The organism is Streptomyces sp. NPDC107575, assembly GCF_055657265.1.
Map to the genome: position 1 here is coordinate 1 of NZ_JBVKBG010000014.1, position 52,307 is coordinate 52,307.

Here is a 52,307-nt window from a genome sequence, read left to right on the forward strand (position 1 = left end):
GGGGGCGGAGGGGCATAAATGCCCCTAAAGGAATTTCTGACGAAATTCCACGCGGCATGAATTTGCCTGACGGCAAATTCGTTGTGGTTTATTTCGGGCCGCTGACGCGGCCCTTGTTTGGGCGTTTGATTTTTCTGACGAAAAATCTGGTTTGTTTTATTGGGTGGTTATTTTTAGGCCGCTGACGCGGCCTTTCTGTTTTTGAGTGGGTGTCATTTTTGTTGTGGGGGTTGCTGGTTGGTTCGCCTGACGGCTCACCGTTTTCCTTTCTGGGATTCTGGTGTTTCTGTTTTTTGTTGGGGGTGGTGTGTCTTGTTTGGAGGGGGTGTGGCGCCTGACGGCGCTGGGGGTTTCGGGTTTTTCGGTGTGTGGGTTGGTGGGCGTGGCTAGACTCAAGTCCTCTTTGGGGGAGGTTTTGTGATGGATCGTCTGCCTTCTGATATCCCGTTGGGCCCTTTCGAGGGTTCCTCTGTCACCGTGTGGGGTGTGCCCGGTGGCCGGGCACGGTTGCACGGGCGGGCTTCGTGTTCCCATCTGCGTTCCTCCCGGGCGGTGGAACAGCAAGTGGCCTTGGATGCCTCGGTGTTGGAACGGATGTGTCCCTCGTGTGCTTGGTACGGCTCGTGGGCTCGGCCCGGGACAGGGCTTGGCATCTTTCTGGAGGCCCTGACGGGCCTGGGGATGCTGTACGAGCTGGAGTCGTATGCCGAGGCGGATGAGGACGAGTTCAGCAATGTTGAGGTTGTTGAGGCGGCTCGTGTGCTCGGTGCCGGCGAAGGTGATGCTGAGGAGGACGAGGAGACTTGGGAGGCGGTGCGCGAGGCGCAGCGTGTCAGGGAGGGTGTCTTCTCTTCCTGGTTGGGCGCTCTGGCGAGCTTGGACCGGGTGCATCAGGCGTTGGTGTTGTTTCCCTGGCTGGTGCCGTGGGCCTCTGAGCGGGTGGAGCTGAAGGCTCGGCGGTGTGAGGAGCTCAGGGGGCAGGCTGCGCAGTTGGTGGACGCTGAGGCTCTGGTGGTGGCTGCGGCCGTGTCGGGCATGGAGCGGCCGCTGTTCCCCTCTGACGATCCGGCGTTCGCTGTGTTGGGTTCTGCCGCTGCTGTCGAGGCGGCGTTGCGGAAGTTGTGGGACCGGTGGCAGGGCGCGGTGGAGCGTGGTTGGGACCATCCGCGGGAGTACGACTACATGGCGCACTACCTGACGGATGCGCTGGGCCGTCGGCGCAAGGGGCGTGACGAGCTGGTGGGCCGTGGCAGGCAGTTGCTTGGGGAATGGGTGGCTGCGGGTGGGGCGGTTGCGGCCGAGGCGCTGGGTCAGCGGGTGCTGGTGACACGGGCTTTGCCTGATGGCTGGTCTCAGCGTGAGGGGCGTAGCTCGTTCTTCGATCGGCTCAGCGGGTGGGAGCGGGGTGTTCTGGCCTCGTTCGCAGTGTCGGCCGGCTGGGAGGCGGGGCAGCTGGTGGTGCGGGTGCGGGTGCCTGAGGTGGTCGCGGTGCGCCTGTTGTCCGGGGAGCTCGGGCCCGGTCTGTCCTACGAAGAACAGGACGGTCAGCAGGAGACCGCGGCGCGGGTGGTGGCGCCACGGCTGGGTGAGGGCGTGGTGCCGGGGGTCTTCGACGACACGCCTGTCAACGGGCGGCGGTTGGTGACTGCTGAGCATTTGCGGGCGCTGCGCAGCTCAGTGCGGGAGGCGGAGCAGCTGTATGTCGTGGCCGGGCTGGGTCAGGGTGTGGAGGTCGTGGCGCTGAGCGTGCTCGAGGAGCGCTGTGCTGCCGGGTGGCGGGGCATCATTCTCGCGGCCGCCAGTGACCTTCCCTCGGAGCTGTTCGATGGCCGGGCTGCGGGGCCAGCGGGCGAGGAGGGGCCGGTGTGGGCTTCTCGGGTGCACGATCCGGGCAAGGAGGGCTTCGGGGCGCAGCTGAGCATGGCGGAGGGCGAGCGGGTCCTGGTGCGGCTGTGTGAGGGGCGCTTGGAGGTGGAGCAGGCGTTGCGCTCGCTGGCGCTCGCCCGTTCCGTGGTGGATCTGCGGGAGCTGGCATACGACAGCTACGACGCGCAGGGGGCTCCTCGGCGTCCGTTCCCGTCGGATGTGTGGCACGGGCTGCTGGCGATGGAGCAGCTGGACCTGGAGCCGTTCGAGGGTCCGGACGGTGACTGGCCCGGGTCTGATCTTCCGCTGGGCGTGCTCGCGGCCGTACAGGTGTACACCACGGACGCGGCCGGGATGTACCAGGGCCGGGCCCACTCCCCCGCCTGCGCGCACCGGCGTCTGCCATACCGGCTCGAGGCTGCCGACGAACTCGTGCCGCTCGCCCGGATACTGGGAAACCAGAAGTTCGATCCCTGCAGCAAGTGCGGGGGCTACGCCGTGCGGCGGCTGACCGAGGACCAGGTGGCCTACTACCGGGCCGCGCACCGTCTGCACACGCTGGCCCAGGACATCCGCTACGCCGCAAACAACCGTGGCCGGCAGGGTGGGGTGGATGAGCTGGTCGAGGCACTCGAGGAGTTCAGCGAGCTGGACCGGTCAGTGCTGAGGACCTGGTTCGTCTCCAGCGCCGAGCGGTGGCAGTGGAAGCGGGTCCTCCGCGGCCTGCAGGAGTCACTGGCGCAAGCAGCGACTCCTGGAAAGTGAACCCTGGCCTTCGTTTCTCGCACCCTTTCTTCGACTACTCCTTCATATCGAAGTCGTCGCCTCGCGTCGTCACCTTCGAACTCGCCGGATGATGGGGCGGAGTCAGGGATGTGGAGGTAGGTGAGTTCTCAGCAGGCCGTACGGGCAAGCATGGGCTTCAGGCTGCCAGCGCCTGGCGTAGAGGTCCGTCCTCCAGGGGGCTCGTCATGCCGGTCACCGAGGCGGGCACCTGCTAGGCGGAGGAGACGTTTGCCAGGGCGGTGAGGGACGGCGGCGCAGGGCGCGGGGGCGGACCGTTGTGACTGCGACAAGTTGTCCGTGCTCGCTCGGCATCTTTCCGGTATGGCCTGCCAGGGGGTTCACGTCCCAGGCAGTGAAGGGACTTGGTGCTGGTGGCCTTTCCCGGGTGAGCGTGGCTGGCTCCGTACTGCTGTATCGCTTCTCCTCGGAGAGGTGTGAGAAGGGGATGAGGTCCGTCGTCCCTGTAGTTGCAGGAAAGAAAGAGGGGATCTGGCGTGGGGATGCGCAGTGACGAGCAGGAGGCCACAGGTTCGGTCGGCGCGCACCGGGTGATGGCGGACTTCGAGGATCTCGGCTGGGGCCCGGTGGAGAACAGTCAGCACGACTTGGGCATTGATCTGTTCTTGCAGGTTCGTGATGAGCGGCGCTTCGACCGAACGGTGTTCATGGCGGCGCAGGTGAAGACGGGCCCCAGCTACTTCGGCAAACCGCAGCGCGATCTGGCGGGGGAAGTGACGGGGTGGTGGTATGCCGAGTCCGATGCGCGTCATTTCGAGGACTGGGTCCAGCACGGCCTTCCTCATCTGCTGGTCCTCCACGATCGTGAGGCCAGGGTGTCGTATTGGGCGCACGTCACCGAGGGCAGCGTGGTGCCGTCCGGTGAAGGGTTCAAGGTTCTCGTGCCGTCCTCCCAACGCGTCGAGCCCGCGCAGCTGCCGGAGCTGCTTGAGGTCGCAGCGTCCGCGAAGACGGCGTGGGCGCTGGAGGGCAGCAGTTGGTCGGCCGGCGCTGCAGCGGTGGCTCCAGGACGGGCTGTGCGTCACGCGCTGATTGCCCCGCGGTTGATCGCTCCGCATCCCAACACGGGGCATGAGAGGGTGCTGGCCCCTGAGGAGGCGATCGCTCTGGTCTCCCAGGGGCGCAGCTCTGCCCTCGACTCCTATCGCCAGACGACTCCCGAGCTGGCAAAGCTTGCAGATCAGAAGGGCTGGCGCTGGCGTCTGCTCCACGCCTACCTCCAAGCAGTCGACGAGGGTGACGTTTCTGCGCTGCTGGACCTGGCCGCTGCCGAAGTTACTCGGCACGCCCAACACCCCTACCGGCGTGCGGCGGCCGCGGTCGTCTGCGCTGTCTTCCTGGCCGATGAGGAGCGCTGGGCCGAGGCCGAGCGTGTGTTGGCGGAGGCGGGAGACGATCTGCCGCCCGTGGATCATGCCTGGGTCTTGGTGCACCGGGCTCTGCTCGCCGGGGAGCGCGGCGAGATGGCCCTGGCGCGGGGCCTCGCGGCCGATTGCCAGCGTGCGGTGATCTTGGACAGTGACGACGTGACGGCACGGGCGATCGCCGCGGCTGCCGCGTCGTTCTTGTTCGAGTCGTCGGTGTGGGACGTCCGCGAGCTTGAGGACGCTGTGACCACGGGCGACACGGCTTCGTCCTGGTGGCGCTCGCAGTCTGTCGCCTGGGCGTTGTCCGATCATGATGCGAAGGTTTTCGCCGCCTGGGGGCAGGGCGAGGAGCCGGGGGAAGAGCCGGCTGGCGGGGCAGGAGAACGGTTGCGGGGCGTGTGGCTGCAGGCGTCCTTGTGCGGGTTGCGCGGTGCTGCTGCCCAGCCCGCGTCACAGCGTGCCTGTCACGCGGTGATGCGGCACGAGGTGCAGTGGCGCAGTACAACGGTGGAGTCGGTCGCGGACGCGAGCGCTGCGGCGCTGGGGCAGGCCGTCGATGTGCTGCGCCGCTACGGGTCTGTCAAGCAACTCGGTGCTGCGGTACGGCGGCTGCGTGCCTCCGGGCCGGCAGTCTGCCTGTCTGTGCCCCTGCAGCGGAGTACGGATGCTGGCTGGCGCCACAGCACGGCCAGGACCAAGTTGTTGCTGTGGGAACTGGCTGGGGACCTCCTGCCAGGCGAACAGGCTGATACGACGGCCCGCGAGTGTCTGCGGATTCTGGACGACCCTGGCGTACTCGCGCAGCAGATCCGGCCCACCTTCCACATCCGTCACTACACGCAGGCGGCGTTGGGGCGGGTTCTGTCGGCGTCCAGCGACAGTCTGCACGTGGCAACAGCTTCCTACGTGCTGCGGGAGCTCGGCCAGGAAGCAGGCATCGTCGAGGACGTGGCCAGGCTGGTGGCCCAGCTTCGGCCCTGTGCGGTGGCTTCGATGGTCGAGCAGTGGCGCAGCGCTGCTCTGGGGCAGGCCCATGCGGGGCTGTCGGCTGCCATGCTCGCCCTGCTGGCGAAGGCGGGCGACGGTGAGGCCCAGGATGCCCTCCTGCGTCGCGCACGGGACGGCAGCATCGAGGCCCTTGGCTTCTTGCCGCAGGCCGACCTGGGAGAGCTGGCCGTCGCGGCACTTGCCGTGTTTGCCGCTGAACAGTGCCGCACGCGGCTCGCAGACGCCCGGAACAACTCCTGGGGATTCGGTGGGCCGGACACCACCCGGCTGCTGGTCTGGTGTGGTCTGGAGTTCCCCGAGCACGCCGACTGGGCAATCGTCAGCGAGCTCCTCGCGGACCCCAAAGTGGCAGTCGACGACAAGGTCGGGGCCATGCAACTGCTCGCGCTGCGTGCTCATGACCTGCCGCAGCCCGTGGCGGAGGCGCTACGGCAGAGTGTGGTGGTCCAGCCGGACCAGATCGCCGCGTACACCGGTTTCACGCCCCTGCAGGAGCTGGAGGAGGCCTCTCTCGGTCTCGCCCTCAGCCTCGGTGCGGTCGATTCCGGAAGTGCGCTTGCTCGTATCGCGGGCTGGCTGCACGGCCCGGCCGGCCGGCGCCTGTCTGCCGCACGGTTGGCGTCCTTCGCCGTGCGGCAGGCCGATGACATGCTGCTTCAGGGGATGCTTTTCGCATTGACCAATGATCCCTATTACCGGGTCAGAGCTGTCGCGGCCGTCGCATTGGTCCGGTCCCTCACACCCGATTCCAGCGTGGTCTGCCGAGAGGCTGTTCTGGCCGCGGCTCAGGATGCGGGGTGTCACACGCCGCACGCCGTCGCTAGTTCTCTTTCCGATGGCCGAGCCCTTGATGACGGCCTGTGTCAAGAACTGCACGGCATTTTGCTGCGACACCCCTCGGCGCTCGTGCGTGAGGCTGCACGGACAACCGGTCTTTCGCCGTCGTGACACTGCTCTCGCAGGAATTTCTCGTTAAGCGGTGCCTGAGAAGGCGAGGACTGCGCACGCGTTGGGGCTGTCACCAACACGTTCGCCTCCCCCGGTGACGCGGCAGGTCGTGCCGACGAAGGGTGGGGCAAAGAAACAGGGCCACGTGATGGCGTAGAAGACGATGCCGTGCCAGCCGCTGGCCGTAGAGAAGGAAATGGAGTCGGTGGGCGGCTGAGGCTCGCCGACTCCCGGCATGTCCTTGGTCAGATCTCGGTCGGGCCATCTCCTTCACTTTCCCGGTGAAGGAGGTGAGTCCCCGAGGCAATAGTCCCAAGTGGGGCGGCCGAGGCGACGAGTATGAAACTCGCCGTCTCGCCGTCTACAGTCCCGCTGATCATGAGGCTCGCCGAAGCGGCGAGCCCCAGGAAGGCGAGCAGGAGGCATGACCAAATCAGGGCGTTTATTTCTTTCGCCGCGCGGAAGAACCGTATACGTGTACTCATGGTGATTTCCATTTCACAGGGATCGTGAGGAGCCCTGATCGTCCCGCTGGGCAGCAGCCGACTGGGGCTTTCCTCATGGTTGGTTGATGCGTATGTGCACCATCCGAGTGGGAGGGTTCCAGACCCTACCTGGGCGGGTGTCGATTGAAACCCCTAGATCAAAAAGACGATGGGGGTGTGTCCGATCTTCACCCTTGCGCTCTCCCTCACGCCAGGGGAATACCCACCCAACAACATCGGAAAGCGGCCGGTTGTAGGGTCGAAGCGCTCAACACGTGAAATGGCTATCAGTGCACCGAGCGTAGTGACGCGGCGCCCGACAACTGTGCGCACCTCTCCTAGCGGCCTCATGGACAGTCCTTCCTGTTCTCGGATCACCCTCTGGCAGCAACTTAGGTGAGCGAGGTGCATGAAGCTAAGATAAACAGGCTGCCGCACCAGTCGCTCATTCCGGTGCTGCAGCCACTTGGAAGCGGGTCTGGAAACTTGCCATGCCCGGCTTCAGTATTCACTCCCCCTTCCAGTATTTGCAGAACCGATATCCATCCGGATCACCAGGAACTCTGCGTATTCTTGTGGTCGCACGACCTTCCTTTCTCCATTTCGTCCATCTTCTTATATTGCGTGTGACCTCATGCCCGCGGCGAACGACCGGCGGCGCGGTCATCTCGGCGGTTTCCAGCCGTTCAGCGCCAACTCCCCTCGTTTCAGGAATATTTGGGCCTACTCTTTTGAGGTCTGCCATGAGAGGCGGGGTGATGGGCGGTGGCTGGTCACGGTGCGCGGCCCCGGATGCTGGTGCTCGCGCGCGAGTCACGGAACTGGACGCAGGTACAAGTCGCAGCGGCCATGGCCAAGGTGTCCGGCGGGCAGGTGTCCCAGGGGTACGTCAGCCGGGCGGAGCTGGGCCGGCTGACCGTCACCGGCGAACGGCTGGGCCTGTATGCCGCGGCGCTGGGGTATCCGCCGGAGCTGCTGCTGGTCGAGCCCGGCAGGCCGGGGGTCGGGGTGGGGCTGGTGCATCACCGCAAGAAGGCCTCGCTGGGGGCGCTGTCCCTGCGGTGCGTGCATGCCCAACTGGTGCTGGCCCGGCTGCAGATCGACGGGCTCACCCGGGCCGTCGGCTATGACCTGCAGGCGCACGAGGTGCCCCGGGTGAAGCTGGATGCCCTGACCACCGCGAAGGACGCGGCGCGGCGGGTGAGGCGGCAGTGGCGGATGACGGCCGGGCCCGTGGACGATGTCATCGCCGTGCTCGAGGCGGCAGGCATCCTGGTCGCCGTGCGGGAACTGGCCGGGCCGCGTCTGGACGCGGTCAGCCAGTTCGACGGCGCCCGGGCCCCGTTGGTGCTGCTCGCTGCAGGCACCCCGGCGGACCGCCGCCGTTTCAGCCTCGCCCACGAACTGGGGCACCTGGTGATGCACCACGCTCCAGGAGATGCCGCGCAGGAGAAGGAGGCCGACGCGTTCGCGGCCGAGTTCCTCATGCCCGCCCGCGACATCCGCCCGGCTCTCACCGCGGACGTGAACCTGGCCCGCCTGGCGCAGCTGAAGCAGGCCTGGCGCGTATCCATGGCAGCCCTCCTCAAGCGGGCACAGACGCTCAACACACTCACCGAGTGGCAGTACCGCAGCGCGATGGCAGAGATGTCGGCGCTCGGCTACCGCACCAGCGAGCCCGTGGACCTGCCGGTCGAACAGCCCCATGCTGTCGGCCGGTTGGCCGAACTGGCCGTGAAACAGAGTCCGGGGCTGGAGCGGGCCGCGTCGTGCGCGCTGCTGCTGCCCGAGGAGTTCGCCACGCTCTATGCGCCGCAGCACGGCGCAGCCCTGTCCTGCGTCCAGGAGGCGAGGCCATGACCGAGTCCCATGTCCCCACCGATCCGCCCGCACACCACATGGCCGTCCCCGAGCGGCCGCTCGATCCTCGGGTGGCGGCGTTGTCGGACCGCGTCTTCGTCCAGAGCATTCCGCAGCGGGTCGGCTGGATCATCGATCAGCTCGATCCCGCCCGCAGCGGACTGGTGGTCAGTGGAGCCAAAGCGCTGACAAAAGCAGGGCAGTTGCGCCAGGCCGGGGTGTTCAGCGGGCCGGTGCTGGTCGACCCGGCCGTGTACACCGTGCAGGCGGCCACCGAGGACGAGCCGTTCCCCATACCCGGCGGCACGCAGATGGCCTTCGGGGACCATCTTGCCAACGCCGTCGAGGAGCAGCTCGAGCACGGCGCCAGCGCGGCCCTCTCCCCCACCGGCTACCTGCATGCCGAGGACTCCGATGCGCTGCTGGCCGCCGCCGAGCGCATCAGGGAGCTCGCGGACCCGCGGCTCGTCTTCGCCGTACCGTGCGATGTCGGCTGGCTGCGGGACGACGCCGTCAAACAGCTCATCGCCACCCTCCAGGCCGTCCCCGGGGCAAAGGCCCTCATGCTCGGCGGGCAGCTGGATCCCCTGGGACATTTCCCGGCAGCGGTCGGCAATCTGGTGCAGGTGCTGGAACAGGTCCCGCACTGTGCTCTGCTGCGCGCCGATCTGGCCGCGTTCGGGGCGCTGGCCCACGATGCCGCGTTCACCGCCTTCGGAGCAACCAGCAGCCAGCGGCACATCGTCCCTCCCCCGCAGCCGGCAAAGACCTCGGGCGGCGGCCCGAGCTCCCCGCATGTGCTCGTGGAGGACCTCATGGCGTTCTTCCTGGGCCGCAAGATCGCCGACCGGTTCGCCGCCGCCCAGACCCCCGTGTGCCATTGCACGGCCTGCCAGGGCCGCGCCCTGGACACCTTCGCCACCCTCAAGGAGCAGGCGCCCGCCGCCGCCCACAATGCTGCCGTTCTTTCCGGCTGGGTCCGCTCCTTCGCGGCAGTGGAGCCCATGCGGCGCGCCGCATGGTGGCAGCAGCGCTGCCAAAACGCCGTGGACCGCTACGACATCGTCAACACGGCGCTGCGCCAGCCCGGCGCCTTCGCACCACCGCCGCAGCTCAAACGGTGGGCCGAGCGCCCGGCCGCCGCTCCCCAGGCCGCCCAGGCGTCTCCCCCGGGCTAGCACCGGCAGATGTCAGGTCACCCGCTGATAGACCTCTTCGGTGAAGCACCAGGATGCGGCCGTGTGCCGGTGCGGCCGGTAGAGCTCCGGCTCCACCGCCATCCGCAGTGAGTCAGCGTCCGGCAGGAGAACGCCGGTCCCGTAGAAGGAGGCCTGCATCAGCAGCTCCTGCCCGTCGGAGACCGGCCCGTCCAGCAGCAGCGCCCGCGCGCAGAACGGCGCAAACCGGCCCGCCAGAGCCAGGCCGCGGCGCCAGTTGGCAGCACGAACGCGGACCACTGCGAGCTCGATGCTGAGCGGGCGCACCGCGCGGCGGGTCACGGCCGAGCCGCTGATCTCCACGGCGCCGGGTGGAGCCTGCCCGAGGGTCCGGCGCTGTGCCGGGCCGAGGCCGTCGAGTGCGACCGGCTCGCCCGCCGGCAGTTCCAGCAACGCCTCCAATACATCGATCTGCGACAAGGGGCCGGCGCCCGCGCTGCGGCGCCTTGCGTGTTCGCGGTCGTCGAAGCGGTAAAAGAGCAGCACCGAGGTGCCCCGGATTCGCAGGGACGCCGAGTGCACGCCGGAAGGCAGCACGGGCGATACGGCCGAGCGCACCGACCCATCCGTTGTCCGGCTGGCCAAGGTCACCATGGCGCCTACCCTGCCCCATCCGTTCGTGTTCCACTGCGGGAGCCCCGACTATCCCACTCCGGAACCTGCCCCAGGCCCCTTTCGGCCGCTCTGGCCACCCAAACTCTCGCCACACCCGAGCCGGGCAGACCGGTGTCGAGGGCCTCCCCTGTCGGCCAGTGCCTACTCTGCCGCTGCCGAGCTCCTCTCCTCTCCCGTGCCGTGAAGGAGGGTTGGGAGTTCATGCACTGCCCCTTCTGTAGGCATCCCGACAGTCGTGTCGTCGACAGCCGCACCACCGACGACGGCACGTCGATCCGCCGGCGCCGTCAGTGTCCGGACTGCTCCCGTCGTTTCACGACGGTGGAGACCTGCTCGCTGATGGTCGTGAAGCGGAGCGGGGTGACCGAACCCTTCAGCCGCACCAAGGTCATCAATGGCGTACGCAAGGCGTGCCAGGGCCGTCCGGTCACCGAGGACGCCCTCGCCCAGCTCGGCCAGCGGGTCAAGGAGGCGGTGCGCGCCACCGGAAGCACCGAACTGACCACGCACGACGTGGGCCTGGCCATACTCGGCCCGCTTCAGCAACTGGACCTCGTCGCCTACCTGCGCTTCGCGTCCGTGTACCGGGCGTTCGACTCGCTGGAGGACTTCGAGTCGGCCATCGCGGAACTGAAAGGCAAGGTGGCGAGCGCGCGTGATTGCGACGTAGTGGGCGTGGCTCGTACCGGCCTCCGAGGGCCGGGCCACCCAGGACCTCAGAGTGACTTAGATCACTTCGAAAAAGTGCGGAGGGATTGCCGGTTCACCTTCAGGCCGGTCCTTAGGAATAGCAGTCTCGTCATGCGCTACAGGTAAGGAGCTTCACATGGCCCTGCTGTGTTACTCGGATCTCGAGGACGAGGACCTCGTCGACGTCCCAGCACTTCATGCCGCGCTGGAGAGCTGGGTACTTAGCCTCTTGGTCGACACCCAGGACCGGGCCACGCGCCTGCCTGCCCGCTTCGCCTCACCGATCAAGGACTGCACACCCGAGAGCGAGGCACTGGCGTTGCGGACCGTCCAGTTCCTGCGCTACGCGCAGGAACAGCTGATGGACCGGAACACCCATCTTCGCTACCTCTGCCCGGAATGCCCCCGCAATGGACAGGCAGGCTGTCCGGCTCTCAACCGGCCGATCCCGAGGGGGAAGACCGTTCACGAGGCGGTGTATGCGGTGCACGTTAAGCCGGTGCCCGTGCAGTACGGGACCTGGCCAGTGCAGGCTCGGCCTGCGGCCTCCCGGGTGCTCGAACGGCTGCGCCGGATTGCCGGGCAAGTGATCGCCCCCGTGCCCGGCGCCGGTGAGGAAGCCCGGAGGGCTGTCGTGCGCCACCTGTATGAGATGGCGCGCATGTGGAGGGCTCAGGGTCTACCTGATGACGCCGTACACGTCGACCAAGAACAGGACGGGGCCTTCGCCCAGGACGTCTGGATCGCCTTGTTGAAGAGGGGGCGGCAAAGAGTAGACACCGACGCGAGGCACTCCCCCGTGAACTTCATCGCTGCCGTCCTGCACACGCTCGCGCAGCAGCTCAGCGGACCAGAAGCGTTCACCAGCCGCGAAGCCGTCATGGCCGCGTTGGTGGCACGCAATGCTTGCCTCGAGGGTGACACGGCAGCCGTGGACGAGTTCTCTCGGACCTGGCTCCATCTTGGCCAGCCGCACGCGTGGCGCGCGGCCGTGGAGATGGCCCTGCTGGGTGACTGGGTTGGGGCTCTTGGCCAGCACCTGAGTGGCGATGCCGAGATCGTGGAGTTGCTCCACCGTCATACCAAACGGGAACATCGCTATCTGCGGCCGCTCTGGGAGCGAAAATCCGGCGGCCGCACGGTGCGGCTGCTGGAGGCCCCGGTCGCGCCGGGAGTGTCCTTGAAAGATGTGGTCAGCGATGACCGGCGGCCGGAGGACGACCTGTTGCACGGCGAGGTGGACGATTGCCGCGTCCTTACCGTGCTCGCGGATCTGGCGCCCATGAAAAGGGCCGTAGCCATGATCTACAGTGCGCAACGCGTGACATGGCTCCAGGCCGCGGCTCTGGGCGGCGCCGACGATCCGGATGCGTTCGGCAACCGGGTGCGCCGCAAGCTGAGACGACTGGGACTGCGCCACCGTGCTGCGACAAACCCGTCCTCCCCGACGCCGGAGGCTGGCCCGTGAGCATTCTCGGCGCAGCCGCAGCCGAATAGTTAGCGAGCCTTGCGGCAGCACTCACGCTGGTCGCAGCACGCAGCGTGAGGCGACGCTTCAGGCAGCGGACTGGTCTCACTCCGGACGCGCCGACTGCGTTCCTCGGCGTCCAGAGGCGGCTCGTTGCCGACGATGAGCCCGTCGGCGCGGTCGAGTTCGCCTTCGAGGGTGGCCACCAGCTCGTCCACGCCTGGTGTGCCGGCATGGGCGGGGGTGCCGTGTGTCTGGTCAGACATGCGCACTTGGCGCCGCGACCGGCTCGTCGATTGCCTGAGGTTGCCTCACATCCTTTCCCTAGGGGCTCGGAACCGTTCTGCCCTCGCCTCTCCCGCCCTCCCTGCGTGGCGTGCGTCACACGAAGGAGCGGTAGGTGCGGTGCCCTACAAGGGGCCAGTAAGCATTCCGGCGACTCGCGCTGCCGGATCCGACTGATCAACAGGAGCTGGTATGAACAACGACGGGCGTGATCCCTTGCTCGGGCAACGTGCCGCGCTCATTTTCTTGTTCGGCGTTATCGCCGGGACGGGGGCTGGCGCACTGGCCTTCTTCGATGCCGGATCGGCCGCGGGCGCGGTCCTGGTGGGAGGTGGCGCCTTCGTCGCCGCCGTGTACTTCTTCCACAAGATCATCAGTTGACCGGAAGGGAGGCCGCCCTTCCCAGCCGCGGCCGACGGGGGCGGACGCAGCATCCACGCTCCGCCTACATCGCGGGCACGAACCGTGGGACCGATCGCTGCCCGCGTCACACGCTGCGCAGGGGAGGCCATGCCCTACGGCTGAGGGTGGACCGTCTGGCCACTCCTCCCTGCGCCTAGGCAGACCTGCTGTTAGCTGCTGATCCGCTTGGCTCGGCGACGCTCGGCAAGCGCCGGGTTGGCGATTTCCTTGACCCGCTGCTCGCCCCAGCCGGTGAGGTGGGCAGCGCGACCGATCCTGCCGTGCACGGGACGCCCGGTAACCGGGTCGGGAGCGAGATAGGCCCGCAGCGCGCCGGTTACGTTCTCCTCCGCCTCACGCAGGGCCGCCATCGCGTCCTGCAGCTGCTGCTCTTCGCCGTTATCCATATCGACATCATTCCATGGACGGTCCATCATTTAATGACGGACCGTCATTCCCGGCGTAGGCCAGCTGCCTCGCTGACACACTCGGCCAGCTCGTTCACCGGCTCCCCGCCGCGCTCTCGGCCGCCTCGGAACCGGTCACCGACTCGCCGGCGGGACAGGATCTCTCATCCTCTCCCGCGTAACCTCCAGGCGGGACGCCACCGCCTCCTGTTCGACCAACAGAGCCGTCAACTCGTGCATCTGTTCGCGCAGTTCAGCGGTCCTCTCCCGCGCAACCGCCTTTCGCCGCTCCAGTTCCTCCCGCCACGACACCTTCGCCGCCTCCCATCCCCGACAATTGGGCACGACGATCCGGCAAACGCCGCCCCGGCGGCAACAGCACACCGAGACGATCTCACTGCAGGAGAGCCACACTCGTATCGACGAGGCGTTTCACAGATGAGGGAGTGCCTCCGGTTGACGGTCAAGTACCGTCCGGAGAAGCAGAGTTGCCACCGCCGTTTCAGGTCGTTAAGTTCACTGCGTGCCTCCCCGAGTCTCCCGGGGCACGCGGTAGAGAGCAGAATCCGTCTTGACGGTCGGGAGAGCGCAGACGAGCAATGCGTAGGGCATCAGAGATTGGCCATGGGCCGTCTCCTGGTGCGCTGCGCACCGGGCGGTCCACTTAGCGATTGGACCGAGCGAGTGCAGGAACGCCAGCGCAGGGGCCTCTACGCCGCGATCGTGCTTCTTACTTCCGTTGTTTTTGCCCTAGCTGCCACCTTGGCGGCGAGCTTCGCGGGAGACGGCATTTGGACAGCTGCCCGATGGGGCGCTGCGAGCTTCGCCGGAGCCTTCGCGGTCTTAGCGCAAACAGCGAAATTTCTCGGCTGGTTCGACCAGGGTGAGTAGAAACGCCGGGCGCGTCGCGCAAGCTTGCACGTCCCCCGTCGTCAGTGTCGGACCGATCCAGGCCGCCCACAAGGAGAAACCAGAGCCATGGCAGCCAGTAGCGCCTGAAGGGCTTCGTGTCGGCCTCCAGCTCGGCACTCCTCTGCTTCACCTCGGGAGCAGCCGCGAAGTCCTCAGGGCTCTTGACCTCGGAGAACTTTGTCTTGGCGCCCCGTAATCGAGTGCGGTCACCGGCGCGGCCCGTTACGGACCTTGGCCGGTTCCTTACGGGTCCCGCTCCGGCATATCGAAGGTAGCCGCGCCAACTGAAACGCGTGGTCCACCGCGGCCTCCTCACCAAACCAGAACCCGGCCTCTTCCGGATACCGCAACCACCTCGGACTGACACTCGGCGACCCCACAGCGCGAGAGGGTGTGACAGTAGAGAGCTGTTCCATCCCAACGCCTCCCATCTCTTCCCAGCGTGCTCTCGCCCCGTGCTCCTTTGCCCCCCCCAGCGGCGGCAGGTTCACCGAGGGCCGTTCGGGGCGGGCTGCAACGAGGAGGACAGCACAGAGTGGACACGAGATCCTTGAGTGCATGAAGTGGACATCAGGGAGTCGGGCGGTACGGGATGTGGAGTATGTGGCGCGGGTGCGGAGGCATCGGCCCAGTGCTCTGCTGCCGTTGATCGCGCGAGCGTCGGCGACCTACTCGTTGGAGTCGTCGTGGCTGCAGAGCCCGTACCGGAAGTACACGCCGTGGGCGCTGGCCGACGCCGCCCGGGTGTCGCTTGCCTGCGGGAACGAGTACCGCAAGGACGCGAGCGATGCGGACCTGCTGCAGATCTTGGACATGTACGTGCGGCTGGAGGACCACTTCCTGCACGACACCGACGGGGACGCTCTGGGCCGGTGGCTGCTGCGCGCCTCCGGGGAACAGATGACCTACCAGGAGCCGGTGTTCCAGGACCTGGCGCGCGCCGCGGCGATGCTCACACAAACGGCAGGCACACGTCCGGCGCGGTGCCTGAGTCCGGGCTGGGAAAAGGAGTTGCTGGGGACGAGTCTGTCGCACTACGTCGGCATCGCCCAGCTTCTGTGGGCCTCGGCAATCAACTGCGCCGGCCGGTTCGCCCCGGACTCGCTCACAGCGCCCGGTGCGGAGCGGATCTGCGCGGAGATCCCGGCCGCGACCATCATGTCGGTGACCGAGAAACACTTCGCGACCGACACGGCCGCCTTCAGGCAGGCCAACGTCAGGGCCCGGATGACCACCGATCCGCTCCTGCGCCGCTACGAGTACAACCCGCTGCGCGGCACACCCTTGGTGAAGGGCCACGGCCCAGGCTTCCTCGCACCGGTCAGCCAGCTGATCCCGGCCAAGGCGAGCCCGCTTGGCATCTACTACACCGGCGTCGCCCGGTTCGGCAGCGCCTTCGCGCAGGACCTGGGTGATCTGTTCGAGGCCTATGTCGGCCGCCAGCTGGGGCTGCTGCCCGATGCGACGGTCCATCCGGAGATCGTCTACGGGCGGGGCAACGCGCTCAGTGTCGACTGGATCGTCGTCACCGAGGAACTGGTGCTGTTGGTGGAGGTGAAGTCCGTGCGGCCCACCGCGCATCTGCGCCTGGCGAACGAGCAGCGGGTCGACGAGGTGAAGCGCATGCTGGGCCACGCCTATGAGCAGATCGACAACACTGCCGCTCTGATAGCCAGCGGGCAGAAGGAGTTCGCCGAGGTTCCCACCGACCGGCCGGTGCACGGGCTGATCGTGACGATGGAGCCGTTCCACATCGTCAACGCCCCGGTGCAACGGCCACAGTTGCCGGCGACCACGGTGCCCGTCACGGTGTGCAGCATCAGCGAGCTGGAGAACATGGTCACTATCACCGACGCCCCCGTCGGCCGACTCCTGCTGGAGCGGGCTGCCGACCCGCTGCGCTTCACATACGCCCTGCGTGAAGCACTGTCAGGCCACACCCACGCCCGCAACGCCGTCCTGGACGCTGGATGGGACAGCTACCCCTGGCGCCATGCTGCGGCCGGACAGATGCCATCCAAGCCCGCCAGCTCGGCGCTGTAGGGGCCCGGTGGGAGCGAACACGGCCAAGAACCACCACAGGGGGCACAGTACTGGCTGTAGGCCTTCGCCGAGGACGGACATGTACTCGGACGGCGACGCGGCGCATCGCACTCCGACTCACGGGGCCTGTGCGCAGGTACTTCTTCGTGGTTCGCGGGTGCGTTGCCGTGCGCTGTGATCGAAGCCGGCCGGCTCCTGGCCCGTGTGTTCACGTCGACTTCCCGGTCGCCCCGCCATGGGTGCGAGGCCACACCACGGCCCCAGACTCACCGCCGTCAGGGCTTGCGGTTCACGGTGAGCCGCATCAGGTCATTACCAATGGTGACCGGCCCGTCGTAGGTGGACTTGATGACGCTCGCCCACTGGGCTGCGTCGATCGGGTCCGCGGTACCGGTGGAGATGTGTGAGAGCACGAGGCTGCGCGCGCCTGCTTGCGTGGCGATGCCGCCCACGTCCGACAGAGCTGTATGGGAAGCGCGTTGGTGCCGAGAGATCGGGTCCGTGCCCGCCATCGATGCGTCCGCCATCGCTTCCTGGACCAGCAGATCGGTGTTCCGCGCGATCGCGGTCAGGTTCGGCGTCGGGCGGGTGTCGCCCGAGAACGTGACCGAGCCGTGGTCCGTGTCGAAGCGGAAGGCGAAGGCTGGGAAGACCGGTCCGTGGTCGACGAGGACGGCGGTGACGCGTACCCGGTTGTCCTCCATCACTTTGAGGGGCCGCATACGCGGTGCGGTCTCGCCGAGTGCCGAGGCGCCCACCCGTGGCAGCTCGATCTCGTGGACGTCCACCAGATCGCGGGGATCGGCGGACCCCATCTCGCGCATGAAGACGTTGCTGCTGTAGGCGAACGCCTCGTGGCAGCGCTCGGTGAGCTGCCGGGTTCCCGGCACGGGGTCAGCCGGGGCGACCGTTCCGGGCGTGGAGCCGTCCTCGCGGGGAGGCAGCGCTCCTGCCGAGCCGGGGCCGTGCACCGTCGTCGCTCCCGGAACGTTGACGGTGGTCGAGGTGAGGAAGTAGTCGTAGTACGACATCACGTGGTCGGAATGCAGGTGTGTGAGGAACATGTTCCGCAGCGCACGACGGTCCAGGCCAGCCTTGAAGAACTGCAGGGTGGACCCGAGTCCGGCGTCCACCAGGTACACCGCACCGTCGACCACCACTGCGGTGGACATTCCGAGTCTGCCGCCCAGGACCGGTCCGGCGTTGGTGCCCAGCAGTACCACCTCCATCCCGCGGCCGGTGGCCGTCGGCGCACTGCTTGCGCTGGCTGCGGCGGTGGCCTGGCCCGTGCCGAAACTGGTGGCGAGGAGGGCCGATCCGCCGCCGAGTGCCGAAGCCTTCAACAGTCCCCGGCGGCTCGGACCACTGTGCTGCTGCGCTTCGGGGCCTGCTGGTACGGGTGCGCCGGGTGGTTCGATCCGTCCTGCTGTTGGTCTGCCGTCGCACATCGGGGGTTCCTCTCGAGATGCTGCTGTACGGGTTCGGAGCCGGATGATCAGCGGTGCGTACTGGGTCGTGCGCAACGGGGTGGTGTGTCCTGGACGAGATCCCGGTGGCCGCGGCCGGCCGGGGGCCGTTTCCCTATCCGGTGTGTTCGCTCCCGGCGGCGGCCGGGCTCTCAAGAGCGGGGGGCTGGGTGGGAGGTTGGGAGGGGCGCAGCCGCGAGCGGACCGTGAGCATGATGAGGCCGGACAGGAGGACGGGGATCGCGAAGGCCAGTGCCGCGGTTGACACCTGCCCTCCCGAGGCCACGATGTGTGCTCCGTAGGTCGGTCCGGCGATGGCTCCGATGCGGCCGATTCCGAGGGCCCAGCCCAGGCCGGTGGCTCGGGCGTGCGGCGGGTAGAGGGCGGCGATGTGGTCGTTCAGCAGGTTCTGGGCGGTCGCTGCTCCGAAGCCGGCGACGGCCACCACGGTGAAGAGTGCGGCTGTGTTCTGGGCTGAGCTGATGAGGAGCAGGCCGGTGCCGCTCACCGCTGCCCCGGCGATGACCAGTGGTTTGGGGCCGGTGCGTTCGGCGATGGCTGAGCCGATGAGCGTTCCCACTACGGCTCCGCTGGTGTAGACGAGGAGGAAGGTGACGGAGGAGCCGAGTGGGTAGCCGGCGGTTTTCATCAGCTGTGGCAGCCAGGTGGTCACGCCGAAGATGCCGAGCATGACGAGGGGCGTGACCAGCCACAGTCCCAGGGTGGCGCGGCGGGCTTCGGGGGTGAACAGGGTGCGGACGGCGGCGCGGGCGGTGGCCGGTGCCTGTGCGGTGTTTCGGGTCTTGAGGTGGGAGACCGATTCGGGGAGATAGGCGAGGGCCAGGGGGACGACGGTGATCAGCGGCAGTGCTCCCAGGAGGTAGACGGGGCGGAAACCGTGCTCGTCGAGTGTTGCCAGGGCGGCCAGCGAGGCGAGGACTCCTCCGATCGCGGGTCCGGTGAGGACAAGCCCCAGGATCCGGGAGCGGTAGCGGGGTGGGGCGAACTCGGCGGCCAGTGCGACTCCGGCGGGGACGAGGCCGCCGAACCCGATGCCGCAGATGAACCTGCTGGCGGCGAAGACGGTGAAGTTGGGCGCGGCGGCGCAGGCGGCCATCGCCACGGAGAACAGGGCGATGGAGGCGATGAACAGGCGGCGCCTGCCGAAGACGTCGGTGAGCGTGCCGGTGCCGATGGCGCCGATCAGGGCGCCGACCAGTGCCAGGCTTCCGACAGTGCCGGCGGATGCGGTGCTCACGCCCCATGGTTCGGGTCCGATGAGGGCGGGCAGTGCCGCTCCGTAGGCGAACTGTTCGTACCCGTCGGCCACCAGGCCGAGCCAGCACAGCAGCGGAACCAGCCATCGGGCGGAGGGTGGTGCGACCGGCGCTAGGGGGACCATGCCGACCTCCAGGTGCGCTCAGTTCAGTACTTCGCGGAAGATGTCCCGGCTCCAGCGGATGTGTTCGACGGTGCGGGCCGCTGCCGAGTCCGCGTCCCGCGCCGCACAGGCGTCGTAGATCGCCTGGTGCTGTTCGTGGATGGTGTGCACCAGGGCTTCGTCGGGTTCGTCGACGGGGACGAGGACCAGGCGGTGGACCGCGGTCTCTCTGCGGGCCGCTTCGGCCATGTCCCTGAGTTTGCTGTTGGGGCAGCCGGCCAGGAGGGCGGTGTGGAAGGCCGTGTCCAGGTCGACGCCGCGCCGCCGTTCGGCGGACGGCACACTGCGGTGTTCGTCCAGCAGTCGGCGTGCGTCGTCCAGGTCGGCGTCGGTCAGTCGGGGGACGGAGGCGGCGATGCAGGCCCCCTCGAGGAGTTCGTGGACCTCAGCTGCCTCCAGCACGTCGTCGGCGGAGGGGCAGAACACCCGCACGCCGCGGTGTTCGGAGCCGGTTGCGAGGCCTTGCCTGCGCAGTTCGGCGAAGGCCTCGCGCACCGGGGTGCTGCTGACGTCGAAGCGCTGGGCGACATCGTTCTGCTGCAGCCGGGAGCCGACGGGGATCTCGCCGTCGAGGATCTGCTCGCGTAGTTCTTCGGCAATCATGGCGGCGACCGTGCGGGCGCGGCCGGGCAGGGGCGGCGTCATGAGCGGTGTCCGAGGCCGGCGAGAGCTTGGGCTGCGTCGTCGCGCACATCGTGGCCGAACAGCCAACTGTTGTCCCGTACAGGGTCTTTGCCGGCCACGGAGGCCAGGCGTGCGTCCCGTTCCTGCTGTTCGGGACCGTCGGGAAGGTGGAACATCGTGGCGTTGCGGTAGGAGACCTCCTGCACCCGGCGGACGCGGGGCACGCGTGCGGCCGAGTAGGCGGCCAGGCGCTCGGGCAGGTCGGCCGGGCGGGCACCGGCGAGCAGGGTGGTGAGGACCGCGGCGTCTTCCAGGGCAAGGCTTGCGCCTTGGGCGAAGAAGGGCAGTACGGGGTGGGCGGCGTCGCCGACGAGAGCGATCCGGCCGGTGTGCAGTGTGTCTCTGACCGGACGGTCGTACAGGCCCCACAGACGGACCGACTGGGCGGCGTCGAGGATGCCGCGGATGCGCGCATCCCATTGGGCGAAGTGGGCGCGGGCCTCGTGGATGTCGCCCTCGACGCTCCATGACTCGCTTTCCTGGCGGGGCGAGGGGACGACGGCCACGAAGTTCATCAGCTTGCCGCCCTGGATGGGGTAATGCACGAAGTGGGAGTCCGGGCCGAGCCAGGCTGCGTGCTCGGTCCCCAGGTCTTCCAGGCCTTGGTGGGGGATGGTGCCGCGGAAGGCGGCGTAGCCGCAGGGGCGCGGGGTGGTGGAGATGTTCTGGCTGGCTGCGACGGCGGAACGGATCCCGTCCGCGCCGATGACCAGGTCGGCGGTGACGGTGGTGCCGTTGTCGAATTCGGCGGTGACGTGGTTGGGGTGCTGGTCGACGGAGACCACGCGGTGTCCCAGGTGCAGGCTGCCCGGCTGGACGCGTGCGGCGAGGGCGTCGAGGAGGTCGGCCCGGTGGACGGCGATGTAGTCGGCGCTGAACTGGGCGCGGGCCAGCGGGCCCAGCGGTTGTTCGGAGATGGTGGCGCCGTCCTGAGGTCGCCCGGCCCGTGCGCCGGTTCCGGCGTGGCGCGGGCGCTCTGAAAACTGCCGACCTGCCGGGGTCGATCCGCGGTCCCTGCAACAGCCCGCCGGTCGTGAAGAGTACAGCCGGTGTGTTCGCGATCTGCTCCATGTGTCGAGCGACACCGCAGAGACACTTCGAGTGGGCACAGGCCACGTGCCAGTCCTCTTCGGGGGCAGTGCACCGGATGGCAGAGAGGCCCCTGCCATCCGGCTGCGGGTATGCCGCGTCAACAACATTCCGCTTGAGGGCCCCGGTCCGGGTCGAGGCACGAGAAGCCCTGGTGCGTCGCGGATTGTTCACACTCCACCGACGCTATGGAAATGGTGACCTGCGGCGGAGTAACTACGCAACGGCCTCTTGCACGCCGGGGGGCCACGTACGTCCGGTGAACAGGATCTTTGCGCGGAGATCGAGTTCTTCAAAGAGAGCTTCACGCTCCAATTCGTGAAGAATCAGGGGGCGCATTCTTCACCTTTCGTCTGAGGGGCTGTCCCCCGTCAGGCTCGCCGGTAATGATGTTTGACGGCAGACCTCCAGCGTCAACTGGCCCCTGCCGACGCAACCTTGTCCGGGTCGTGGGGTCAGGTCTTCGCCTGTGTGCGGTCCTGGCTCCGCAAGAAGAATCGAGAGTGTATGTCCATCGCCCTGTCTCGAACCCTCTCGCGCCAAGAGCCTGGCGCCGGGAACCCCGCTCACGGCGGCGGGACCGCTACAACGCTGTTTGCACGCAAGCCGCCCGCATCTGCGGCGATCCTGGCCCTGGTGCTCGCAGGGGTGAGCTGGTTGGTCACGGCCGGCTGCACGCCGCACGTCGCAGTCGCGACGGTGGCCGCCAGCGGAGTGGTCGCAGCCGAACTCCGCCTGCGCCTGTTCTGACCACCCACGGGGTGCCGGGCCCGCCCGGCACCCCGCCTCCGATGAGAGGAGCATGACCAGCCTTGGCGCGCCCCAACAACGAACTGCCGGATGAACAGAGTCTGCCGTGTGTGGTGCTGGCCGCCGAACTGCGCGCGCTGCGGGAGCGCTCCGGCCTCACCCTCAGCCAGTTGTCACAGCTGTCCGGACTGTCGACCGGCGCGCTGTCAGGTGCCCAGAGCGGGGTCCACGTACCCAGCGAACGGACGCTCACGGCATTCGTCGAAGCCTGTGGCGAGCTGGAGACGGCTTCGTGGCTGACCCGCCGTGAAGCTGCCCTGCGCGGGCAACGCCCGACATCGGCACGTCCGCAGACTCAGCGCATGGACCACGAAGACCGCATTCGTCCTGCGTGGCGAAGCACGTGGCTGCGCTGGGACAAGACGGGCAAGGTAACTCCTCCCTCGCAGGCTACGGGCCCCAGAGCCCTGCCTTTCTGGCTTGCCGGGCTGCGCGCATACCGGTCGATCTCCTTCCGGGCGATGGCGCGGCAGTGCGACTACGCGCACTCAACGCTTGCCGCGATGGCCAACGGATTCCAGCCCATCACGGTGCGGGGGCTGCTGGCCTTTCTTGATGCATGCCGGGTATCGAGCTTCGCAGAGCGGGTCGAGTGGCTGGACCTGCTGGAACGGACCTGCACGAGCCCTCGCCGGCGCCTTGATGCCGCCCGTGAACAGGTGCGTCTGCGCACGCTGATGTCCGGAAGCGCCCCGGATACCTCAGTTACCGCACCTCTGGGGCAGCAGGACGACGGTGACACGAGTCCACGCCACTGGCCGGAGCTGCAGCGGCCCGCATGGCCGAGGCAGAGGGCCGTGCAGGTCGACCGGCATCTACTCAAGGCCGACCTACAGGCGCTGAACCGGTACTACGGCGTGCAGTTCGTCTCTTTGCTTGCCCGGCACACAGGCATCACCGTCGCATCCCTGAAGCGGTACCTGCACAACGAGATCGCCTTTCTCGGAGGGGATCAAATGAACAGGCTGGCGGCCGCCTTGGTGAGGCTGGGCAGCACGCCGCCGCCTCGCGACCGTCTCTCTTCCGTTTTGCCCCCCCTTGGCCAACTGGTATCCGCCTCCCAGCCAGTCACGCCGGGAGCTCTTCCCCTGACAGGGAGGGCAGGATTGAGCTAGGCAAGGGCGGCGAAGAAGCGAAGGCGCAAGCAATCGCGCCTCGACGGGCGTAGGCGGCCGGACCGGTCCACCAGGAGACGAAAGGCGACACAGGGGTTTTGCCTCAGAGGGCTCAGCGCGCTTTGTGTTACCGAGGTCAGCCTTCGCTGCGGGTGGGAGTGAAGGCGCGCAAGAAGCCCGCCCGACGGTGTCGATTGCGCTCAGTGCGAGCCCGTCACGGCCTGCCCCTCCCCGAGACAGCAAGCGTTCTTGCCGATCAGCGGGGCCGCCAGGTGCGTACTTCGAGGTGGACGATGTGGGCATCGGTGTGGATGCGGCCGGTCTCGATGAGCCACTGCTGGACGGCGGCGGTGACGTCTCCGCCAGCGGCGTCGACGCGCTGGGCGAAGTCGGCGGCGTCGAAGCCGCCGGTGGCGGCGGAGCCGTAGGAGCGTTCCTCGGTGTGGTCGGTGCGCTGGATGACGTCGCGGCGGATGCCGGGCGAGTCGGTGCGGCTGCCCGAGGGCATCACGTAGCCGGACTGGTGCAGGCGCACCGTGAAGGCCAACTTCAGGCCGCGGCGGGCGGCTTCGGCGATCAGGGGGCGCAGGCGGGCGGAGCCGGAGGCGATGGCCTGGGCGGCGACGCGGCCGGTGCCGGTGCCGGTGGGGGTGATCAGGACGGCCTTCGACCGGACGCGGGCGCGGGTGCCCTTGGCGGTGGTGCGGCGGGTGGTGTGACGGGCGGCCAGGGCGGCGAGTTCGGGGACGTCGGTGATGCCGCCTTCTGTGACGGCGTCGAGGACGTGGCGCAGGGCGGGGACGAAGGCGGCGCCCTTGTGTTTTGTGTAGAACTGGGAGACCAGGGAGGGGTCGCGGTCGATGATGCGGGCGATGTCGCGTTTGGTGTAGCCGGCCTGCTGGAGCTGGTCGGCGAGTTGGGCGGCCTCGTTCAACTCGGGCGCGGGGGCGAGTTGTTGGCGGCGTGTGCGTGGGGGCATCAGGCACCGGCCGTGGTCGGGGCGGGCGTGAGGGCGGCGCGTCCGGCATCGCGCAGGGTGAGGAGTTGTTCCTCGGTGGTGGGTGCGGCGAGGGGGCCGGTGAGGTGGCCCTTTTTGAGGTAGTCGCCGGGCTGCTGGTGGTAGGGCCAGGCCTGGGGCTGGGTGAGGTAGAGGGCGTCGGTGCGGAACGCGATGACGGTGCCGGGGGCGGCGTGCAGGGCACCGGCGTAGGTGTCCTCGGCACGGTGGCGCTGGGTGAGCAGAGCGGCCCGGGCGCCGGACCAGATGGCGGCGGCCCATTCGGGGTGGGCGTTGGGGTCGCGGCTGAAGCCGGTGGGCTTCTGCCAGGTGATCGTGTCGTCGTCGAAGCCGATGATTTCAGCGTCCGGCGGGACGTCGCGTTCCTGGGTGCGGGGGGTGGTGCCGGTGACCATGCGGGGGCGCTGGGCGAAGGAGCCGATGCCGTACAGGAGGATGGCGCGGACGGCGCGGGAGGCGAGGTGGGCGGCGCGGGCCTGCTGAGGGTCCTGCTGGAAGTGGGCCTGGGCGCTGAGGTTGGACCAGGCTTCTTTCAGCTTTTTGGCCCACTCGTCGAGGGGTTTGCCGTCGTCCCAGAGGATGCCGTCGAGGACCTCGACCTTCCAGGGGCCGAGGGGGTTGGTCAGGGCGGTGTGGACTTCGGGGCCGCCGGCCCAGGTGGTGAAGGTGGTGACGGGGGTGGCCGGGTAGTGCCAGGCGCGGTCGCCAGGGGCGGGGGCCGGGAGAAGGCCGACGTGGTCCCAGGTGTCGGGGACGGTGGCGCGGATGTGCCAGTGCCCGCACCCGTACAGGGCGCGCGCCTGCTCCTTCTCCGACCAGGCGGCGAACTGGCGGCCGGTGATGCGGCGGGGAGTGCCGACCGGGGACTTCCAGGTGTGCTTGGCGTAGGCGAAAGTGCGGTCGTACTCCACCAGTTGGGGCAGTACCTCCGGCACGCGGGGCGGGGCGAGGAGTTCATTGCGGCCCTGCCCGGCGGTGGCATGGAGCAGGCCGCGCAGTTCCTCCGACAGGACGGGGTAGCCCTCGGAGTACTGGCCGCGGGCGGGGATGCTGCGGGTCCACAGGTCGCGGCCGGTCTGCGAGGGCGAGCCCATCAGCACAGCATCGTCGAAGTGGCGGCGCAGGGCCTGCCAGAGCAGGACGAAGGCGTCGCGGGCGGTGGCGGGGGTGTCGCCGTCCTCGAGGTCGAACCACTCCCCCATGGAGCGGATTTCGACATGGGCGGATTCGTCGTCGCTCACGTAGCGGGCGACGGGGTAGCGGGCGTGGACGAAGTGGCCGGCCATCCGGTCGCGGCCGCGGCCGGTGTCGGTGCGCCAGCCGGGGGTGGGGGCGTTGAGCCAGGCGGCGACGGCGTCGCGCAGGTAGGGGTGGCGCTCGGCGTCGCGGTGCCAGGGGGCGCCTGCGGTGATGTAGATGCGTTCGGCGCCCTCGGGCAGGGTGTGGAAGACCGCGGTCAGGAGGTCGGCTGCGGAGCGGGTGCCGAGGTCGAGACGGTGGGTCTGGTTGCGGTGGACCAGGATGCCGGTGTCGGTGTCGAGGAAGACGGTGGAGCGGGTCTGCTGGGTGAAGTTGGGGCGGGTGGAGGCCAGGCTCCGGGTGTGGGTGAACCAGGCGTCGCCCTCGTTGCCTTCGGGGATCGAGGGCAGGGTGCGCGGCTCGCCCTCTCCCATGACCGGGGCCGCGAGCGGAGCCGTGGCCGCAGACGGCGCCGGCGGCTGCGCGGCTTCGGCGGCCGGGCTAGTCGGCGGTGCCGTGGGTTGCGGTGCAGTGTCGAGGGTGCCGGCCGGTTCGGCGGTCATTGCGGGTTCAGGCGCAAGGGCAGCAGGGACGGACAGGGGCTGAGGCGCCAGGGTGGGTGCGCGGTCGACGACTTCGGCCAGGCTCAGTCCGGCGGCCGGGGCGATGCGTTCCGCCCTAGCCTTCTCGTAGGTGGCCAGTTGGGCGATCTGCTTGTCGCGTTCGGCTTCCAGCTTGGCGAGTACTGCCTGGGTCTTCTTGATGTCGTCGCGGACTGTCCGCAGGTCGGCGAGCGTGGCGTTGTAGCTCTGTGCGTCCATCAGGGTCCTTGGCATGGGGTGGCGGGTCAGCCGGTGGGGCGGGTAGCGACGTAGGCGATGGGCCCGCTGGAGTGGGAGGGCAGCCGGGTCCCGAGCAGGTGGTCGGCGAGTCGTTTCTCGTCGTCGGTGACCCCGGTGAGGTGTTTGACGGGGGTGGCCAGGTCGGTGATGTATCCGGCCAGGCGGGCGTGCGGGAAGGCGCGGCGCCCCTGGGCGTTGGTCTCCCACCGCTCCAGCCCGGTCAGTATGGCCACCACGTATCCGGCGACAGTGACGGGCAGGATGCCGGCGGCTGCGACGCTCGCGGCGTCGCAGCGCCACCACCCGCGCAGCGCTCTGAGCAGGGTCTCGGGCGGCAGTGAGGCTGCGAATCCAGTCCAGTCGCGGTCGTTCTCGGCGACGTGCCGGGCGGCGTCCACGCGAAGGACCGCGATCTCGTCTGCCTCCACATGGTGGAGGGGCGCGTGGGTGCGGGCGGCAAGGCTCTGCACGGTGGCGAGCGGGATCATCACACGTACGCCGCGGCGAGTGAGGTCGGGGAGCAGTCCGGCATGGACCAGGCGGCGCAGGGTGGTGATGGCGCAGCCCAGTTCCTGGGCTGCTTGGCCTGTGGTCAGCAGCACACGCGCCCCTCCTTCCACTCTCAGCATTCAAGTAAACTCAGTTATTTGATCGTACTCGATTGTAGGTGTGGGGTGACAGGGTGTCAAAGAGGAAGGTGCGTCCTCTGGTTGTACTGACCGGTCTCGGGTCGCGGCCGTCGTCTGGCGAGCGCTTCCCGCTGCCCCGTTTTCTCGTCGGGCGCTACACGTTGTGGCGTGCCCGGGCTTCCTGAACGGCCCAGATCGCGGCCGACGGCCCGGCCAACAGGGTCAGTGCGTCGATGCCGAAGTGGGCCGCGAGGGTGTCGCAGTCGTCGAGACTCCATGTCGCTGTGCCGCTCTGGCGGCGGCTGACCTGGGCTGGGCTCACCCCGATGGCGTCGGCCAACTCTGTCTGTGTCTTGCCTGTTTCGTGCAGGAGTGTTGCCACGGTGGCGCGCAACTGGTGTGCCAAGGACATGCCCACGCGAGCGGCTCCTTTGAGAAGGAGAAGGTCGGGGGAACCCTAGCGCGTGCTGTCCGGGCCGTTCGCCGTTCGTGCCGAGCCCCTTCCCGGAGCAGGGGGTTGCTCGGCACGGGGCGTGCGGCTCACAGGTTGTTGTGTCTGGCCTGGTCGGCCGCGGGGCCTTGCGCACCGATCTTCAGCAGGCGGGTCTCGATGGCCAGTGGGCTACGTCCGAATTCCTCGCTGAGTTGCGGGGCGAGAATCCCCTCGGAGCACCGTTGCGCAAGGGCGATCTCTTCCTGTTCGGTCCAGCGGGCATGGGTGTTGGCGTGTTCGAGCCGGCGCTGTTCGATTGAGGACAGTGCATTGGAGGCCGGCCTGGCCGGGGCTGGGCGGGTGAAGTTGTTCTGTTGGTGGAAACGTCGCGCTGGCTGTTGCGACGCGCTGGGAGCCCATGCACCTCCTTCGGCCGGCGGCGCTGGTGAACTTGGCAGTGTTCCCGGGACAGTGTTGTTCAACAGGCGCGCCAGGAACGAGAGGTGGGATGCGTCGACGGCACCGTGCAGCTCACCTTGGATCTCTCCGCCGGTGCCGGTGATGACGATGTCAATGCTCAGAGCAGCCCCGGTGGCGTTGTCCTGAGTTGCGGTGAGCGAGTAGTGCGAGCCGTGCGCGGTGAAGCTGTTTTCCAGGGCCGGGCTGGGCCCACCGCTGTTGCGCTGGGCGGGGATGAGGGTGGAGCCCATCGGGGAGGCCAGGAGGGTGTGGACAGGCCAGGTCGCCTGGAATCGGCCGCCGCTGTCCAGTTGGTAGAGGACCGGGCTCGGCTCGAGGTCGGTGACGCCGAACAGGACGGTGAGGGCCTGTCCGGCGAAAGGGCTGTCCGCTTCGGGGGTCCCCGGCACGGGCTGGTAGGTGAGCAGTCCGCGGGAGGGCGGTTCGCTGCCGGTCAGGGGGGTGTCGGGTTCGCCGTGCCAGTGTCCATGGGTGTCCTGGAAGGCGTAGATGAGTGTCATGAGGGCTCCGTGAGAGAAGTCAGTAGTGGAACTGGACGCGTTCGAGGTCGCTGATGGTCACGGCGGCCTGTTGCTGGTCGGGGGGTAGTGCGCGGAAGAAGTAGGCCTCCCCGATGCCGTCGGCGAGGATGCGGCGCAGTTCGCTGTCGTCGGCGTCGCGGTGGCGGGCGTCGAAGAGGCGAGCTGCGTGCAATGCGGGGAGGTCTTCGGTGAGGCGGCGTATGCGGTGGTCGGGGAACTCTCCGGCCGGGGTGGTGTAGGTGAAGCGGGCGTGGAGTTGAGTGGTGACGCATCCGTTGTGGTGGAGGATCTGCTCGTGGGCTCGGCGTCGGACGGTGGGCTGCCAGCTGCGGTAGATCTCCCGTTCGATGAGGCGTGCGTGGGTGTCGGTGAGGTGGTCCAGGTCGTGTCCTTGCGCCCAGCGGTCCACGGTCGGGGGAAGGGCGAAGATCCGTGCGGCGAGGGTGGTGGGCTCCTGGATTTTCAGCAGGACGCGCAGCCGGGCTGCGGGCTTGGCGGGCGGTTGGCGAGTCCAGTGCCGTTCGTCGGCCAGGTCCAGGGCGTGCGTGATGGATGTGGTCGCGGGAGGCGTGTGCATGGCGGTCGTTTTCGTGCCAGGGCGTTGCTGTGCGCGTGATGTGTCGTTGTTATGCGGTGAGTTGGCAGCCAGGGGCATGGAGGTGGGGCGGTGCAGGAGGTGCAGGAGGTGCATCCCAAACCGGTGGGGCTGACTGCTGTTCCGGGTGAGACGACCGGTTCGTTCGTCCGGCGGCTGGCCCTCGTGAACGACCTTCCGGTGGCGTCGGTGCTGAAGGATGCGGCGGGCGGCGCTCGGGTCGAGGCGTGGACCGCCCCGCGGGCTCATGAGGTGTTCTTGAGTGGTGAGGGGGTAGAACGGCTGGCCGTCATGGCGTGGCGGACTCCGGACGAGCTGCGGCGGATCCTGCCGACGCTGGAGGTGACGGGCCGGGGCCGGCGGCCGGTGCGGGTGGCCGCGTGGCCGGTGGGGTGGACGGTTCTCGAGCCGTGCGCGGGGTGCCTGGCGCGGCAGGAGGACATCGTGGCCGCGGTGTGGTGGGCCGGCCGGGAGACGTGGCAGGTGTGCGTGCGCCACGGACGGTGGCTGCGCGACCCGGCAGGGGCTGGGCCGGCCCAGGTGAGCCTGTCGGGCCTGGCCGAGGTCGTGCAGGCTCATCGCCGATGGCTGCGGATGCGGCGCCGGGTGGGGCCCTACGCGCGGATGCTGCTGGCGGATGCGCTGCAGGTGGCGGTCTGCTGGTGGCAGGAACGGCTGATGGGGGCGGAGACCGTGTGGGCGCGACGGGAGGCCGTGTTGGGGGCCGGGCGCACGGAGTGGGCCGCACCGCTCGTGGTCTACCCGGAGGCGGTCGTGGTCGCGGAGGCGATGGCGGTGTTCGAGCGGCAGCGGCGGTGGGGGCGGGAGTTCGCCGGGGGCGCGCCAGGCTGGGTCTCGCGTCACTGGATCACCTTCGTCGGGGAACGGTTGCGGATGGGCGCGGCGATGGAGCAGGCCGGCTATCGGGCGCTGCGGGAGTGGACGCTGCTGCACCGGGTCCAGGCCCCGGTGGTCTCCCGGCTGGCCGGCCGGAGGCCGCCCGCGGACTACCTGTCGCAGCAGCTGCCCGTTCTGGAGCCGCACCGCGGGTCGGTGGCGTACGGGCCGCTGGAGGACGCGTCCTGTCTGCCGTGGCGGCTGGGGCGGCCGGTAAGCGTGCTGGAGTGAGCACCGGCTGGCGGACTCACCAGGCGGGGCAGGACTCCTTGAGGGTGCGGGCCGCGTTGGCCCGATCGGTGCATTGATCCTGGTACCAGTCCATGGGCCGGGATGCGACGGGCCGGATGTGGCCGGGCGCCAGGCCGAGCCGGAATCCGCAGTTCGGTCCGCCGGTGATGTCGGTGAGTTGGGGTGTGCGGGTCGCGTAGACGATGTGGTCGTCGGCGACGGCGAGGGGGAACCGGCCGTCGCGGGCGGTTTGGCACAGTTTCCGGTGGAGGTTGGCGCGGGCGTTGGCGATGAGGGCGCTGTGCACGTCGGGGCGCCAGGTGGGGTCGGCCGCTGTGGGCCATGGCCGCTGCATCTGCTCATCGGGGCGGGACGGCAGCCGGGACAGGCCGGTCATGGCGTCGTCGATCGTGGCGTGCACCGCGTGCAGGAGCAGCCGCGAGGGGGCGTGGCTGTCTGACAGGCGCGCCAGGCCGTCCGTCAGATCGTGGGGGTCCATGTCGGGGGTCAGGCCCAAGCGCTCGAAGACGGCCAGGCGGGACTCGCGCAGGCGCTTGTACCAGGGTGAGAGGTAGGGGCCGCTGTAGTCGGTGCGCAGCCAGGCCCGGAGAGGCTGGGGCTGTGCGTCGCGGATGGCGGCGTGCGCGAGGGCGGGGGTGGTGTACCAGGCCAGTCCTTCGCCGGCGAACGCGGGCGGCAGATGTGGGTGGGTGCCCCTCGCGCTGGAGAGGTCGACGAGCCAGCTGCCCGGCACTTTCGGGTCGAATCGCGGATGGTGGACGAGGCGTGCGGGGCCGTCGCCGACCTGTAGGTTGCTGCTGTCGGCGAAGCGAGGCAGGTTGATCGCGAAGCACACCACATGCGGGGACTGGGCCTCCTCCGGGGTGGGAGGGCGCCACCAGTTGATATCGGCGTCGGCCAGCGTGTCCCCGTCGGACAGCGGGTGGCCGGGGGGTGCTTCGCAGGGGGCGGGTTCGGTGCAGCTGAGAGCCGCACGCACTCCGGTGGCGACCCGTACGCCGGTGCGGGTGTGACGGTGTTCGGCCGGCCGCAGGTCGAGCATGAAGTGATGCCCGCACTCGCCGGGTTCTCCGATGGGCGGCCGCACCAGGCGGGCGTACCGGCCGAGGAAGCCGGCGAGTTGGGCGGCCGTGAGGTTCACGGGCAGGCGCCAGGTGTCGTGGTGGAGTGCGCCCCACGCAGTGATGGCGAGGTGGACCGTGTCGCAGTGCGGGTCGCCGCTGACGGGGTGCAGTCGCATCCAGGGACCCAGCCCGCGGTCGTCGGTCTGCCAGCCGATGCTGCGCAATTCCCGCGGCAGCGGGTGGTCGCTGCGCGGATGCGCGGCGGTGGGGGCCTGGGCGGGCAGGCCCAGGCGGAGCAGGGCCGTGTCGGTCAGGACGAGGAGTGGCCCGGTGGGCAGGGCTTCCTTGCGGTCGGGGGGTGCGCCGAGGGAGGCCCGTAGGGACCATTCGATGAGGTCTGCCAGATTGCGGGAGGTGCAGTCGCGGGTGCGCCCGTCGGCCAGGTGGGCCAGCAGTCCCGTGGAGCTGGCTTCGACGACTGCCAACGGGCCGTTGGCGTAGCGGCGTTGATGCACCGGTGGGTACGGCAGGGTTCGCGCAGGCCGTGCCGGTGACGGTACGGGGCCGGCCGGGAGGGTCGGGCCTGGTGCGGCTGTTGGATGTGGGATGGCAGGGGCTGGGCGGGTGGCCGGGGGCCGGGGCGTGGAGCCTGGGGCGGGGCAGCGGGTACCCAAGTGCTGGGGGCGTCCGTCGACTCGTTGGAGGGTGGGTTCGTTGCAGCGTCGGCAGCGGTCCGGGGCGGTGACGCTGGTGGGCAGTTCGTGTCGCAGGCGGCCGAGGGCGGCCCGGTCCGGCAGCATCTGCGGGACCGGGTACTGGGGAGGCGTTCCGGTGTGGCGGGCCTCGAGGGCGGCCAACAGGTAGCCGTAGGTGCCTTCCTGGTCGCCGAGAGGGGTGGCCGTGCCCTGCTCCCACTGGGTCAGGGCGTCCTCGGTGACGTCGCAGGCATCGGCCACCTGCCGTGGACTGAGGGCGGCTTGGGTGCGCACCCGGATCCGGTCGGCGGGGGCTGGGAGGGGCGGGCGTGACCGGCCGGCAACGATCGCGGTCGGCTCGAACAGAGCATCTTCCATGGCTGCTTCGTCTCCCCCTGGCTGCGTGCATGGCATGGATGCCGCAAGGCGAATGCCTTGCGGCGTGCGGCGCAGCGTTCCATGCACAGCACGCCGCTTGCGTGGAACGCAAAAACGGTCCATCACGACGCTGAACTGCACAGACACAGGTTCGAGGGCCGTGCGAATTTAGTCCGTTCGTGCGAGCGTGCGGCCGCGGTTGCCGTGCGCCCCGCCCGCCGCGCGTGCGTACCGCCCGACCAGCAGCGCGGTGGCCTACAGCACGCCAACTGGGGGCGCGAGCCCTCTCGTTGTGCGCTCACTTGTCCGAGTGCAAGGCCGTGCGATCGCTTCCATTCCGGCATTCGGATTGGACACCGTGTTCGCTGTCGCCGATGCGTTCGAAGCACGGCGTTGCGTTGTCGTGTCGTCCTGGAGGTCTGGTGGTCAGCGATGTGGTGTGGGGGCAGTTCCGCTCCCGGGCGGGGCGACTGCGGGAGCTCCCGGTTCGCGAGTTGCGCGAGGAGCGGCTGGAGGAACGCGCCGGGGTATGGGAGCCGAAGCGGTACCGGGGGCGGCGGGCGATCGCCACGTGGTGGCGGCCGGCGGACCGGGCCGGGCACGTCGGGTGCGCGACGCTGGGGGCGCTGGATGCGGCGGTGGCGCTGGAGTTCGACCCTGAGGTCGTGACGTTCTCGTCGTGGCCGGTGCGGCTGCACTGGGGCGACGCTGCCCCTGGTTATGTGCCGGACTTCTTCGTCCGCCTCGGCGACGGGCGGGGCCGGCTGCTGGTGCGCCGTCCCGCTGCGTCCGGTCCGGAATCCGGCCGCTGGCAGAGCACTCTTGGTCTGCTGGAGGCCGCTGGTGAGCAGGCGGGCTGGCAGGTGCGGGTGCATGACGGTGACGAGGATCCGGTCGTGGTGCGCAACCGGCAGCGTCTGGCGCGCTACCGGCACGATCGGTTCGCCGACGCCGACATCGCCGGCGCCCTGGGTCGGGCGTTCACCGAGCCGCGCTGCTTCGACCAGGGTGTCGCGGCCAGCGGCATGCCCCCGTTCGCCGCCACCTCCTGCGGGTTGCATCTGATCTGGCGGGGCGAGCTGTGCTTCGACTGGGGACGGCCGTTCGTGCCGGGCCGCACGGTGGTCTGGTCGCACCCGCAGGAGGCGGTGTGAGCGTCCCGCTCGAGGCTCCGCCGGGGAGCGTGGCGGTGGGCGGCGTCGTGCGCTGGCACGGCGACACCTACCTGGTGGCCGCGCTGCAGGGGGCCAGTGCGCATCTGCTCAGCCAGCATGCGGACGGCGAGGATGCCGTCGTGCTGTTGGATGCCCTGTACTCCTCCCCCGGATTCCGTGTGCTGGACGGCCGGCCCCACCCGCAGGAAGCGCAGGCCAATCCAGACCCCTCACGGGTGGAGGCCGGGCCGGACCGGCCCGGCCTGGGGTGCGCGGTGCTGCTCGAGGGCCTGCCCGTTCCGCTGCGCAGGGATGCCGAGTTCTGGCTGGACCACGTGCTCGAGGTGCACACCGGGCTGCCCGGCTTCGCCGAACCCGGGACCCGGCCGCGGTCCTGCTACGACCCCGAACTGACCACGCTGCGGCAGCGGTACGCGTCCAAGGCCGCCGAGCTGACCGCGGCCCACCACCCGGTGTCGGCCGCGACCGTGGAACGCAAGCGGCTTGCCTGGCTGCGCCAGGGCGTGTGGGGGCTCGTCGACCAGCGCAGCCTGCGCGGCCGCACCGCCTACGGCCGAGTCGACGAACAGGTCGTGCAGCTGCTGCTCAAGATCGAGCACCGGCACCGGCAGCAGTCGATCGGAACCCGTTCGCGGCTGTACGAGTGGCTGCAGCGGGCCTGCCGACGGAAGTTCAAGAAGAAGGCGGACGAGTTCATCCCGTCCCGCGCCACGTTCTATCGGCTCCTGGACCGGCTCGGCATCGCGTGCGGCAAGGAGACGACACGCGGCCGCAACGACGACGCCAACCGGACCGATCCGCCCTACACGCTGGCGATGGCGACCGCGCCGGGCGAGCAGGTGCAGATCGACACCACCGCGCTCGATCTCAAGGCCCTGGACGAGACCGGGCGGATCGTCTCGCTCGAGCTGACCGCCGCCATCGACGTCGCGTCCCGCAGCATCCTGGCGGCCGTGGTCCGCCCGAAGTCCTCCGGCAGCAAGACCGGCTCGTCCTCGCGCAGGCACGGCGGGCAGGCCACCAAGGCCGTCGACGCGCTGCTGCTGCTCGCGGAGATGTGCACGCCGCAGCCGCTGCGTCCGCACTGGTCGCCCCGTGCCGCCGCCAAGGGCTCGGACCTACCGTATGCGGAACTCGTCGAGGCCGACGAGCGCATGGAGGGCGCGGCCGCCCGGCCGGTGATCGTGCCCGACATGATCGTCATGGACAACGGCAAGGTGTTCGCCGGGAACGCCTTCATGGACGCCTGCGCCCAGTTGCGCATCACGGTGCGGCCGGCCTGCTTCAACTCCCCCACCCACAAGGCGATCATCGAGCGGACCTTCGGGTCAATCAAGAGCCTGTTCAGCCAGTACCTGCCCGGCTACATGGGCAAGAGCCTGGCGCAGCAGGGCAAGCACGTCGGCCGGGAGCGGCTGTGGCGTGTCGATCAGGTCAATGACTTCCTGCAGCAGTGGCTCGTGCTGGGCTGGCAGATGCGCCCGCATGACGAGCTGCGCAGCCCGTTCGCTCCGTCGATGCCGCCGCGCACCCCGAATCAGATGTTCGCCGCGCACGTGGCCAGCATGGGGTACGCGCCGGTGCGGCTGAGCGCCGAGGACCGGTTGCGGCTGCTGCCGACCGCCTGGCTGTCGGTCACGGACAAGGGCATCCGGTTCAACAACCGCACCTACGACAGCCGTGCCCTGAACGGTTTCCGCGGCGAGCGGTCGGGCTGGCTGGGCAAGGGGCGGCGCTGGCCGGTGCGCTTCCACCCGCACCAGCCGGAGAAGGTCTGGCTGCAGACGACTGCCGCTGGCGGCTGGAAGGAGGCCGAGTTCGTGTTCCAGCGGCTCATCGGCGACGGATGGACCGAGCAGGTCTGGGACCTGGCCACCGCCCAGCACATCGAGAACGGCGGCACTACCAAGAACGAGGCCGCCATCGCCCGCATCGTGCGCGCCCTGCTGGAGCGCGCCGGCCGGGGCCCCTCGCCCGCCGCAGTGGGCGAGAGGCGGCCGGGGCCCATCGACCGCGGTATGCAGGTCGGCGTCGAACCGGCCGGCAACCCTTATGAAGGCATCCCCGCCCCCGACTTCGCCGCCGTCCGGGCGCTGCCCAGCCTGGAGGTGCCCCTGAACCGTCTCGGCCGAGGCCTGCCCCGCCCGCTCCCCCAGCCCCCGGACTCCGATCCCGCCAAGTCGGCCTTGCCGGAGCCGGCATGACGGCACCCGCTCCCCCGGCGGCTGGTGACGATGCCCTGCTCCTGCCCGCCACCGAGCGGGCGGGCTGGCAGGCCCGCCTGGACCACGTCGTCACCGCCCCGGACCTGGCCGACTGCCCGCCTCCCGCATCGCCCGCCGCGGAGGGTGTCGCCCCCGACGATCCCCGCATGCGCTATCACGCCACCATGCTCCGGGTAGAGACCCCGGCCATCGCCAAGGCCCATACCCTCGCCCGCCGGCTGTGGCTGGCCAGCAGCCCCCGCCACGAGGGCCAGTTGCACCTGGCCCTCGACGGGCCCGGCGAGACCGGCATGTCCACGGTGCTGCGCCACATCGGGCGCCTCTTCGAGGGCATCGTCCGCGACCAGCTCCCCCGCGATGCGAAACGAATCCCCGTCATCCACATCAATGCGCCGCTCACCCCCGGCAGCAAGCTGGACATGTCGATCCCCTTCGCCGAGTTCCTGGGCTTCAAGCACACCAAGGACCCCGAGACCGCCTCCCGCAGCACCGACATGACCGGACCGGTCTGCCACGTGATGAAGACGCGCGGCACACGCCTCGTCCTGGTCGACGGCATCGACCGCCTCGACAACAACGAACTGGCCACCGTCTTCACCTACTTCGACTACCTGTCGGCCGAGTGCGACGTCTGCTTCGTCTACTGCGGCGTCGGCGCCCGGGAGATCGTCAACGACGCCCGCAGCGGCAAGCGCCCCTCTCCGGCGGGCGCGCGGTCCGGCGGCATCCCCACGCTGCCCGTGCTGCCCATCCCTTACAGCCCCGACGACCACGCCCTGTTCCACGCGGTCGTCAAGTCCTTCGACGAGAACCTGCGCCTGCACCGGCACCAGCCCGGCGACCTGCTGAAACTCGCCGCACATCTGCACCGTCGGAGCGGCGGATACATGAAGCCGCTGTCCCAACTCATCTGCCACAGCGCCCAGGAGGCCATCGAGACCGGCCTCGAGGCCGTCACCGCAGACCTCCTGGACAGCCAGCTGGTCGGCATCTTCGACAGCGACCCATTCCAGCTGCCCTGACGCACCATCGAAGCAAGGTCACCGAACTCGCCCTGCCCGCGCAGGGGTTGATTCGCGGCGGCGATCCGATTCTGCAGATTCGCCCCGCATCCAGTCCTCTTATCCGCTCGTTGCACTGCACTCCCCCGACTGCACTCGGCCGCCGGGGGGCCTGCCTTCCGTTCCGCGAGCGGCGCAGCGCGGCTGACCTCGCTTCGCCTCAGGCACCGCACCGCAACGCACGTCAACCACTCACTCCAGGAAGAACAGTCCATGCCGCTATTTCACTGCGGGATCAAGGCCAGGCCCCTCGGCGCTGCCCCGTGGCAGCGCCACAGGCCTTGCAACGAAACGATCGAGGATGACAACCGGGAACTGTCCGCCATGCGCCAGTCGCAGGCTCGTCACGACACAGCCGAACCTCTTGCCCTGCTCGCCACCGAGTGCGCGGTGGGCCACGTGCCCCAGGACGAGCCGCGGTACGTGGCTCACCGCGCACTCGGACGCCACCCCGTCGCTGCGCGCCGCGGCGAACCGGGCCGAGGCCGGGAAGACGGCACGAGGGGAGGTGCGGTCGCGTGAGCAAGAGCCGCAAATCCTCATCTCGCCCGCGCACCGGCGTCGCCGGACGCACGACCCTCGTCGTGGACCTCCTCGAGGTCGGCGCGCTGTACGGCAATCTGACGCTGCGCGCCGGGCGGGGCACCGGTCGGCCCGCCTGCATCGGCTTGCCTGCCGAGGTGCTCCCCAGCTTCCTGTCCAGCCTCAAGCACGCCCGTCTGGATGCCGAGGAGGAGTACTGGAGCGTGGTACGCCATGTCATGGCCTCCGCGCCCAGCGCCACTCCCGCTCAGGCGGCGCAGGCCATGGAGCGGTGGCTGCTCAAGCAGAACTGGAGCAAGGTACTGGGCGCCCTGCCCGACGACCATGCCCACTCCCTGCCCCTGATCACCTACGCCGGGCACATCGGCTTCCGGCTGACGCCTCCGTACGCGACCAAACGGTTGCTGGCCATCTTCGACCCTCTGCAATTCCACCGTGTGGAAGCGGCATTGCTGCGTGGCTGCTCACTTGCTCGGCAGCAGGCGGCGGACGCGCCCGTGCATCCACGCGACGCTCTCGCTCTGGCTCTGCGTGACCTGTGCAGCCAGCCGTGGCCGCCGGGGCCGGCCCCGGATCCGTCTCCCGAGGAGGCCAGCCAGTACATGCAGAGCCGCTTTGAGGCGTTCCAGCGCCGTTCCCCCTACATGCGTGCGGAGCAGAACAACCTCGATCTGGGGCCAGCGTCCTCCTGACCCCGGCGGCTCGCCTCTCACGCTGCCCCTGCGGCGGTGCCCGGTGACGTCTTGGACTTCGACTCTGCCAGCGATGACCGCCGGGGCCGCGGCGGCTGTCTGCTGCCCGCGCTGTGTCCTGCCATGGGAAGGTCAGCCGAGCCAGTCGGTTGGGATCAGTGCGACCGAGTCGCCGTCCCGGGGGCGCCAGTTTCCGATCACACACTTCTGGAACCAGGCATCGGGCAGGTTGGCGTGATCGCACACGATGATCTGCAGGTTCCCTTCGTTGAGTTCGGCGACGTACAGGAGCAGTTCGAAGTACGCGGTGACGGTTGCCCAGTCGGCGTCATCGAAAAGGCTGGCGTCGTGGACCTGCTCGGGGAAGAAGGCCTGGGTCGGCTGGTCGAGCATGAGGAAGCTCGGGACGGGTCGGTGGTGGCGCCGGAAGTAGGTGTGCAGGGCGAGGTGGGCAACTAGGTGATAGCCGATCCAGTTCTTGGCGCTGCCGATCCGGCTGAGCGGGAGCCGGCCCGTTGCACGGCGCAGCACGACGTTCAGTTGACTGAGGCTGATGCGGGCCTCCTCGGCAAAGACGGCCTCGCCGAGGTGGAGGCGCCGGGCCCAAGCAGTCATGTCGGCGGCGATGTCGGTCAGGCGGCGCTCCGTCTCGGCGGCGACGTCGTCCTCGTCGATCATTTCCTGCAGGCCCGCCACACGGTCGCGGGCCAGTTCCACTTCGCTGCGCAGCCTGGCCAGGTCGTTGTCGGGGACGGTGGCGTGGACGAGGGCCTGTGAGATGCGTCCTTGGACGTGGGCGACGCGCACATGCTGTTCCTGCAGGCTGTGCATCGCCTGGTCGCTGGCGATGAGCTCGCGCATCTGGGCGCCGTTGAGGCGCAGTTGCTCGGCAATTCGCTCTCGTTCGGTGTGCAGACTGCGACGGTGGGCGTCGCGTACGGGCTGGAGTGTCTGGGCCTTGTCGAGTTCGGCGGCCAGGTGCTGGGTCAGTTCCGTGAGGTCGGCTGCTGCCGGATCGGGGCTCTCCAGCGCCTGGTTGCACATAGGACAGACGGCGGCGCTGTGGTCGCCTTCAGGGCCCAGCAGGTCGAGGGATTTGAGGCGGCCGAGTTGGAGATGGAGTTCGCCGGTGAATGCAGTGCCCTGGGCACGCCAGCGGTCGACGGCGGCCAAGGCTTCGTCATAGCGCTGGAGTTGTTCACGCAGAGCGCGCCGCTCCTCGGACAGGTCCTGGCGTAGGTCGCGGGTGATCAAAGGCGCAGCGGTGGCGGGGGCGGCGGCGAGTGCCTGGTGCAGCAAGGAGGGGATCTGGGCGGGTTCCGGGGTGGTGGGGACGTCGGTGAGAAGGCCCTCGTTCTCGGCGAGCCGGATGAGCGCCAGGCCGTCGGCGTCGGCGGTGCTGCGAAGGCGCTCGGCTTCGTCGAGTGCGCGCTGGGCGGCACGTTGGGCGCGTTGCGCTTCGCCGAGGTGGAAGCGGCGTAGGGCCTGGTCAGGGCCGGCGGCGCCGAGGAAGTAGGGCAGGGTGTCCTTGATGGTCTGGGCGATGCCCGTCTCGCCCTGGCGGTGGAAGAGGCGCTGCTTGTCAGCGATCTCGTTCTGGCTCTGGAAGCACAGCAGCGCCGCTTGGGCGATGGACACGTCGAAGGGCGAGCGGCCGGCCCCCTGGGGAGGCTGGAACCGGAAGTCCTCGATGCCCAGGCGGGCGCTCAGCTCGCTGCGCAGAAATGCGGTGTTGGAGTCGGCCACGAGATCCTGCACGCGAGGCAGGTCAAGGCTGTCGTCGCCGGTGCGGACCATGGCCTGGGTGGTGGAGGCGCCACTGGGGCGGGGGCGGGCCACCATCATGCGGGTGTGTTCGTCGAAGGAGACCAGGAGCGCGTACCAGCCGACGGTCCGGTCGATGGGCTGGTCCGGCAGGTGGGGGGTGCGGCGTCCCAGGCAGTAGTCGACGATCTCCAGGAGAACGGACTTTCCGGTCTCGGACTCGCCGGTGAGGATGTTGAGCGCCCCCGGCCGGAAGCGGACAACCCGTGGTGTGGGCATGGCCTCCCGGTCGTGGTGGTAGAGGGCCACGGCGAGTAGCTGCATGACGGCTCTAAAACTCCTCGTGCTAGGGCGGGTTAGGGGCGAACACCCAGGGCGGTAAAGGCGGTGACGGGTTCGGTCACCGCTAGCCAGCGGCCGACCAGGCCAGCGGCGCGGGCGCAGTCGGCAACCTCGTCGGATGCGCTGGCGACGGAACGGGGCGTGCGGGCGCTGTGCAGGCCGGCGGGGGTGACTTCTATGGCGGTGTGGCGCAGGGCGGTGCGCAGGCTGGCGCGGGTGCAGTCGGTTAGGGCCGCTGCCCGTTCGGCGAATGCTGCGCGGTGGCGGGGGTTGTTGTTCAGCCAGGCCGTCAGCGACACGGTGGACCTGGACGGCAGATCACTGCGGTAGTCCTCGGGCAGCACGAGGGGCAGTACGAGGAAGACGCTCGGCCAGGGCAGCGGTCGGCCGGTTTTCTTGTGTGCGGCATGGATGCTGGTGGCCAGCAGGTAGGCGCCGAAGGCGGGGTTGAACAGGGCCTGGGCCTCGGGCGGGCGGCGGGGCGCGGTCATGGTCACTGTTTCTGCTCTTCGTCACGGCGCGGGAACCGGGTGCGATAGTCGGGGTGCCAGCCCACGGACTCGTCGGGCTCGGCTGTGGGGTCGGCGCGGTCGGCGAGGCTGTGCAGGGTGCCGCGGCCGATCCAGGAGGTGGTGATGCTTCCGGGGCGTGCGGGCATGTCTGCGGCCTTGGACAGGGAGTCGTCCAGCACGTCCAGGCCGATGTCTTGGAGGTCTTCCTCAGTCATGCCCGACTTCCTGCGGCGGGAGCGGCGCCGGTGGATGTGGTCCCATTCGTGCCACAGTTCCCGCTCGTACTCCTCAAGTTCCGCTTCGGTGATCTTGAAGGCGCGCAGCCACTGCGACCGCTGAGCCCAGGCGTGGTGGTGGTCGCGCAGATGCGGCACGATGTCGTCGTCGCCCAGGCCGATCCAGCGCAGTTGGTCCACCATGAGCCGGCTTTCGTATCCGGCGACCTCGGCGTCGGTCAGATGCCGCAGCGACTCGGTGATGGGCAGGTCGCGTCCCACGTACCGGTCGGCGATCTCGTCGCGGCGGCACAAGAGTTGCTGTGCACTGACCGAAGGCAGTTTGCGCGGAGACGCGTCGCGTTCCAACAACCGCCGCGCCATGCCGTACCACCACCCTTTGACCTCTTCGAGAACCCGCTGCGCGTGCGGGCTGGGCGTGATCCCCAACTCTTTGGCCAGACTAGAGTCCAGGTCTGACATCAGCGGAGCGGCGTCCGTGACGACGATGGCGTCGGCCAGCCGGTGGCGCTGGGGAGAACTCAGCGACAGGAACAGCTTCCGGTCCTTGGCCGTGCCGTCCGGCCCTTCAGGATCCTTGGCGATCTCTTCCATCCGTTGCAGCGCTGTCGACACGTCCCGGTCCGCTGTAGGCCGCAACAGGTGGAGGAAGGTGCCCTCCGTGGCCACTTGGGTGGACACGAGCCGGAGGACCGGCATGTCGGCTGCGGACGGGTCGCCGAGCCGGGCCAGCGCGTCGATCCAGGAGGCAATCGAGCGCCATACGTCTTTACTGGTCTCGCTGAGCGGCCCCGCCGCGCCGCGGTGCTTGGACTGCAGGAGTTCTGCCGGGTCCTCGCTCTCCTGGTGGAGAAACTCGATGTCGTCGAGGACTTCCATCCGGACCTCGACCGTGACGTCGTGCCAGCTGCGCCGGGCCAGCTCGAGCAGCGCCAGTTCGCACTGGTAGAGATACCCGGTCATCTGGCCTGCCGCCGAGTGCGTTCCTGACTGCCCCACGTTCCCCACTACCAGTCCGACCGAACGGGACGCCCACGACGGGAACGTCCAACTCCCCTGCTCTGCACGCGCTTCACGACAGAGCTACGTCAACACAACCGAACCGACCGCCGCTCCCCGGCGCGTAACCTAGCATCATCGGCATCCGGCATATTCGGGTCAAGAATCGCAGACGACCCCAACACGGTTGAGGCATGCGGCCCGTGGTTCCACGCCGCCGGTCTCGCATTCCCCGTTCTGGGCAAACGGGGGATGCCGCATCACCGCCAGGTTCGTTCCGGCAGGTCCCGGTGGACGGCAGACCGCATGAACAGAGCGCTTCGGGCTCGGCCGCCGAGCCATCCCACGCCGCAGAAGGCGCTCGCCCCGTCCATGCTGCTTGTGGCGATGGGCATCACACGCAGAGTGGTGATGCGCCCCCTCCCTGCCGCCAAGGCACAGACTCGGTGGCCTCCGGCTGTGCCGCTGAAGCGGGGCAGCTCACGTCGGCTAGCCAGATAGGCACTTGCACCCGATCGGCCCCAACTCTGGAGACAGAAACGGCTGGTGAAGTTTCGCTTCATGACCTGCTTGGCCGGGAATGGCAGGTCGGTGTCATGTCCGGGTGGGGTTTTTACGGGGTGGGTGGCACTCGGGGCAGCGCTTCCCGGTTCCTCCTCGGCGGGTCCGCTGGTCGGGGGTGGCTTCCCATCGGCCCGGACAGCCGGGCTTCGAGCAGGACCACCGGCACGGTTTGGTAGAGCTGGGCCGGATGTCCTTCGCGGTCAGGTGCGGCTCATCGATCACTTTAAGGAGTTCGTCGGCGATGGCCGGGTACACGTCCTGCAGGGATTTACCGGGCTTGGGGCGCACCCGGGAGGCCACGGTGCGCTGGCGAGCACACCGTGGGCACCCGCTCGACTGTCCTGTGCGCCGGCTTGGCGGGGCGGGGTACTCGAACCTGCAGTGCGCTGCGGGGCACCGCCACCGGCAGGCCTTGTTGGATGCCGGGAGCAGGTCGGATGCGGTCCATCCGGGGTGGCCGATGACCTCGATGAGCTCCTTGGCCATTGACGGGTTGGTCTCGGCGAGTGACTCCCCGGGGCCAGGTCTGCTGTTTGCTGCGCCCACCCGTGCGTGCCCGCACTCAGGGCAGCCGCGGCCGTTGAGTGCCCGGCTTGCGACGGCGGCCTTCCACTCGTGGCCGCAGTCCGGCTTCCTGCACCGCCAATGGCACAGATCGTTGCAGCCGGGCGGCATCCGCTCTGGGGGCCTGCCCGGCTCGGTGAGGTTCGCGACGAACTCCTCCTCCAGGTGGGGCGCCGCATGGACTGCCGACGTCTCGGGACCGGCGACGACGCTGCCCCACAGCTGGGCCCCCTTCGTGAGGGCCGCTGTCGTCTCCGCCGGTGTGAGCTCTCGCCAGGGCAGGCCGCGGCGTCGCAGTACGGCGCCCACAGCTTCCGCCCAGTCGTGGGGGTTCACTCCTGGCCCCGCCTCATTGTGGAAGAAGCCGTGAACGGGCACGGGCGGCAGTCCGCGGCTTCGGATGCGTTCCACGTCCAGGCCGGCGGCAAGTGCTGCCATGGTCTTGGCCGTGTCACGCTCCAGGCTTCCTGGCCTGTTGTGGGTCCACTCCGGATCCAGGTCGATGAGCAGTCCCGGGGCCGGCTGGGGCAGGTAGAGGTCGAAGCGGTCCTGTTGGCGCCCGGGCAGGTGGAGACGGTGGTCCAGTTCTACGCTCAGCCCGGAGGCGGCCTCGACGAGCATGGCGACGTTGCATTCGAACGGGGAGCGCCCGTGGCCGGTGCAGTCCGGGCATCCGCGTCCGTTGGTGCGGTTGGCGAGCTTCGCAGGCCAGAAGTGCCCCTGCGCGCACTCCCACTCACACAGGTCATGAGACTGCGGACGCAGAGTGGCCGGGCCCCGGCCGGGGCGGCTGAGGTTGCGGCGGAACTGCCGCGCCAGGGCCGGGTTCAGATCAGCCAGCGATTCGCCGGGACCGGGAGCCCGGTTCCGGCGCTTCCAACACTCGGGGCAGCTTGTGGGGTTGAGGGTGCGGGTCCGGAACTGCAGCCGGGTGGGCCACTGGTGCCCGCAGCCTTCCGCCGAGCAGCGCCACTGACACTGGTCTGTGGAGGCCAGCGGCATGTCGTCCAGCGCCTTGCCCGGGCTGGACAGGTTGGACACGAACTCGGTTTTCAGTCGGGACCGGACTAACGCTATTTCTTTGGCACTTCGTCTCTTTCCCATGGCGGCGGATCCTGGCAGACGCCACTGACATTGGCCGCCCCCGCATGCGCGACCCCACCGCAGCGAGCCCGGCAGAACCGGGGCACGTGCCTGTTCACACCGAGCCGGAACCTCACAACAGGGTCCCAGCTGCCCGCAGAGAGACGGAAGGAGAGGCCAACGTTCCTGGCGAGCCGAACGCGGGGCGTTCTAGGTGTCGGAGACAGGAGGGAACTGTGCGGCCCGTTGGGCTGCCCGCCGGACCTGACGGTTGACGTCCTCGCGCATCCTGGCGAGCAGGCCATGGCCATCAGGCAAGTTGCGCGCGAGGTTGACTCGCACGCGCCAGTCGGGATCGTCAGCAAGGAGATTCCTGCACAAACTGAGGCCGTCGCCGTCGGCGTTGCTGACAGAGGTCGCCAGGCAGCGGATCCATGGCTGGTGGTGGACAGCCAGAGTAGTCAGCGGAGGAAGAAGGCCCGGTCCAAGGCAGTTGAGAGCACGCGCGATCAGCCGCGCTTCTGCGTCAGTGGCATGCCGAAGCTGAGTCAGGGCCAGCGTGACGATGGTGCCCGCCGTGTCCGGGTCGGTGCCGGCCAGCCGTGCGGCACTCACCAATCCCTGCTGGGGCAGCAGAGACGGCCCTGTCCAGAAGCGGAAGCGGTCCAGGGGGTGCTCCCGCATGAGTTCCTCGCCCGGGTCAGCCGCGAATTCGCCTCGGGCAGCCCGGAGTGCGATATCCATGTACGGCTGCTGCTGGTCAGATGGCAGGGCCGAGGCAGCCACGGTCATCGCGTCAAGGGTCCAGCGCTGTTCGCCCTGCCCCGCGGGCTCTTGCACTTGCGCGGCGAGCCGCTCCGCCCAGGGTATGAGCACGGCACGCGGCAGCACCTGCTCGCCCAACAGGACTAGTTCAGCAGGACCGAGCTGCGGGCGCTCGCCGGGCTCGGTAGTGGGGTCCCGGCCGAGTCGACCGGCGAGAATCTCGCGACACACTCTCGGTTCTGCTCTTGCAAGCAGGAGCAGACGCAGCGCGTCGAGGCTTCCTTGGCGTGCCGGGACGGTGCAAGCCGCGGCAACGATCCGCGGGTGACGGCTGAACAGTTCCTCGCCGTGGCCGACGACGGTGCTGAGGAGGTCGCTGTTGCTCAGTACAGCCCGGGTCAGTCGTGTCACGGTTGCGGGGGCGGACGCGCCGTGGGCCTCGGAAACCGCTGCCAAGGCCCATGCCTGTGCGTTCGCCGTGGTGACGCGGGTGGGAGTGGCGGTCAGGTCGGCCAGGATTGCTGTGTGCTGTGCCTGGTCCGATGTGGCTGCGGGAGCGAGTTTGGCGAGAGCGCCCCAGGCCGCGTCGGTGGGGGCGGTCGGCCCGGACCCGCGGTCGGCGGGATCCGCCACTTCCTTCAGGGCGGCGTCGATCCATGTCCTGGCCGAGGTATCGGTAAGCACGTCGGCCATGCGCTCGGTGATGGCGAAGGCGCAAGTGCGTTCCCAGACTGGGCGGCCTGAAAGATCCTCCGGTGCGGGCCAGTCCAAGGCCTCGGCGGGGAGGCCCGGGATGAAGGTGCGCACGGCCGTGGTGGTGCTGGCTGCGCCGGAGTTCATGAGGTGGGTCATCGCCGTGGTGGTATTCCCGACTTTCATGTGCAGTCGGGCCAGGAGCTGTTCGGCTTCGTTCTGATGTCCCCAGCTCCCCATGGCAATGGCACGCCGTCGGTACTGCAACAGGTATTGGCGGGCATCGTGGAACTTCTCCCGCAGCATTTCGAACATGGCCGCTGCTCTGGTATCCGAGATGGCAGGCAGGAGGCTTTCGCGGTTGGCCTGGCGCAGGACCTGCTCGAAGCCGTGGGCGCTGAAGATCTTCTCGCGTTCGGTGGGGGTCTCGGCGCTGCGGCTGAGGACCAGGCGCTGGGCGGCAAGCCACTCCTCGGCGTCCCGGTGGGTGCGGGCGGCCAGTGCGAGTTCGACCGCGTCGTAGTAGCCGTCGACGGCACCGTGCATGTCTGCGGTGGAGGCCAGGAAACGGGCTCGGCGGGCTGCGAGCAGGCTGCGGACAGGGATCGGGTAGGTATGGCGGGCGGTGCGGTGCAGCTCGCGCCAGGCTTTGCCGGTGGGGTCGACGTCGGCCAGGCAGGCCTGCAGGCGGGCGGTGTCCAGGTCGCTGGTGCCGCTGGAATCGGCGATCACGGTGAAGCGTTGTTCCCGCTTGGTCACAAGTTCAGGTCTGCGCTCTGCCAAGGCGTGTTCGGCGAACAGTGTGGCAGCTTGAAGCAGGCTGGGGTCGTCGGTCAGTTGCTCATCGAGACTCGTGGCGACGTCGTCGAGGGTGACCCGGTGCTCGAATTCGAACTCGGCCAGCCTTCCCAGGGTGTTCACAGTGCGGATCAGGGCATCATCCGCTTCCACCTGCTCCTCCGCCAGGCGGATGAGCGTGGCGCGGGCCTCGAAGGTACGGCCCTCGATCAGATCACTGGCCATACGGGCCATCTCGACACGCACAGCCGCGTCGAGGTCGTCGGCCGCGTGCAGCGCAGCGGCCTGCCTGGCGCGCAAGGCTCGGGCATAAGGGCGGTACAGGGTCTGCTCGAGCTGGTCGGCGATCCGACCGTACGCGGCGGCGGCGATTCCAGGGTTCTCTTGCAGGGCCTGGTCCGCGGTGGCGAGGGCACCGTCCAGCCCGAGATGGGCTACCGGGCCGCGCAACAGAGCCTCCGCGTTGGGCCCCTCGTTCGCTTCTGCGGGCGAGAGGCTGGGTGCCGGGGGTGCCGGGCAGAACAGCTGGGTTGTGGCGGCCCCGAAGAACGCGGTCACGATGTCGGGGTGCGGGCGGAGCAAGTTCGACAGAGTCTGGCGGTTCCACAGCTCGATCTTCAGGTCCGGGTAGGTGCCGCGCAGTTCGTAGAGCTTTTCGCTGATCTCTGTACGGTTCGCGTCATGGGTGGTGACCACGACCAGACGGCGCGCACCGAAGGGCCGCTTGCCCAGCGCGTAGCGGTTCACTGCGCGTTCAAGGTCGTTGTGGGTGAACTCCTTCAGGCGTTTGGCCTGGAAAACCGCCGCATCCCTGCCTGTCACACCGACAACGTCGATGCCATGCTGGTTTTGTCCCCTCTCCCCGTAGAGCCAGGTCTCCTCCCAGCCCTCCACTCGCCGGGCCAGCCACGCCACCAGATGCTCAACGCTCTCCCACTGGAGATCGCCAGTGTTGAGCAGGTGCGGTGCTGACACCGTCAGCGGCCGCGCCGTCGCCGACGGGGCTGCCAGCAGTGCGTGGTCTGCCTCAATCCTGCGGGCCAGCCCGACACGCGCCGCTTCCTCAGTCATGGCCGTGACCCTACGATCTGCCGCTGACAACCGGCTCCGTCCGGACTTGTGCGTAGCATCACCAGGAGATCCACACCGTGCGCGGTAGCGGAAGCTGAAGTTACCCGTACAGCCGCCGCAGTTGGCCGTGCAGACAGCAAGTACAGGCCGGCAGCAACTACGAAGCTCCGCATCCGGCGAGCGCACACCGTGCTGGTGGGATGCCAGGGGGAGATACCGACCGTGAAAGTCATGCTGGACAACAACGTCTGGTCCTACCTGGGCGATGAGCAGGCGGGCGCCCGGTTCAAGGCACTCGTCCACGCTCTGGGGCATCGCGTGGTGACGGCACCCGGTGTGCTGCTGGAGGTGTTGCAGCACCCCCGGCCAGACAAGCGGCAGGCCATCGTCGGGGCCGTGCTAGCCGGTACGGACGAGCGATTGCGCAGCGAGGCCGACCTGGAGGCCGCCGAAGTCATCGCGGAGGTAAGACGCCTCCACCCCGAGTGGATACGGCCGGTGCCCGACACCGGGCGCGAGGCAACATGGCGCACCTACTGGACGAAGACGTTCTGGCGACAGGCAGTGGAGTCCCACGATCGCTTCCGAGAGATCGCACCGGCTCGGAGCGCAGCACGAACCACACAGTTCATGGTGGACGCCCAAAAGGAACAGCAAAAGGTCTGGCGTGACGGCGGGTTCGACCTTAGCGACCTCTCCCGCATCACCACATCCCCCTCTGAAGAGACCCCGGCAGGGCCACAGTTCGGCTGGGAGCCCGGTGACAAGATCGCAGCGTGGCGCTTCCAGACGCAGGAGGTCTACTGGCACTACTTCGCCGTCGGCCGCCGCTCCGCCCTGACCCACGAGGACACCACCGGCGCCGATTGGGTCGGAGCACGTGTCGACCTTGGCGCCATGTGCGCCTCGAGGGAAACGTTCAACCGCTTCTGGCTGTACGAAGTGGAGTCCGAGAACATGCCCCGCAACTGGCTGCGCTGGGCTGCCGAAACCGTCCAGACAGACATGAAGATCACCGGTGGCAACCCTCGCGATGTACAGCATGCCTCCCACCTGCCGGACTGCGATGTGTTCCTCACCGCAGACAAGAACTTCCTGAGAGTGCTGGACCAAATCGCAGAGCAGGCACCCGCGCCCGTGGGCCGTGGCCGCCGGGTCACCCCGGCAGCCCACAACGGCATCGTTGACGCGATCGAGACCTCACTCCGCGCTCTCTGAGTCCGCCCTTCCAAAAAGGCGGGTAATGGGCACTGCCGACACCACTGGCAATGTGGGCAGACAGCGCAGTCCCCCAGACTGACAGCTCTTCACAGAAAATCCGCTTGGGCAGAGCTTCAGGTTGCCGCCTGTCGCCCTGGGGCGGGGGTCGGCCGTGGAAAGATCCCGCCGAGCCGGTTGAGCCGGTTGAACACGGTGCGGACCTCGGCAGTCAGCGGGTCGTCATGGCCGAGGTGTCGGGTGAGGAGGGAATAGATGCTCGCAAAGGTGATGAGTGCCTCTTCCGGTCTGTCGCCGGCAGCCTGTATCAGACCAATCCGGCTGCGTACTTCGAGCAGCAGACGGTCTTCCGGCGGTGCGGCCCGGGCCAGTTCTGCTTCGAGGTCGGTGTGCTCGGTGAGTGCCTGCTGGAAGTTGCCCAGCCGCAGGTGGCAGAAGGCAGCCTTGGCCCGGCACTCTGCCACTTTTGCGGAGCCGTCGCCGGCTGGGGCCAGTTCTGCGCACAGTGCGTTGTAGAGCGATAGGGCATCGCCGAAGTGCCCGGCATCGAAAAGCGCCTGTGCCTGGGCGATGCGTATGTCCGCGGAAAGCTGTGCCTCCGCGGGTGGGGCGGCGGGGGCGGCGGCCGGGTCGCCGTCACTGTCGGCAAAGGGCTCAGCAGGGGCCGACAGCATGATGTGGGGTGCGAGTCTGTCCGCGATCTGGTGTGCCGAGGCTGGACGGTCGGCGACAGTCTTTTCAAGCAGGCTCATCAGGAGGTCTTCGATGTCTGAGGGAATGTCCGGTCGCAGTTCGCGGGCTGGGACGGGAGTGCGGGTGCGGTGGGCGTCCATCACGCTGAGCAGGTCGCCGGTGAACGGCGGCTGGCCTGTGAGCATTTCGTAGAGCAGACATCCCAGCGCGTACAGATCGGTCTGCGGCAAGACCATGCCGCGGTCAGCGAGCTGCTCGGGAGCCATGTAGTCGACGGTGCCGGGGAACTGGCCGTCCTGAGTGAGACGGGGATAGTCCCTCCCATAGACGGCAGCAACGCCAAAGTCGAGGAGCTTCGTCCTCCACGCTTCGGTGACCATGACGTTGGACGGCTTGAGGTCGCGATGGATGACAGGGTCCTCGTGTATGCACGCCAGAGTCTCTGCGATCTGGGACGCGAAAGACAGGGCTCGGCCGACCGGAAGACGGCCGCCTTCCGCTTCGAGGATCTGAGCGAGGTTTTGCCCCACGACCAGTTCCCACACCATGTACAGGTCGTTCGGGCTGCCGTTCAGCTGGGCGTCGTACAGCACGGGCAGCCCGGAGTGGGTAAAACGGGCGCCGAGTTCGGCTTCACGGCAAAAGCGTGCTGCGATGGCCTCAGGAGTGATGCTGTTGCCCTGTCCGACGAGCCGCTCAGGGTTGATGATCTTGATGGCAATGGGGCGATTGAGCTGGGTGTCCCAGGACTGCCAGACCTGCCCCATGCTGCCTTGCCCGATCAAGTTACGCAGTTCGAACCGTCCGATGCTGCGCATGTCAGTCGCCGCCGCTTCCGGTTGCCGGCGTGAGCGCCATGGCCAGGTCGAGGAGTGTGCCCTCCCCGGGGATCACCCAGTAGCGGGGGCCTTGGACGGCGGAGGGGGCTTCGAGCCACGCGGCTTCGGTCCAGATGTGGCGCACCAGAGCGGAGGGCGAGTAGGCCTGCTGGTCGACTTCCCAGATCAAGGGGCGTCGGGGGTCGTTGGTCCACATGGCGAGGTAGCGGCGGGGGTCTTCGCTGAGCCACTCGCCGATGGCGCGCTCCTGGAAGGAGTCGGGCCGGTACATCACCCGCGTCCCCTCCGGGATGCGGCCGTGGTCGACAAGCGTGACAACGCTGTTGGGCGGCCTGCGCCTGGTGCCGGAGGAGGCGTCCGGCACCGAAGCTGGGGGTGCAGTGAGGGAGCGGGTGACGTCATCGACGAGCACGTGGCATTTACGTTCGTCTGTAAACACGCTCGCCAAGAAGAGGTGCTGGCCATAGAGGCGTTCAGCAGCCGAGGCAACGAGGTCGGCAATGTCCTGGGTGCGTTGGCTAGCCCAGTCTCCGAGCCTGTCGGCGGATAGACAGAGCTCTTCCAGGATGTCCGCGTCGATGCTACGGAAGACGAGGTGGGCGATGAGGAGTTCACCGTGCTTGGCAAGATCACTGCTGCGAGGAGTTCCTTCCTCAGCGGCGTAGGCCAGGGCATGCCGCACGCGCCGCAGCAAGAGCACGCACTGCCAGATCTGGCGGGCGCCGGGGCGTCCTCCGAACAGACGGTTGTAGGCGCCTTCCGGAGCAGGGCGCAACAGATAGGCAGGGTCGGCGCCGGCCCTGGCAGCCAGCGAGACGTCCGGATGGGCGCAGGCAAGCGCAACTGCCGCTTCCTGGACGGTGCAGCCACCGTCCGGGCCAGGCGCCACCGCGCCCCTCTTGTAGGCGTATTCCTTGTGCAGTTCATCGGCGAACTCGTCACGCAGCGCTGCCTGGAGGGGGTCGAGGGCGATGAAGTCGATCGGATCGGCGGGTCCTGGCGTCTCGCCAGCTTGGGCGAGAGCGGAGGCAAGGCCGGGCGGAGCGTCCTCGAGACAAATGATCCGCATCGGCAGCAGTGCCGACTGACCGGCCTCGGGGACTTGGTCGACTGCTTGGGCGACTGTGGCGAGCTCGGCGGCCCCGTTGACAACGCGGGCGTGACGCATCTGCAAGCGGAGCGGTTGCCCTGGTGCTCTTCGGGCGAGGAAACTCGCTTCGAGGTGGTCGCAGATCACTGTGATGCCGCCGCTGAAGTACCAGAACTCCTCCGGTGCAGTGACCAATCGGTTCACGGCCACAGGATCGGGGCGTCCGGTGAAGTGCGGGCGCAGGGCGGGGGCAAGGAGCCGATCTCCGTGGGTGTTGTACCAGGAAACGACTTCGTCTGCGGAGACGCTGGTGCTGTAGGCCTGGTAGGGGGCGTCGATGCGGTGCCAGCCGTCCGTCAGGGTTGCTGACAGCGATACGTGAGTGGGCGCCACGTCGGCGCGTGCCGCGGAATGAAAATCGGCAAGCCCCAACGTGCGCACGTCGACCGGGGTCCGGTCGGCGAAGCCGAATCCCTGTCCCACCTCGGCCAGTCGGCGTTCCACCTGCAGGGTCAGCCGGGCGTCACCGGCCAGGGCCGCGACCAGGTGAACGCGGCAGCTTGGAGAACCCAGCGCCTCGTTAATGCGATTGCTCAATGCGCGGATGCGGGAGTTGAAACCTTCATAGCGCTGGTCAGCCAGACGTTGCAGTCCATACACCAGACGAAGAGCGTCTGTCTCCCCCAACCGGGCCCGGCCTGTGTTGCTCCACTTCGCCTGCACGAGCCAGATATCGGAGCCGCCCTTGGAGAACGCGATGGCGTCGATGCCCCAGTCTTGAGCACCGTCCACAACTGATGCAGCGGCATCCTCAGGGCTGCAGCTGGTGAGCATGCTGACGGCTTGGGCGGCTAGGGCGCGGGACAGCAGGACCACTTCCTGCTCATGGGGAGCGCGTTGGGCAGCATCGGCGAGATCGATCCACGGCCGGTAGGTATGCGTGAGGTATTTCCGCACAAGCTGAATCGTGCGAGGCAGGGCGGAGTCGTTCACCGCGCAGTCCCTTTCGTCATCAGTTCCCCCTTGTGCGCCGACCGTTCAGGCCGGGCCGCGCATGTACTCCACGCTCAGCGGGCTGGCGACCACACAGCGCGCCGTCATGCCATCGGCCAGCAGCTCCGTCGTCACACGGGCCAACCCGGACATCCAGGCACCTGGCACTTGGTCGTGGCGGGCATCTACCGCCTCCAACAGCTCCCGGACACCTGCCCCGTTCAGTCCTTGAGATGAAGGCGTTACACCTTCGGCAGTCGCCTCATGCTCCAGAGACAGGGCGCGTACCGCCTGACCCGCAGTCGTCAGGAAAGTCTCAGCGAAGCTGGATCCCCCCGCGATGCCCTCCAGTGCCGAGCTCT

General features: G+C 68.6%; 38 protein-coding genes. 17 read left to right on the forward strand and 21 right to left on the reverse strand.

The window, feature by feature from the left end:
- From ACZ7L4_RS42115 to ACZ7L4_RS42135, 5 genes are all read left to right on the forward strand, one after another.
- On the forward strand, positions 1–185 hold a 185-nt coding region (locus ACZ7L4_RS42115), incomplete at its 5' end, for a hypothetical protein (protein ID WP_472110451.1).
- Between the two features lie 496 nt (positions 186–681).
- Complete coding sequence (locus ACZ7L4_RS42120; RefSeq protein ID WP_472110453.1) at positions 682–2,631, forward strand: hypothetical protein; 1,950 nt, start codon at positions 682–684, stop codon at positions 2,629–2,631.
- 521 nt (positions 2,632–3,152) lie between these two features.
- Positions 3,153–5,993, forward strand: a complete 2,841-nt coding sequence (locus ACZ7L4_RS42125) for a DUF4365 domain-containing protein (RefSeq protein ID WP_472110455.1) — start codon at positions 3,153–3,155, stop codon at positions 5,991–5,993.
- A gap of 1,250 nt (positions 5,994–7,243) precedes the next feature.
- Complete coding sequence (locus ACZ7L4_RS42130; RefSeq protein ID WP_472110457.1) at positions 7,244–8,338, forward strand: ImmA/IrrE family metallo-endopeptidase; 1,095 nt, start codon at positions 7,244–7,246, stop codon at positions 8,336–8,338.
- Positions 8,335–9,516, forward strand: a complete 1,182-nt coding sequence (locus tag ACZ7L4_RS42135) for a hypothetical protein (protein WP_472110459.1) — start codon at positions 8,335–8,337, stop codon at positions 9,514–9,516. The genes ACZ7L4_RS42130 and ACZ7L4_RS42135 overlap by 4 nt, the downstream gene beginning before the upstream one ends.
- 12 nt (positions 9,517–9,528) lie before the next feature.
- Here ACZ7L4_RS42135 and ACZ7L4_RS42140 read toward each other — a convergent pair whose 3' ends face one another.
- Positions 9,529–10,149: a hypothetical protein gene (locus ACZ7L4_RS42140; RefSeq protein WP_472110461.1), complete on the reverse strand. Its 621-nt coding sequence runs from the start codon at positions 10,147–10,149 to the stop codon at positions 9,529–9,531.
- Between the two features lie 222 nt (positions 10,150–10,371).
- Here ACZ7L4_RS42140 and nrdR point away from each other — a divergent pair, with 222 nt between their 5' ends.
- The 3 genes from nrdR (at position 10,372) to ACZ7L4_RS42155 (ending at position 12,994) form a co-directional block, all read left to right on the forward strand.
- Positions 10,372–10,986 (forward strand): transcriptional regulator NrdR, encoded by a 615-nt coding sequence (gene nrdR, locus ACZ7L4_RS42145; RefSeq protein WP_472110463.1) that lies wholly within the window; start codon positions 10,372–10,374, stop codon positions 10,984–10,986.
- A gap of 10 nt (positions 10,987–10,996) precedes the next feature.
- The gene (locus tag ACZ7L4_RS42150; RefSeq protein WP_472110465.1) at positions 10,997–12,328 is read left to right on the forward strand and encodes a hypothetical protein; all 1,332 of its coding nucleotides are present in this window, start codon (positions 10,997–10,999) and stop codon (positions 12,326–12,328) included.
- Between the two features lie 477 nt (positions 12,329–12,805).
- On the forward strand, positions 12,806–12,994 hold the full coding sequence (locus tag ACZ7L4_RS42155; RefSeq protein ID WP_472110467.1) for a hypothetical protein: 189 nt from the start codon (positions 12,806–12,808) through the stop codon (positions 12,992–12,994).
- Between the two features lie 191 nt (positions 12,995–13,185).
- Here the strand turns inward: ACZ7L4_RS42155 and ACZ7L4_RS42160 are convergent, their stop codons facing one another.
- Positions 13,186–13,422, reverse strand: a complete 237-nt coding sequence (locus ACZ7L4_RS42160) for a hypothetical protein (RefSeq protein ID WP_472110469.1) — start codon at positions 13,420–13,422, stop codon at positions 13,186–13,188.
- A 1,470-nt stretch (positions 13,423–14,892) separates the two neighbouring features.
- On the opposite strand from ACZ7L4_RS42160, the gene ACZ7L4_RS42165 reads away from it, so the two are divergent.
- Positions 14,893–16,377, forward strand: a complete 1,485-nt coding sequence (locus ACZ7L4_RS42165; RefSeq protein WP_472110470.1) for a hypothetical protein — start codon at positions 14,893–14,895, stop codon at positions 16,375–16,377.
- Positions 16,378–16,652: 275 nt separating this feature from the next.
- Here the strand turns inward: ACZ7L4_RS42165 and ACZ7L4_RS42170 are convergent, their stop codons facing one another.
- The 4 genes from ACZ7L4_RS42170 to ACZ7L4_RS42185 form a co-directional block, all read right to left on the reverse strand.
- Entirely contained in the window at positions 16,653–17,720 is a 1,068-nt protein-coding gene (locus tag ACZ7L4_RS42170; protein ID WP_472110472.1) for an MBL fold metallo-hydrolase, read from the reverse strand.
- Positions 17,721–17,958: 238 nt separating this feature from the next.
- Positions 17,959–19,245 carry an MFS transporter gene (locus ACZ7L4_RS42175; RefSeq protein ID WP_472110474.1) on the reverse strand — a complete coding sequence of 429 codons (1,287 nt, stop codon included), beginning with the start codon at positions 19,243–19,245 and terminating at the stop codon, positions 17,959–17,961.
- An 18-nt stretch (positions 19,246–19,263) separates the two neighbouring features.
- Entirely contained in the window at positions 19,264–19,929 is a 666-nt protein-coding gene (locus ACZ7L4_RS42180) for a GntR family transcriptional regulator (protein WP_472110476.1), read from the reverse strand.
- Positions 19,926–20,753, reverse strand: a complete 828-nt coding sequence (locus tag ACZ7L4_RS42185; RefSeq protein ID WP_472110478.1) for an FAD-dependent monooxygenase — start codon at positions 20,751–20,753, stop codon at positions 19,926–19,928. The genes ACZ7L4_RS42180 and ACZ7L4_RS42185 overlap by 4 nt, the downstream gene beginning before the upstream one ends.
- A gap of 3 nt (positions 20,754–20,756) precedes the next feature.
- On the opposite strand from ACZ7L4_RS42185, the gene ACZ7L4_RS42190 reads away from it, so the two are divergent.
- Together ACZ7L4_RS42190 and ACZ7L4_RS42195 are read left to right on the forward strand one after the other, a co-directional pair.
- Positions 20,757–20,948, forward strand: coding sequence for a hypothetical protein (locus ACZ7L4_RS42190; RefSeq protein WP_472110480.1), 192 nt, complete (start codon positions 20,757–20,759; stop codon positions 20,946–20,948).
- 921 nt (positions 20,949–21,869) lie between these two features.
- Positions 21,870–22,982, forward strand: coding sequence for a helix-turn-helix domain-containing protein (locus ACZ7L4_RS42195; protein ID WP_472110482.1), 1,113 nt, complete (start codon positions 21,870–21,872; stop codon positions 22,980–22,982).
- Positions 22,983–23,238: 256 nt separating this feature from the next.
- Here the strand turns inward: ACZ7L4_RS42195 and ACZ7L4_RS42200 are convergent, their stop codons facing one another.
- From ACZ7L4_RS42200 to tpg, 6 genes are all read right to left on the reverse strand, one after another.
- On the reverse strand, positions 23,239–23,961 hold the full coding sequence (locus ACZ7L4_RS42200; RefSeq protein WP_472110484.1) for a helix-turn-helix domain containing protein: 723 nt from the start codon (positions 23,959–23,961) through the stop codon (positions 23,239–23,241).
- Positions 23,961–26,060, reverse strand: coding sequence for a hypothetical protein (locus ACZ7L4_RS42205; RefSeq protein ID WP_472110486.1), 2,100 nt, complete (start codon positions 26,058–26,060; stop codon positions 23,961–23,963). Before ACZ7L4_RS42205 ends, ACZ7L4_RS42200 begins: the two co-directional genes overlap by 1 nt.
- A 26-nt stretch (positions 26,061–26,086) precedes the next feature.
- The gene (locus ACZ7L4_RS42210) at positions 26,087–26,683 is read right to left on the reverse strand and encodes a helix-turn-helix domain-containing protein (protein WP_472110488.1); all 597 of its coding nucleotides are present in this window, start codon (positions 26,681–26,683) and stop codon (positions 26,087–26,089) included.
- 181 nt (positions 26,684–26,864) lie between these two features.
- Positions 26,865–27,122: a helix-turn-helix domain-containing protein gene (locus ACZ7L4_RS42215; RefSeq protein WP_472110490.1), complete on the reverse strand. Its 258-nt coding sequence runs from the start codon at positions 27,120–27,122 to the stop codon at positions 26,865–26,867.
- A 128-nt stretch (positions 27,123–27,250) separates the two neighbouring features.
- The gene (locus ACZ7L4_RS42220) at positions 27,251–28,123 is read right to left on the reverse strand and encodes a hypothetical protein (RefSeq protein ID WP_472110492.1); all 873 of its coding nucleotides are present in this window, start codon (positions 28,121–28,123) and stop codon (positions 27,251–27,253) included.
- A 19-nt stretch (positions 28,124–28,142) separates the two neighbouring features.
- Entirely contained in the window at positions 28,143–28,721 is a 579-nt protein-coding gene (gene tpg / locus ACZ7L4_RS42225; RefSeq protein ID WP_472110494.1) for a telomere-protecting terminal protein Tpg, read from the reverse strand.
- 123 nt (positions 28,722–28,844) lie between these two features.
- On the opposite strand from tpg, the gene ACZ7L4_RS42230 reads away from it, so the two are divergent.
- Positions 28,845–29,867 (forward strand): TniQ family protein, encoded by a 1,023-nt coding sequence (locus ACZ7L4_RS42230; RefSeq protein WP_472110527.1) that lies wholly within the window; start codon positions 28,845–28,847, stop codon positions 29,865–29,867.
- Between the two features lie 16 nt (positions 29,868–29,883).
- On the opposite strand, the gene ACZ7L4_RS42235 is transcribed toward ACZ7L4_RS42230, so the two are convergent.
- The gene (locus ACZ7L4_RS42235) at positions 29,884–31,437 is read right to left on the reverse strand and encodes a hypothetical protein (protein ID WP_472110496.1); all 1,554 of its coding nucleotides are present in this window, start codon (positions 31,435–31,437) and stop codon (positions 29,884–29,886) included.
- Positions 31,438–32,447: 1,010 nt separating this feature from the next.
- Between ACZ7L4_RS42235 and ACZ7L4_RS42240 the strand changes: the two genes are divergently transcribed.
- The 4 genes from ACZ7L4_RS42240 (at position 32,448) to ACZ7L4_RS42255 (ending at position 37,721) form a co-directional block, all read left to right on the forward strand.
- The gene (locus ACZ7L4_RS42240; RefSeq protein ID WP_472110498.1) at positions 32,448–33,179 is read left to right on the forward strand and encodes a TnsA-like heteromeric transposase endonuclease subunit; all 732 of its coding nucleotides are present in this window, start codon (positions 32,448–32,450) and stop codon (positions 33,177–33,179) included.
- Complete coding sequence (locus tag ACZ7L4_RS42245; RefSeq protein ID WP_472110500.1) at positions 33,176–35,404, forward strand: Mu transposase C-terminal domain-containing protein; 2,229 nt, start codon at positions 33,176–33,178, stop codon at positions 35,402–35,404. The genes ACZ7L4_RS42240 and ACZ7L4_RS42245 overlap by 4 nt, the downstream gene beginning before the upstream one ends.
- On the forward strand, positions 35,401–36,447 hold the full coding sequence (locus tag ACZ7L4_RS42250; protein ID WP_472110502.1) for a P-loop NTPase family protein: 1,047 nt from the start codon (positions 35,401–35,403) through the stop codon (positions 36,445–36,447). The genes ACZ7L4_RS42245 and ACZ7L4_RS42250 overlap by 4 nt, the downstream gene beginning before the upstream one ends.
- 557 nt (positions 36,448–37,004) lie before the next feature.
- Complete coding sequence (locus tag ACZ7L4_RS42255; RefSeq protein ID WP_472110504.1) at positions 37,005–37,721, forward strand: hypothetical protein; 717 nt, start codon at positions 37,005–37,007, stop codon at positions 37,719–37,721.
- A 132-nt stretch (positions 37,722–37,853) separates the two neighbouring features.
- On the opposite strand, the gene ACZ7L4_RS42260 is transcribed toward ACZ7L4_RS42255, so the two are convergent.
- The 5 genes from ACZ7L4_RS42260 to ACZ7L4_RS42280 form a co-directional block, all read right to left on the reverse strand.
- Positions 37,854–39,809 (reverse strand): DUF3732 domain-containing protein, encoded by a 1,956-nt coding sequence (locus ACZ7L4_RS42260; RefSeq protein WP_472110506.1) that lies wholly within the window; start codon positions 39,807–39,809, stop codon positions 37,854–37,856.
- Positions 39,810–39,841: 32 nt separating this feature from the next.
- Positions 39,842–40,318, reverse strand: a complete 477-nt coding sequence (locus ACZ7L4_RS42265) for a three component ABC system middle component (RefSeq protein ID WP_472110508.1) — start codon at positions 40,316–40,318, stop codon at positions 39,842–39,844.
- Between the two features lie 2 nt (positions 40,319–40,320).
- Complete coding sequence (locus tag ACZ7L4_RS42270; protein ID WP_472110510.1) at positions 40,321–41,574, reverse strand: ABC-three component system protein; 1,254 nt, start codon at positions 41,572–41,574, stop codon at positions 40,321–40,323.
- Positions 41,575–42,168: 594 nt separating this feature from the next.
- Entirely contained in the window at positions 42,169–43,743 is a 1,575-nt protein-coding gene (locus tag ACZ7L4_RS42275) for a zinc-ribbon domain-containing protein (protein ID WP_472110512.1), read from the reverse strand.
- A 252-nt stretch (positions 43,744–43,995) separates the two neighbouring features.
- Positions 43,996–47,112, reverse strand: coding sequence for a hypothetical protein (locus ACZ7L4_RS42280; protein ID WP_472110514.1), 3,117 nt, complete (start codon positions 47,110–47,112; stop codon positions 43,996–43,998).
- Between the two features lie 231 nt (positions 47,113–47,343).
- Here ACZ7L4_RS42280 and ACZ7L4_RS42285 point away from each other — a divergent pair, with 231 nt between their 5' ends.
- Positions 47,344–48,330, forward strand: a complete 987-nt coding sequence (locus ACZ7L4_RS42285; protein WP_472110516.1) for a hypothetical protein — start codon at positions 47,344–47,346, stop codon at positions 48,328–48,330.
- Positions 48,331–48,446: 116 nt separating this feature from the next.
- Here the strand turns inward: ACZ7L4_RS42285 and ACZ7L4_RS42290 are convergent, their stop codons facing one another.
- The 3 genes from ACZ7L4_RS42290 to ACZ7L4_RS42300 all read right to left on the reverse strand — a co-directional run.
- Positions 48,447–49,841, reverse strand: coding sequence for a serine/threonine-protein kinase (locus ACZ7L4_RS42290; RefSeq protein ID WP_472110518.1), 1,395 nt, complete (start codon positions 49,839–49,841; stop codon positions 48,447–48,449).
- 1 nt (position 49,842) lies between these two features.
- Positions 49,843–51,945, reverse strand: a complete 2,103-nt coding sequence (locus ACZ7L4_RS42295; RefSeq protein WP_472110520.1) for an AIPR family protein — start codon at positions 51,943–51,945, stop codon at positions 49,843–49,845.
- 45 nt (positions 51,946–51,990) lie between these two features.
- The coding region (locus tag ACZ7L4_RS42300) for a hypothetical protein (protein ID WP_472110522.1) at positions 51,991–52,307 on the reverse strand (317 nt) is incomplete at its 5' end.

Excerpts from the sequence above, each read along its gene's own strand:
- ACZ7L4_RS42120 (WP_472110453.1), top strand. The coding sequence starts at position 682 with ATGCTGTACGAGCTGGAGTCGTATGCCGAGGCGGATGAGGACGAGTTC.
- ACZ7L4_RS42125 (WP_472110455.1), top strand. The coding sequence starts at position 3,153 with ATGCGCAGTGACGAGCAGGAGGCCACAGGTTCGGTCGGCGCGCACCGG.
- ACZ7L4_RS42135 (WP_472110459.1), top strand. The coding sequence starts at position 8,335 with ATGACCGAGTCCCATGTCCCCACCGATCCGCCCGCACACCACATGGCC.
- ACZ7L4_RS42140 (WP_472110461.1), bottom strand. The coding sequence starts at position 10,149 with ATGGTGACCTTGGCCAGCCGGACAACGGATGGGTCGGTGCGCTCGGCC.
- nrdR (WP_472110463.1), top strand. The coding sequence starts at position 10,372 with ATGCACTGCCCCTTCTGTAGGCATCCCGACAGTCGTGTCGTCGACAGC.
- ACZ7L4_RS42150 (WP_472110465.1), top strand. The coding sequence starts at position 10,997 with ATGGCCCTGCTGTGTTACTCGGATCTCGAGGACGAGGACCTCGTCGAC.
- ACZ7L4_RS42155 (WP_472110467.1), top strand. The coding sequence starts at position 12,806 with ATGAACAACGACGGGCGTGATCCCTTGCTCGGGCAACGTGCCGCGCTC.
- ACZ7L4_RS42160 (WP_472110469.1), bottom strand. The coding sequence starts at position 13,422 with ATGGATAACGGCGAAGAGCAGCAGCTGCAGGACGCGATGGCGGCCCTG.
- ACZ7L4_RS42165 (WP_472110470.1), top strand. The coding sequence starts at position 14,893 with ATGAAGTGGACATCAGGGAGTCGGGCGGTACGGGATGTGGAGTATGTG.
- ACZ7L4_RS42175 (WP_472110474.1), bottom strand. The coding sequence starts at position 19,245 with ATGGTCCCCCTAGCGCCGGTCGCACCACCCTCCGCCCGATGGCTGGTT.
- ACZ7L4_RS42180 (WP_472110476.1), bottom strand. The coding sequence starts at position 19,929 with ATGACGCCGCCCCTGCCCGGCCGCGCCCGCACGGTCGCCGCCATGATT.
- ACZ7L4_RS42200 (WP_472110484.1), bottom strand. The coding sequence starts at position 23,961 with ATGCCCCCACGCACACGCCGCCAACAACTCGCCCCCGCGCCCGAGTTG.
- ACZ7L4_RS42205 (WP_472110486.1), bottom strand. The coding sequence starts at position 26,060 with ATGGACGCACAGAGCTACAACGCCACGCTCGCCGACCTGCGGACAGTC.
- ACZ7L4_RS42215 (WP_472110490.1), bottom strand. The coding sequence starts at position 27,122 with ATGTCCTTGGCACACCAGTTGCGCGCCACCGTGGCAACACTCCTGCAC.
- ACZ7L4_RS42220 (WP_472110492.1), bottom strand. The coding sequence starts at position 28,123 with ATGACACTCATCTACGCCTTCCAGGACACCCATGGACACTGGCACGGC.
- tpg (WP_472110494.1), bottom strand. The coding sequence starts at position 28,721 with ATGCACACGCCTCCCGCGACCACATCCATCACGCACGCCCTGGACCTG.
- ACZ7L4_RS42250 (WP_472110502.1), top strand. The coding sequence starts at position 35,401 with ATGACGGCACCCGCTCCCCCGGCGGCTGGTGACGATGCCCTGCTCCTG.
- ACZ7L4_RS42260 (WP_472110506.1), bottom strand. The coding sequence starts at position 39,809 with ATGCAGCTACTCGCCGTGGCCCTCTACCACCACGACCGGGAGGCCATG.
- ACZ7L4_RS42265 (WP_472110508.1), bottom strand. The coding sequence starts at position 40,318 with ATGACCGCGCCCCGCCGCCCGCCCGAGGCCCAGGCCCTGTTCAACCCC.
- ACZ7L4_RS42280 (WP_472110514.1), bottom strand. The coding sequence starts at position 47,112 with ATGACTGAGGAAGCGGCGCGTGTCGGGCTGGCCCGCAGGATTGAGGCA.
- ACZ7L4_RS42285 (WP_472110516.1), top strand. The coding sequence starts at position 47,344 with ATGCTGGACAACAACGTCTGGTCCTACCTGGGCGATGAGCAGGCGGGC.
- ACZ7L4_RS42290 (WP_472110518.1), bottom strand. The coding sequence starts at position 49,841 with ATGCGCAGCATCGGACGGTTCGAACTGCGTAACTTGATCGGGCAAGGC.